Raw genomic sequence first — 57,671 nt, 5'->3', positions numbered from 1 at the left:
GTGGTAATCGTTCAAAACAAGCGGCAAACAATTTGTCTCAATTAGGTTTTGAAAACGTTTTTAATTTGAATGGCGGTTTAGCATTGCTTTAAAAAGTAGTATCAATTCAGTCATTAAAAAGCCGCTATAAAGCGGCTTTTTCGTAACTTGTATAAATTAGGCTGTTGTAGGACCTGAGCTTTCCCGTACCACCAATGAAGGGGTAAAGGTTGTGATGATGTCTTTATCTTGATTGCGTGCACCACGGGTTTTTCTAAACAGTAAACGCGCTGCATGCTGTGAAATTACATCATTGGCTTGATGAGCCGTGGTGAGTTTTGGCCAAGTTTGACGCGAGAACGGTGAGTCTTCGAAGCCGGTAATTGATAATTGCTGCGGAATTTCAATTCCCATTAAGCGTGAGGCGAATAATGCGCCTGCTGCCATCTCATCGTTTCCGCCAAGAAGGGCGGTGATGTTTTTCGGATTACTTTCACCCAGCAAGGCTTTTGCACCTTCTACACCTGATTCAAATGAATATTGGCCTTCGTAGATCAGCTCATCATTTAATGGAATGCTGTGATCTTTTAACGCGGCTTGATACCCCTCTAAACGTTCAGTTGTTGATTTATGTTCTTTATCACCACACAGGAAACCAATATTTTTATGGCCAAGTGACAGTAGGTGAGCGGTGATTTCATACGCAGCTGCGTAGTCATTTACATAAATACAGGTATCTTGATTTTCTTCAGTCGGGCGACCAGAAAGCACGCGTACATAATGAATGCCCATTTCATCAAGCATCTCGATGATACTGTTTTGTTCTGACAGTGGTGGCGTTAACACAAGGCCTGCCAAGCGCGAGCGTTTGATCATGGTTTTAAAGTCTTCTTCCATGTTGCCATCAAGGTAATTACACGGATGAATAACCAGCTCATAGCCTTCTTCTTTACAACGCGAAAGGACACCGTTCTGCATGTCGATGACATAATAAGCATTCGGGTTGTCATAAACTAAACCAACAGTAAAAGACGATGTGCCTGCTAGGTTACGAGCTGCAAGATTTGGTTGATAGTTCAACGTGTTAACAGCATCCATCACTATGTCATAGGTTTTTTTTCTGACCGATGGCTCTTTATTAATCACTCGCGAAACGGTTTTCATTGAAACACCCGCGAGCTTGGCTACATCATTTATGGTTACTTTCATACTGTTACTTTATAGTTAGTTATATTTGTATTATAATAATATCGAAAAGTGTTCGCCAGAGCGCTTTTTCTGAATAGGTACATTAATATTTAATATAAGTTAGTTAGTGTATCTAATGTTCTACCAAATTAGCAGTAAAATAATTGAGATAATTTTTATGATACCGGTGTCAAAAGAGAAAAATTGCGCTATTATCTCGACTATAAAATGTAAAAGTAGAACATTGACAGCGTTGTCATTTTAACTTAGTGTTAATTTTCATCGTGTTTTTAATTGCTGTCTTTATTCAACATTAATAAAAAGATAGTTAATAATCAGTTTGTTGCAAGTTTTGAGGGGATTATATATATGAGCAGCCGTTCGCAATTAGCTAGTTGGCAAGCACTATCTGAAAGTGCCAAGAAGATGAAACAAATTCATCTTAAAGATTTATTTGCCAAAGATAGCACGCGTTTCGAGCAATTCTCAGCTCAAATCCCAGGCGTATTATTCGATTACTCAAAACAACAAATTGATAAAACGGTTTTTGAACAGCTTATTGCTTTAGCGAAAGAGTGTGACATTAGCGCATGGCGTGAAAAAATGTTCAGTGGTGAGAAAATCAACATTACTGAAGACCGTGCTGTACTTCATACTGCTTTACGTAACCGCGCTAACACAGCTGTAATGGTTGATGGTGAAAACGTAACAGACGCTGTTAACGCTGAGCTTGCTAAAATGAAAGCCTTTGTTGGCAAAGTACGCAGTGGCGAGTGGTTAGGCTACACAGGTAAAGCTGTAAAAGATGTTGTTGCAATTGGTGTAGGTGGTTCAAACCTTGGTCCGCAAATGGCAACCGAAGCACTTGCTGCTTATGCTGACGACACATTAAATGTTCACTATGTATCAAATGTTGATGGTGTTCAGATTGCATCTGTTTTGCAAGGTTTAGATGTTGAGACAACATTATTTGTTATCTCATCTAAAACGTTTACCACCTCAGAAACCATGACTAACGCTAAATCAGCCGTTGAGTGGTTTTTACAAACAGCCCAAGCACAAGAGCATATTGCTAAGCACTTTGTCGCTGTAAGCACCAATTTAGAAAAAACAGCGGCCTTTGGTATCGCTGATGAAAACGTATTCACAATGTGGGATTGGGTAGGCGGTCGCTTTTCTTTATGGAGTGCGATAGGATTACCAATCGCCCTGTACCTAGGCTTCGATGCGTTCGAAGAAATCCTAGAAGGTGCGTTTGAAATTGATGAGCATTTTAAAAATGCTGAATTTGAAAATAACGTACCATTATTAATGGCGCTTTTAAGTGTTTGGAACACAAGCTTTTTAGGCTATACGGCGCAAGCAATTTTACCGTATGACCAAGCACTACACATGTTACCTGCATATTTGCAGCAAGGTGAGATGGAAAGTAACGGTAAACATGTTACTTTCGCAGGTGAAACGGTTCCTTACACGACGGTTCCAATCATTTGGGGCATGACAGGTATCAATGGCCAACATGCTTTTTACCAATGTCTGCACCAAGGTAATGTGATTGTACCTGCTGACTTTATTGCTTCAATTGAGCCGCAAGTCAATGTTGGTAAGCACCATGATATTTTATTATCAAACTTCTTTGCACAAACCGAAGCAATGATGGCCGGTGTTGATGCAGAGCAAGTAACTGCAGATTTAACCGCGAAAGGTAAATCTGAAGCAGAAATTGCAGAATTATTGAATCACAAGATTCACCAAGGCAATCGCCCAACAACGTCAATGTTATTAGATAAAGTTGATGCGAAAACGGTAGGACGTTTAATTGCGCTTTATGAGCACAAGATCTTCTGCCAAGGCATTATCTTAGAAATCTGTTCATTTGACCAATGGGGTGTAGAGCTAGGTAAGGGACTTGCCTCTAAAATTGAAGCTGAATTATTTGATGACGCAGTAAGTCATCCACACGACAGCTCAACCAATGGACTGATCGCTTACTATAAAACACATCGTAAGCAGTAATAGATTCGCAGCAACAGCTGCAAACCGAATACCTTTGAACGGGTAGCGCTGGAGTTCTTAGGGCCTGTATTTTTGTGAGAGGATTTACAGAGCCCCTAAGACTCATTTACTTCAGCCAACATAAGAATAATGAGTAAGCTACTTACAAAAAAATTCAACAGGCTTTGTTAAAGGGATCATCTAACACAGCCAAATCAACCAGATAACAACACGCACTGCCATACTGCATGAGTCGATTAACATGGCATTGCCAATGTAGAGAGTGATATATGTTAAATCCATTTGATATCGTAATTTTTGGGGGCGGCGGTGATCTTGCGTTACGCAAATTACTTCCTGCAATGTATCGCGCTTATCAAGAGGGCAACCTTCCTCAAGGTTCTCGTATCCTTCCTACGGTACGCGAAGAAAGCAAACGTAAAGAATACATCGAAACAGCACATAAAGCGTTACAAGACTTTTTAGGTAAAGGTGAGTACAACGCAAAAGATTGGAAAGCGTTTTCAGCTTACCTTGTACCCGTTGTATCTAATGTGACAGAAGCCGACGATGACTGGGATAAACTAAGAGATATTCTTAATGAACACGATGCTGATAAGTCTCGTGTTTTTTACCTTTCATTACCACCTGCGGTTTACGGTAGCTGCTGTGAAATCCTATCTAAGAAAGGTTTAATCACAGAAACATCACGTGTTGTTGTTGAAAAGCCAATTGGTTACTGTGGTGAATCTGCTGAAGCAATCAATGCAAAAATTGCTGAATACTTCAAAGAAGAGCAAGTATTCCGTATTGACCATTACTTAGGTAAAGAAACCGTACAAAACTTAATGGCACTGCGTTTTTCAAACTCACTGTTTGAAAACCTATGGGATGCTAAATCAATCGATAACATCCAAATTAGCTTATCAGAAACCGTAGGCTTAGAAAGCCGCGCTGGTTTCTACGATAAAGCAGGTGCATTACGAGATATGGTTCAAAACCACTTGCTACAATTACTTTGTTTAGTGGCAATGGAATCACCAAACAAATTAAACGCAAACAGCATCCGTACTGAAAAATTAAAAGTACTTGAGTCGCTACGTCCGTTAGTGGCGGAAGATGTTGATGCAAACATTGTCCGTGGTCAGTACGTGCCAGGTAACTTAGACGGTAAAATTGTCCCAGGTTACTTAGAAGAATTAAACGAAGGCGCAAGTAAAACAGAAACTTTTGTTGCAATTCGTGCGCATATCGATAACTGGCGTTGGGCAGGTGTGCCTTTCTATCTTCGTACCGGTAAACGTATGAAAAAGCGTTGTGCTGAAATCGTTGTTGAATACAAAAAAGTGTCTCACAACGTTTATACCGACAACGTAGGTAACATTGAACCAAACCGTCTTGTTATTCGTCTGCAACCAGAAGAAACAATTCAATTAACACTGATGTCTAAGCGCCTTGATAACCTTGAGATGCAATTAGAGCCAGTTACTATGAACATTGAGTTATCGCAAGCGTATAGTAATGGTTTCCATTCAGATGCTTACAAGCGCTTAATGTTAGATGCCGCAGCAAATAACCCATCGCTGTTTATTCACCGTGATGAAGTGCGTCAAGCATGGAAATGGATTGACCCAATCATTGAGCGTTGGCAAGAAAAAGGTGCACCATCGTTATACCGTGCTGGTACATGGGGCCCTGAAGATGCAGATGAGCTTTTAGAAGAAAACAACCATGTATGGTTTAACACAGGCGATAAGGCGTAATTAAGATGGCAACAATTGTTGAAAAATTCTTTGCAAACAAAGACGAATTAACAGCTGAGCTTTCTTCAAGCCTTGAGCAAAGCCTTGTTGCTGGTATTAAAGAAGATGGTCGCGCGGTATTGATGGTATCGGGTGGCTCATCGCCAGCACCTGCTTATAAGCACTTATCAAACCTTGAGCTTGATTGGGCAAACATCGATGTTGCTATGGTTGATGAGCGTTGGGTTGATGCTGATCATGAAAAAAGTAATGAAGCATTTATCAAAAGTACGCTATTACAAAACCATGGCGCAGCTGCTAATTTCGTGACAATGAAAAATGACGCATTAACGGCGCAAAACGGTGTAGCTGAATGTGAAGCTGCATACAAAGCATTAAAGCGTCCTTTTGATGTGACAATTTTAGGCATGGGTCCTGATGGTCATACGGCTTCACTTTTCCCGCATGCTGAAGGTCTTGAACACGGCCTAGCAACAGATGATTTAGTATGTGCAATTAATGCTATCGAAAGTGACGTGACAGGTAAAATCACTGAGCGTATGACACTAACTTTATCTGCAATTGCAGATTCTAAAGTTGTGAAGCTTTTAATTAGCGGTGAAGAAAAACTCGCTGTTTATAAGCAAGCGAAAGAGGGCGGTGTAGTTGCTGACATGCCTTTACGTGCAGTATTGAATCACCCACATATCAATATTGAAGTTTATTGGGCGCCTTAATCGCCCGATTAAACTGAACTTCAAAAGCGAGCTATTATGCTCGCTTTTTTGTTTTTAAATACTCACCTTTAACGAGCAGTTTTGCATAAACTCGTTTTCTTTAAATAGCCCGATAAAGTGTTAGACAAGTACAAAAGGGCTCTATATAATTAAAATGACAACGCTGTCATTGCTATTGATTTTTATTCTCAATATCCCCTTTAACTCATTCTGCCCAGAAAAAGTTAAAAATAATTTGTACATGACAGCGTGCTTTTAGAAACACGGTAGTTTTTTAAGCTAATTTATTGTTAGATAACAGGTTTTATATAACTTTTAGTTATGGTTAATAAACGCTCAGTGGAAACTAAAGCTTACAAAAACACATGTGATTTTTAGCAAATTTCAAAAACTCATCCTTTTGGTCTTTTCATCTGCAATATCACTCATGCTATATTTGCGCCGTTTATTTGTAACAATTCTTAAAAACTCAATATTAAATATTAGTTATATCAATAACTTGATTATTTCGTTGTAAATTTTTTGCACAAATTAACCAAAAAGATGTAGCACAAATGTAATTTAGAGTGTATGGTTTGTTACTAGATGACAGCGTTGTCATCATCACTGGGCAGAAGTGATATAAAAAACCAACAAAATGATTCAAGGGGAATCCTGTGTTAGCTAAAAATTTTAAGAAAAGCTTATTAGCAGTTAATATCGGCCTCGTAATGAGTGCTGGGTTCACTGGCGCTGCATACGCAGCAGATGAAACTAAAGTTCAAGAAGATGTTGAAGTAATTGAAGTTCGCGGTATTCGCCGTTCACTTGAAGCGTCTTTAAACACTAAACGTTTTGCAAATTCAGTTGTTGATGCTGTTACTGCAGAAGATATTGGTAAATTTCCAGATAAGAACGTTGCTGAATCACTAAAACGTATTCCTGGTATTACTGTACAAGGCCAATTTGGTGAAGCAGATGCGGTTTCAATCCGCGGTGCTGGTGCTGATTTCACTAAAACCAACGTTAAATGGCCAAAATGTAGCTTCTACTGGTTGGTTCGTACTTGAGCCAGCAAAACGTTCATTCAACTACACTTTATTACCATCTGAGCTAGTAGGTGGTCTTGAGGTTTATAAATCTTCTCAAGCTGACTTAATTGAAGGTGGTATTGGTGGTACGGTAATCGTTAACACTCGCACTCCTTTAGACTTAGATCAACACACGGTATATGGCTCAATCGAAGCACAATACTCTGATGATTCTGGTGAAACAGATCCACAATTTTCAGGTCTTTACAGCTGGAAAAATGAAGACGAAAACTTCGGTTTCTTAGTTTCTGCAGTTTCACAAGAACGTAACTTACAGCGTCAAGGTAACGAAGCATTCTGGCAATGGGGTGCAGGTCCAGTTGGTTTTGAACAGGATCGTAAACGTACAGCATTCTCTACTGCACTTGAATACCAACCGAATGATCAGTTAAACATTGTTGTTAACTACATCGACATGCAGATGGAAGCGGACAATACTAACTATGCATTATGGTTAACTCAAGCTGATACAACTTGGGGTGACCAAAGTGAAACGACTTGGTTAGGTGGTAACGGCACCGGTGATAACCCTGGTGTTCAAGTTGCAGGTCCTCTAAATATTGCTTTCTATCAAATGCGTCCTCGTGAAGCGACGATGAAGTCTGATTTTGTTGATATCAACTTAGAATACACTGGTGACACTTATAAGATGAAGTTTGTTGCAGGTAAAACAACATCAAGCGGTGGTACAGACTTTGAAATGGTAATGGATGATGGTTTAAATCCATCTCTAGCTGGCGGTACATACGATTTCACTGGTGGTGGCCAATCTTGGAACTTGCCAGCAGACTTTGATATGTCTGAGTACAACCCAGGTACACTTGTAATGGGTACGGGTACTAACTTCAATGCGACACCAAAAACAGATGAAGAAAGCTTTGCACAATTCGATATCGAATTTATGTTAGACAATGACTTTATTACTTCTGTTAAAACAGGTGTTCGTTGGGCTGACCATGAAGCAACAAGCCGTCGCTTCGAATTCACACAAGTTGATGGTTTTGATAATGTTTATGACGTATCAAATGCTTCTACTGGCACTTATGATGTAGGCGCAGGTAGTTACCAAATTCAGCGTTTTGATGTTGATGCGATGAAGAAGTGGGCTAAAGCAAGTATCACTGGTAAAACAGAAGATTATGGTGCATACAGCCACATCGAAGAGACCAATATCGGCGCTTACATTATGGCTAATTACAGCGGCGAAAAATACCGTGGTAACTTTGGTGTTCGTTATGTAACAACTGATGCTAAATCAATATACTATAAAGGTGCAGATGTAAATGCACGTACATCAGAAGATGCAGATTACAATGAATTTTTACCAAGTGTAAACTTTGCATACGATATCTCTGATGACATGATTTGGCGTGTGAATGCGGCGCGTACAATGACCCGTCCACAATATAACGATATGTACTTCAATCCAAGTTTAATGGGTGTAAGTGACGACCTACCAAATAACCAACGTATTATTGTGGGTAATCCAGCGCTTAAGCCATTTACAGCAAATCAGTTTGAAACAGGTATTGAGTGGTACTTCAACGAATCTTCTTTGTTAGCTGCAACTGTATTCTACAAAGATGTATCAAACTTCATCGTAATCGGTCGTCGTGATGCAACTGCTGAAGAAGCAGCAGCATTTGGTGTTCCTGAGCTTACGGGTGACGAAAAAGATTTTGGTTACCAAATCGAAGAGAACTCAAACGGTCCAGGTGGTGAAGTCCTTGGTTTAGAACTTCAGTATCAACAAGATTTTGGTAATGGTTTTGGTACGTTAATCAACTATACATACACTGATGCTAAAGCTGATTACGCAACGTATAAAAATGAAGAGGGTGTAGAAGTTGGCGTATTCGATGATTGGAATGTCGAATTAACTGATAGCTCAGATCATGCGTTCAACGTATCTGGTTATTATGAAAATGAACTATTCTACGCTCGTTTATCTTACAACTACCGTAGTGAGTACATGATGCGTGAAGCAGGTTCATATGGAAACCGTTTACATGAAGGTTTTGGTAGCTTAGACCTTAGCGCTGTATACCATGTAACAGATAACGTTGATGTGAAACTAGACGTGGTAAACATCTTAGGCGAAAGCTCAGAGCAATTTGGTAATCACCAACGTCCAATGCCTTATAGCGGCTTTACTGACGGATTCCCTCTTTACGAGTATGAGCAAGCAACTCGTTACAACTTAGGTTTATCTGTGCGCTTCTAAGCATAGCTGCACCTGTTCAATAAAAAGGGAGTTCAACTCCCTTTTTATTTGCCTTAGATTTAGTACGGTAAGTTTATTTAATCTCATCCCAAAGGTGTGATATTAAATAAGTAAACGATCTAGTAATGGTAATTTACTGGTAGGGTGAGTATTGACGTGCAAAAAAAAATCATAAAAAAAATAGTAATCGTGGGTGGTGGTACCGCAGGCTGGATAACCGCTAACCATTTAGCAAAGAAATTAGCTAAGCCAAATGGCATAGCAATTAGCCTAATTGAATCACCAAATATTCCAACTATAGGGGTTGGCGAAGGCACTGTGCCGGCTATGCGCGAAAGTTTGCGATATTTTGGTATTGATGAAGGCGAGTTTATTCGTCGTTGTGATGCCACATTTAAGCAAAGTATCAAATTTGTAAATTGGACACACGATCCTGCACAAGCAGGTCAGCACTATTATCATCACTTATTTGACTACCCATTGATAAACGAATTTAACTCGACACCTTATTGGCTTATGCAAGAACAAGCCACTAAATTCGCTGATTCGGTTGCTGTGCAAGGCGCAATTTGTGACGCTAATCTGGCACCAAAGAGAATAACTGATAAACAATATCAAGGGCATACGGCATATGCTTATCATCTAGATGCGGCCAAGTTCTCAATGATGCTGACGGAAAATGCCGTCAATAAATTTGGGGTCACGCATATCAAAGATGAAGTGATTGATATTCAACTCTCTGAACAAGGTGAAATTTCCTCTGTGCTTACAGAGCAGCATGGTGTTATAGAAGCTGATGTATTTATTGATTGCACTGGATTTAATGCTTTATTAATAGGCGAAAAATTGGGTGTGGACTTTGTCGACAAAAGCGATGTTTTATTTGCTGATCATGCACTTGCTATTCAGGTTCCTTACCTTAACGAGCAACACCCAATTGCAAGTCATACAATAGCAACAGCACAGACTGCTGGTTGGATTTGGGATATTGGATTATCAGAGCGTCGTGGTGTAGGGCATGTTTATTCGTCTAATCATATTTCTCATCAGCAAGCAGAACAACAGCTTAGAACCTATCTAGGGTCAGAGTTTGACCATTGTGAGCCACGTCTAATTAAAATGAAAATCGGTTACAGGGAAAAGTTCTGGCATAAAAACTGTGTGGCAATTGGTTTATCTCAGGGCTTTGTTGAGCCTCTTGAAGCAACAGGATTACTTGTATTTGATGCTACTGCAAGAATGCTTGCAGAGTTATTTCCGACAACAATTGAGATGATGCCTTACGTTGAAAAGCGATTTAATAGCCGGATACAACAAACCTGGGATCGTGTTATAGACTTCGTCAAATTGCATTATTGTATTTCGAAACGTCGAGATAGCGAGTTTTGGATTGATAATTGCGGTCTAGCCTCTATTCCTGAATCTTTACAAGAAAACTTAGATTATTGGCGCCATCAAATTCCTACAGATTATGACTTCCATAATAAATTGTCGATTTTTAATCTGGATAACTACTTATATGTACTTTATGGAATGGAGTTTGAAACCGATATTCTGGCTAGTCACTTTCAATATAATGACCCACAGGCTTACCAACAGTGGTTATCACAATTAAGGGGCTATCAAAGTCAGCTTTTGAAGCAGCTGCCGGATCATCGAGAACTGATCACTAAGATCAAACAGTATGGGCTGCAAACCCTGTGAGTATACACGTTACTAAAGAAGTTATAGATCAAGCTAAACTCTTATTTAGGCAGGGGAAGTTGCAAGAGCTTGAGCTACATTTACGAGAAGCCGTTGAACATGATAACACTAACATTGAGCTATATAGTTGGCTTGGGCAATTTTATTTGCAAACACGCCAATTCAAACGTTTAATAAATGAATTGGCTGTAGTAAAAAATCATCCGACGATTTTGCAGCTTTATGTTTCTGCTCTTCGAGCACAAAAACAACATCAATACGCAATCGAGCTATTACTTGCTGAAAAAAGTGATAATCACTTACTACTTGCAATGCTTTATAAAGAGCAGGGGGATTTTACCTCAGCTCATCAACAGCTCGATCTGCAACTCTTAAAATCAAACTCTGATGCACAAGCTTATTGGCAAAAAGCATTATTAAAAAATGGTTTAAATAAGGCACATGTTGATCGTTTAATCACTTTACTAGAGAAAAAAAATGCAACCCAAGCAGAACAAGCGTTGTATGCTTATTCTGTGGCTAGCTATTTTGATAAACAAAATGACTACGAAAGAGCATTTAGCTTTTATAATCAAGGTGCTTTAGCAAAAAAAGCGTCTTTTATACATTATCTGCCAGCACAGGAGCTAGATGAATTAGAGCAAATCGAGGCTGCTTTTAGCACGGCTATTAAAGCAGATCATGCTCTAGATAGTGAGTCTTGCCCTGTGTTTATTGTCGGTATGCCTCGAACTGGCACAACTCTGGTTGAACAAATTCTTGCTAGCCATAGCCAAGTAGTAGGGGCAGATGAATTAAGTGATTTAGCTATGGCTTGCCAATCTGTTTTGCATAAAGTTAGGCCGAACAAGCCTTATCCGTATTGGGCTGATGAGCTACCAAAGGATGCTTATAAAGCAATTGCAGATAGCTATTTAACTTTAACAAGTTCATTCCAAAGTAAGCGTTATTTTACAGACAAAATGCCTCTTAATTTTAAGGCGATTGGCATCATTTTACGTGCTTTCCCAAATGCAAAAATAATTCATTGTAAGCGTAACCCTTTAGATACAATTTGGGGGAATTATAGACAGCTATTTGGTGATGGAATTCGGTTTAGCTACGATTTAAAGCACTTAGCTAATTATTACTTAAGATATAATAAGTTAATGAACCATTGGTTGAGTCTTTATCCAACACATATCTTAAATGTTGAGTACGAATCACTGGTGGATGAGACAGAGCCGCAAATTAGAAGAATGCTAAATTTCTTGGAGCTCGACTTTGAAAGCAAATGTTTAGATTTTCATCGCACTGAAAGAGTTGTTCATACCATCAGTAATGAGCAAGTAAAGCAACCCATTTTTAAATCAGGAATTGGCCGTTGGCGACATTATGAGTTTGCATTAAATGAAGTGATAAATATTCTGAAAAAGGAGCACTAAGGCTCCTTTTCTAGCTATGTAATTTAGCTAATGATGCTTGATGTGTTTGAGTAAAATTAACCGCTTGTTGGCAGCGTTCTTTTACTTTACTAAATAAAGCATCCATTCTGTTTTTATCATATGAATATGAAAAGTCAGGATAATATTGCATGCCATAAAGGATGAAACGGTAGTTCTCGTCGTTAAAACATGAGGTACTTGCCGTTTGTAAATCTGCATACTCACATATTTTGTGCTTCCAAATTGCAAGCTTTTGCTTTAGTTCTGGGCAGTATTCAACAGATTGCTGTGCTTGAAGCCAAAACTCTGAGTCGTCTCGGTTAGTAATGCAATAATGTAAGACAATAAACTGCTTTAGATCTTCGTATGCATTGATCATCAATGTTGAATATGAATTTTGGATTTCTTGACTTACTTGGCGATTGACAAGGTGAGTAGATAATAACCGAGCACCTAAATTGATCAGATGTAGTCCAGTTGATTCAAGGGGCTCGATAAACCCACCAGACAGGCCAATTGAGATACAGTTACCTACCCAAAAACGTTTTCGACGGCCAATGTGCATATCAATATGTAATGTTTTAATAAACTCAGATTCTGGGCCTAAAAAAGACTTTAATTCATGCTCGGCCTGTTCTTTGCTCAGCTTTGAACCATCGTAAACATAGCCAGTACCTTGGCGATTTACTAGATCAATTTGCCATACCCATCCATTCGATAATGCTGTAGCTTCTGTGTATGGTTTAGGTTCTATTCCTTCTGGATAATGGCGTTGAACAGCAACAGCTTTATTGCATGGAAGAGCATCCTCATAGCTAATCCAGTTATCATCACTAACAGCATTTATCAGCAAGCCTTTGAATCCAGTACAATCTATAAAGTAATCAGCCTGAAACGTTCCTGCGTCGGTCGCAACGCTGATAATTCTCTCACCGTCACAATTGACCTTACTGACAGTTGCTTCCACATGATTTACACCTGCTGCCGTTGCTTTTTTTCGTAAAAAGCGTGCTAGTTGATTAGCGTCTATATGATACCCATAAGGAGCTACACCTTGGTAAGGAGGGGAATTGATCGCTTTTGGTCCATGGCCGGCTTTAATTAAAGCTGATGAAATACAGGTCCCTTCATCGTAACGCATACCAGAGTTTTGCTGTGATAAAACCCATGAGGTAGAAATATCAAAGTTATCGCCTATTTTTATTTGCTCAAATGGGTGAAAGTATTCATGCATTTTACCATTAACAGGCTTCATCCAATTTTTGAACATGATACCTGTTTTATAAGTTGCCTGTGTTTCTCTTAGTAGCTCTTGCTCATCGAGACCCATCGCGGCAAAGAAAAATCGGATGCTGTGTACGGTCGCTTCACCGACACCTAGAATACCAATATCTTTACTTTCGACTAAGGTGATTTCGACGTTTTTTTCGGTTTTGTTATAAAAGTGATTCAAATACGCTGCTGTCATCCAGCCAGACGAACCACCACCCACAATTGTAATTTTTTTTATTAGTTGTGAAGAGCTCATACTATTTGCCTAATTAACGTTCATTTTCATCAAGTATACAAGGTGTGACAGCGATGTCATTAAGCTTTTCGGCTTTTTAGAGAAGAATAGATTGAGATCAAAGCTGCTGATAAATAAATGTTAAGTAAGTATGTACAAACTGCCACAAAATTTTCACTTCCTTTTTGTTGCCAAAACCTATAGGCTTTGGGCACTAACAGCAAAAACATATTATAAAATTAATGGAGCAGTATCATGGCGGAGCAACAAGTACAGCCTTTACATAACGAAAAACATGCCAACACTAAAATTCAAAATGGCATCAACATCGAGTTCATGAAATCTCAGCACTTAGTACCTGTGGTTGCACACGAATTTGCACGCATCGCAAATGAATTCCCAATGGCATTTGTTAAAAACAACGAATCAGGTCAATTCCAAGCAGTTGCTTTATTTGGTCTAGAGCCAGGCGAAAACCTTTTCATTCAAGATGACAAATGGACAGCTGCATTTGCACCTATGTCTATGACTCGTTACCCACTTGGTCTTGTTAAGCACCCTGAAGCTGACCAATTTGGTATCGTAATCGACGAAGCAAGCCCGCTTGTAAGTGAAGAGACAGGTAATGCACTTTTCGAAAACGGTGAAGAAACTGAATACCTTAAGCGTCGTAAAGAAGCACTTGTTTCTTTCATCGAGTTCTCTCAGGTAACTGAAGCATTCACTAAGTACCTTGCAGACAAAGAACTACTAGTAGCTCAAACGCTAACGGTAGAAATCAAAGGTGAGAAAAAAGACATCAACGGTATCTACCTTGTTGACGAGAAAAAACTTAACTCACTAAGCGATGAAGAGTTCTTAGACCTTCGTAAGCGTGGCTACCTAGCACCAATCTACTCTTTCTTAACGTCTACTCATCAAGTTGCACGTTTAGCACGTTTAAAAGCAGCTAAAGCTTAATTTTAAACTGCTGAAAAAAAGCGCCATTAGGCGCTTTTTTTGTTTCTTTCATCGGTTAAAGCTTGAAAACCAGCGCCGAATTATTCACATTGGGCTTACAAACTTAAATAAATAAAAGTGCCCCTATGTTAAAAACATTTCTCACCTCAGCTATTGCGCTTAGCGCATTATCATTTAGTACTTTAAGCCACAGTAGTGATCAACCTTTCGCTATCGCTATTCATGGCGGTGCAGGGACGATTGAAAAGAGCCGCTTCACGCCAGAACAAGAAAAAGCCTATCGCGCTAAATTAAAAGAAGCCGTTGAAACAGGCTATGCGGTGCTAGAAAAGGGCGGTGAGAGCCTAGATGCCATCACTGCGGCAATTAATGTGCTTGAGAACTCGCCGTATTTCAACGCAGGTCGCGGTGCTGTATATACTTATGACGGTGCACATGAGCTTGATGCATCAATTATGGATGGTCGTACACGCCAAGCCGGTGCTGTTGCTGGGGTTAAACACATTGAAAACCCAATTAACCTGGCACGCTTAGTGATGGAAAAATCAGTGCATGTCATGCTTAGTGGTCAAGGTGCAGAAGAGTTTGCAAAAACTCAAGGTATGCCACTGGTTGAAAACAATCTATTCGATACTGAAAATCGCTACAAAGCATTATTAAAAGCAAAAGAAAAGCTCGATAAACAAAAAGTCACCAGTAAAGACTACCAAGCTGCACACAAAGCCTTACCAGTTAATTATAAAATGGGCACTGTTGGAGCGGTTGCACTTGATAAAAACGGCAATATCGCTGCTGGTACTTCAACAGGTGGTATGACAGCAAAACGCTTTGGTCGCGTGGGGGATTCACCCGTGATTGGTGCGGGTACCTTTGCTGAAAACGAATCGTGTGCAGTATCTGCGACAGGTCATGGTGAGTATTTTATTCGCTACAATGTGGCAGCTGATATTTGTGCTCGTGTAAAATACCAAGGTAAAACCATTGTCGAAGCGGGTAACGAAGTGATCCACGATGTATTAATGCCTGTCGGGGGCACAGGTGGTGTGATCATCATTGATGCTAAAGGTAACATTAGTTTACCGTTTAACACCGCAGGTATGTATCGTGCGAGTAAATCAAATACATCACCAACGTATGTGGGTATTTTTAAAGACGAATAATTACCTGTAACGAATCTTCAGACAATAAAAAACCGAGTTTCACAACTCGGTTTTTTATTGCCATAAAGTTATTGGCGATTAATTTTTACCTTGAAGGGGGTTTCATCTTGATTCGTTGAGCGATAAGGGTTGATATCTAAACCGCCACGGCGTGTATAACGCGCATACACTTCAAGCTCTTCGAGGTTTAATTGCTGCATTAAATCGCAGTAAATACGCTCTACACATTGTTCATGAAATTCGTTATGAGTTCGAAACGAAATTAAGTATTTTAATAAGGCTTCATGGCAAATTGCTTGGCCTTTATAACGAATAATCACACTCGCCCAATCAGGCTGTGAAGTGATCAAGCAATTCGATTTTAGCAAATGACTGTGTAAGGTTTCTGAGACAACCTCATCACCATTATGGCGAAGTGAGCTGGCATCAATATCATAGCTGGTGATTTCGATATCCAGATCATCAATACATACGCCCGGTAACGCTGTAAATGGCAAACAATTGAAATCATCTGCTTGGTATAAAGTAACGATCACGGGTGCATTTACCGCAGCGGATAAGTCTTTGCTCAGTGCTTGGTGAACGTCATCTCGCGTTTCAAAGCGTGTCTGATTAAAGCTATTTAGGTACAGTTTGAATGACTTTGACTCAATGATGTGACTGCTTTGGCAAGGAAATACAAATGTTGCCACAGCGACCATTGGCTTACCCTTGCTATTTAGCCACGATAATTCATAGCCAGTCCAGATATCTTGGCCTTTAAACGGTAAGTTATCTTCGCTAACACCTAATGCATCACGGTTTAATTTGCGGGCAATAGGAAACAATAAACTGGGTGTGTAGGTATCTACATACTCTGTGCTTTTACCAAGAACACTGTTTTTCAGTTCGGGTGAGTTGCTGTAATCTGTCATCTTTACACTTTTGTAGTTACAATGGCGGCATTATACCTAAAGCCAATGAGTTTCGCAGTATGTCTGTTTCTACAAAACTAGATAAGTTACATCAAGCATTTAGTGAAAAATGCCTCGAACGCACAGGAAAGCTTCCTGTTATTGAACATGATTCAGCATGGCCAAGTCCCTGTGAGCAGGGCGAAGTTGATGATCAGGGGCTTATTCAGTGGCGTGCAGTTCCGCAACAACCTGCTGGCAGTTTAGAAGACTTAGCCAAGGCACTCGAACTATCGTTTCCTGAAGATTTAAGCCCATTGTTTGGTCATGTCTATGCGGGTAATTTGTTATTGAGTGTTGATGATCATCACATTGAGCTGCTACAAGCATGGAATGAAGATGATTTTAGCCGCTTACAGCAAAATATTACCGGTCACGTATTAATGAAGCGTAAGTTAAAGCAGCCAGAAACCGTGTTTATTGGCCTCACAGAACAAGATGATCTGCTGATCACGGTATTAGTCGAAAGCGGTGAGGTTTGTTTAGAGTACGTGGGTAAAAAACCACATCATGTGCTAGCAACTAGCATCAGTGAGTTTTTGGACAAAGTAGCGGTATAAGCTTAAAAAGTAAAAAGGGGCGGTTGCCCCTTTCATGTATCTGGTTATTGCCTTTATTAAGCTATTGAAAGTCCCACGAGATATTCGAAACAATGCCACAAGGCTCGCAACGAAAATCAAATAAGCCAAACCATGGCTCAGGTAATTTCCATTCGCCATCGCAACTTGGGCAACGACGTTTAAGCTCCGACTCTTTATCAACGCCGCCAACACGATATAAATAATAATAAACAGGCTTCTTGGTTAGAAAACTAATACGCTTAGTGATATCGCGACCACGGCGATATAAGTCACTCTTGATACTAGTTAGCTCTTCAAGCGCAGGAAATTCACAACGGGTTGCACCATTGATCTGAATTTGATCGCACGCTTGCCAGTCTTCTTGCCATTTTATCAGTGTTTTGTAATCGCCATTGGCAATTGCCGGAATGCGAAATAACGGCACAGGCAAAAAGTCATCACCACAATAAAGTGGGCTGCAGGTATGCACATACGTGGTATATAAAATATAGCACGATGGATCATGGCACATGTCTGCACCATTTGAGTGAATGTCTTGGCCGATCACTTTTACTTTTGGTGCCAGTAAGCCCGCGGTGTGTAATTGCTCAATACTGTGCTTTACAAACGGGCTATGGTTGAGCGGATGCATCGCATCTTCGGTTGGGCACATCACACGGGTAATGAAAAATCCATCTTTTAAAACCGTTGGAAATTCATCACCAATGATTTGGCCGTTAAAACGAAGTGCATTAACAAGGCGGTTTATCGCCTGCTCAGCAAGCTCTAGGGTGGTATCTTGGTAGCAATCAAAAGTCAGATCGACAACAAACATTATTTTTTCTCAAGCAGTGCTAATAACCTATCTAATTTAGCCTCAATACGATCCAATTGACTTTCATTGGCTGTACTTACTTGTTCATTTGACGGGTTATTAATGAAATTTTTAATTGAATCCGGGTTGTTTTTATATTGGCTAACCGCTGCGATGATCACAGGCATCGGCATAGGTTGAGTTAGCTTACTTTTGGTTAGGGCAACTGTTGGGGTTTTACCTTCATCAAGAAGGGTTTTAATTGCATCAAATACAACGGCATTCATTTTCGTATAAACTCTTTAATAAAAGACTAAAAAGCACCGCAGTATATGGGCTGCAGTGCGCGCGTATGGTAGCAATAATAGATGTGGAGTGAAATTACTTTCCTTATTTACACACTAAAAGTTTGCTTTGAGAGCGTGTAAATAAGAAAGCGAAACATTACTGACGTAACCTTGCATCTAATTCATCAATCACTTCGCTCCAAGCTCCATCTTCAGCAAGTGATTCTGCTAAAAAGTGTTGCTGAGCTTCATCCCAAAAAGGTGCTTCCTGCAAGAGGGTCGTATCAGACAGTTGATGCGATGCTATAAAAGCATCTATTTCACTTTCTTTGCTTGGCAAACCGAGTTGTGCAAATAGGGTCGAAATGTCATGTTTTGTCGTATCCATAGTTCTGCTCCTTGTGTATGGCGATAATTATTACTGCTTGAACTTAATGATGATGAACAGCAGTTTAACTTACGCTGAATTTGTCTTTAATCGCAGTAGGGTATATACCTTATAGTCTAGTACTAAAATAATAAAACAAATAAAAGGATGAGTATTTTGACAGTTGCTGAACCCGAAACCTTAAGTGTGCAATACCTAAGTGCTGAAGACATCAGCACTGCCGCAAGCCTTATCTATCAAGCCTATCATGATGATCCTGTTCTTCAGAACGTGTTAGGTTTTCAACAAGATAATCCAAGTAAATATGAAACTAAACTACGTGCCTTAGTGCGTGAAGAACTGGCAAGTTTTTGGCAAGAAAAACAGCCATTAATAGGCCTTTACTCACAAAGTAGATTAAAAGCTATTGCGTGTGTATTTGATTCGGCAAGTGAGCTACAAGCTGAGCGATACTGGCATTGGCGATTAAAGCTGATGCTCAGTGCAGGTTACTTGCAAACCAATCAGCTTATAGAAAAGGAGCGCACTATTCGTGAAGCACTGTCGACCAAAGGTCATTACTTATTTTTAGCCTTTATTGCCGTTGATCCACATTTTCAAGGGCAAGGTTTAGGCCGATATCTGCTGCGAGGCCTTGATGATTTAGTTGAATCAAGCAATCAAGCAAGTGGATTAGCAGTTTTTGTTACTCGCTCTGAACAACGCGAATTCTTTAGCTCTGAAGGATTTGAGGTGTTCAAAGCCTTGAGCTTTAACCAAGTCGAAGGTGACTTGATGTTCAAAGCTGCACAGTGACGAAAGGACGTTTTGGAAATAGCAATGTGAGATAAATCTCACATTGCTGTGAGTTTTATCAGTTTAATGCCGTTAAATTTGTACCTAAAACTGTTTATTTCAATGATTTTAAAGGATTTATTGTTTTTGTCATTTTTGTGACTTAGAAAAAATTACTTTTTATGCCTACCAAGATTTCTCCGTTTCTCTAAACTTAATCATGTCAAGAAGACGCAGGTTCAATGAATGAACTGATGCCAAGGATTAGGATTATGGCAACAAAGCAAGATGCTTAGCAGGAAGCAAAGGGACAAGAGCTAGGGAAGCAAGGAAGAACGAGGACACTGCCAGGATGCAGTACAATCGCGGAGCGATTGAAAAGGACTGACCAAAGGATGATTTTAGCAGGAAGCTAAAGGAGCGTTTGGAAAACGAAGTGGATAGCCATTGACGGCAAGAGGACGGCACTAGGATGTGTTAAATGCTACAAGAGGTAGCATGGTGGGTGTATCGGATGTATACCCGTTCAGGGGAAAGATAAAAAGGCAGCTTCGGCATAAGTAAGGATACTTAATCATGGAAGTAGCAAGATTGGGGCGTGGCTAGTAGCTACGCCTTAGTTCTTTCTGGAGGTTGCACTTCTCAAACAGGCAATTATTTTTGTAAAACTCGCAACTCGCAACTCGCAACTCGCAACTCGCAACTCGCAACTCGCAACTCGCAACTCGCAACTCGCAACTCGCAACTTAAATCTTATGCGGCGGTATTACTACGCTTTTAAGTAATTCATTTTCCATGATCAAAACGCCTTGATACACGCTTTGCCCATCACTTGAAAACTCAAAAATAAACTCGCTTTTAATTCCTGGCTTACCACTTTTTAAAATGCCAACCCTGCGTTTATTGCAAGCGACACTCACCAATTGCACATTTAATTGCTCAATTTGTCTTTGTGCATGAAGGTTAGCTGCTTCGGCTACTTTTCTGTTTAACCAAAAAAAGTAGATGATGCTGCCAATGATGATAAGTGTCCACAAGCCTGCCATTTACGAGAATAACCTTCCAATTGCTCGAGCGAGTGTTTCGCTACGATTTTCTTTTCTTAATAAACCTAGTAGGTGAGGGCGAATACTAGGAATTGCAACTAAATCGGTGAAAATACTCACAAACAGTTGTTCAATTTCAGTGTGGTGTGCACAACAATCCATAAACACATGTAAGCGTTCTGGGTCTTCAAGCGTGCTAAAACAACGCCCTGCAATTGTTAATAGGACATCTGACTGGGTGTTCATCTCAGAGCGTAATACAGCATCTACCAGTTGTGCAGTTAAACCTTGCGCCGTTGTTTTTGATAAACTTCTAAGAGCTGCAACAAGAGCAATGCCGTCTTTTTGCTCTATCGCCTTTAAACCATAGGCTAACAATTGCTCTGCAAACACCGGTTCGATTGCAACATGTTCAAGCATCGCACTCAGCGGCTGTAATACTTCGACAGGTAAGTGTCCCCAAGCGGCTTGTAGGTTTGCTAAATTGTTGTCGTTATCTAAGCGCATCGCAAAATCAGCAATACCCTGTACTGCAACACTTTGCCAATTATCAAACCCCAGTTTGCCTGAGAAATACAGCTGAGCATATTCGTAGTACTGTGAAGCGCTTTGTTTAAGTAAACATTTAACCTGTGCATTAAATGCCGCTAGCTTGTTGGCGTTTGGCGTAAATACATAGGGGTTGTTATCAAGTTTGCCCTCGGCATTTTCACCGGTAATTTCTGTACCAAGTGCTTCAATTACCATATTTGCAAAGTGATCGCGGCTTGCGCTTACTAGGCGGCTTTGCTCATCTAATGGAAATTTTAAAAACCATACATAAGGTTCTTTAGACGCTTTTACATCCCAAAATTGAATAGCAAGCCAAGCATGACCAGCAAGCGGGTAAGGGTAAGGGATTTTTGTTTCTTCAATGGCAAGAAATTGTTTTTTGTCTAATTTCGTGATGTGTCTGCCAATATCGAAGGCACGCCAAGTGGTACCGGCTGCATCCAGAAGTTGCCCTAAAGTGGCGATCTGCTCAGTCATAAAATCTCAATTACCGTAATTAATCTATATCAGCCGCGAATTATACGCCATACCATGGCGCCTTGGAACAGGGTATACTAAGCACAAAGGTATTAAGAGTTTTACAATGCATCAACAGACTTTGGCGCTGCTGCGCGAATTAGAATCCACATTACAACGCCATTCACTGTGGCAAACAACACCAATTGACCCAAGTGCACTTAACTCAAGTGTACCGTTTTGTCATGACACCATGGCTTTTGAGCAATGGCTGCAATTTGTTTTTCTTGAAAAAATGCATGCCTTAATTACACACGCTCAGCCTTTACCTCGTAATTTTGCAATTGCGCCTATGGCTGAAATGATGTTGGCACAACACAGCGGTGGTAATGATGTGATTAGTGTTTTACAAAAACTCGATCAACTTTTGAGTGATAACTAAGATGCAAGAGATTGTTAAGCCACAATTTGACGAGTTAACGATTCTGTACCGCGATGAAAATTACGTTGCGATTGATAAACCATCTGGTTTATTGGTTCACCGTTCGTTTTTAGACAAACACGAAACCCAATTTGCAATGCAAATGCTGCGTGACCAAATAGGCCAACACGTGTTTCCTGTACATCGTTTAGATAGACCAACCTCAGGCGTATTACTGTTTGCGTTAAGCTCAGAAGCAGCCCGGGACATGAACCAGTTGTTTATTGATGGGCAAATTGAAAAACGTTACTTAGCTTTAGTAAGAGGCTTTTTAAATGAATCAATCTTCTTAGATAAACCTTTAAAAGAAGAGCTTGATAAAATTGCCGATAAGTTTGCTGATCAAGATAAAGCACCGCAAGAAGCACAAACGCAATTTCATTGCCTGCACCAAGCAAGCTTACCTATTCCAATTGGTAAGTACCCAACAGTTCGTTACTCGCTGGTGGAGTGTTTTCCTAAAACTGGCCGCAAACATCAAATTCGTCGTCATTTAAAACATTTATCATTACCAATTATTGGTGACGTAAATCATGGTGATAATCAGCATAATCAATTTTTTAGAGAGCATTTCCAGCTTCGTCGTTTAATGTTATTTGCCTCTGAATTAAAGTTTGTGCACCCTTATAGCAAACAACCAATAACAATTAGAGCGCCATTAGGCGATGCAATGTTAACGATTTGCCAGCAACTTGGCTGGCCAACAGAAGAAAAGGATTATTATGGCAACTATTAGTATTTTTGTCGGCAGTGTCTATGGCGGTGCTGAGCGTTTAAGCGAGCAAGTTATTGAAGTTATTGAAAAGTCAGAGCATCAAGCGCAATTAGTTGAAAATGGCACGGTTGATGACATGCTGGCTGCATCACATATTTTAGTGATCACATCAACGACGGGTCAGGGTGATATTCCTGATAACTTAATCGCTTTATATAGCCAATTAAACGATCAATTCCCACTGTTAACAGGCAAGCAATACGGCATTATAGCTATGGGCGACCGCAGCTATGGCGATACGTTTTGTGGTGCAGGTCGCAGTTTTGATGAGCTGTTTCGCGATTTACAGGCAAAACCTGTCGGTCATCGTTTAGAAATTGATGCCTGTGAAGATTTTGAGCCTTGGCCTGTTACTGAGCCATGGTTAAACGAATGGCTGACGAAAATTAGTTAATGTCTATTAATTAGCTAGTGTCTCTTAAAAGTGCTGATTGAATAAGCAATTGGCACTTTCCCCTTGGTTTTTCGAGTACAGAATCTGATATACTAAACCATCATTTTATGAGGCTGTTATGATTTCAAAAAACCAACTGAAACTAATTCGTGCATTAGGTCAAAAGAAATACCGTAAGCAATATAACCAGTACCTTGTTCAAGGCGAAAAAAATGTACTTGAATTACTAAACAGTGGGTTAAGTATTGCTCATATATTTGCGACTCCTGCATTTATTTCTGCGCATCAAACAGCGCTTGCAGCCCATCAAGTCATTGAAGCAGACGAAGACAGCCTAACTAAAGCCAGTACGCTTGTTAGTAACAACGCAGCCATTGCTGTTGTTGATATGCCAAGCCAGCAAGCATTACCAACATCAGGACTTATTTTAGCCCTTGACGGTGTGTCGGATCCGGGTAATTTGGGCACGATTATTCGTGTTGCTGACTGGTATGGTATTAAGCATATTGTTACCAGCACAGACAGTGCCGATGCTTATAACCCGAAAACCATCAGCGCAACCATGGGCTCATTTGCTCGTGTGAGTGTCACACAAACCGACTTAACCAGTTACTTACCTAGTTTAAACCTTCCTGTGTATGGCGCATTTTTAGAAGGTGAGAACATTCACAAAACTGCTCTTAAGCAAGATGCCGTATTACTCATGGGCAGTGAATCCCATGGTATTCGTGCTGATTGCGAAAGCTTAGTTACTGATAAAATCACTATTCCGGCTTATGGCCAAGCAGAATCGCTTAATGTAGCAATGGCAACGGGTATTATTTTAGATAATTTTAAGCGTCACGCTTAACCTTTTACCCTAAAATGGGTTAAATTGAAGAATAACAATAAAAATCGGTAAAACAATTAGATGCGCTTAAGCACCATAAAATTAGCGGGTTTCAAATCGTTTGTTGAACCCACTAAGATCCCATTTCCTGATCAGATGACATGTGTTGTCGGCCCGAACGGCTGTGGCAAATCAAATGTCATTGATGCAGTGCGTTGGGTGCTAGGTGAAAGCTCAGCTAAAAACTTACGTGGCGATGCCATGACCGATGTTATTTTTAACGGCTCAACTAATCGAAAACCTATTTCACAAGCCTCTGTTGAGTTGGTGTTTGATAACACCAGTGGCCATTTACCGAATACCTTTGCTGATCGGAACCAAGTGGCGATCAAGCGCTTAGTGACTCGAGATGGTCAGTCAATTTATTTTCTAAATGGCAGTAAATGCCGTAAGCGTGATATTACCGATATCTTTTTAGGCACAGGTCTTGGCCCGCGCAGTTATGCGATTATTGAGCAGGGCATGATCTCGCGTTTAATAGAGAGCAAACCGGCTGACTTGCGTGTGTTTTTAGAAGAAGCCGCGGGAGTTTCAAAATACAAAGAGCGTCGTCGAGAAACGCAAACCCGCATTAAAAGTACCCGCGAAAACCTTGAACGATTGCTTGATGTAAGGCAAGAGTTGCAAACACAGCTCGATAAGCTTGCAGTGCAATCAGTCGATGCAAAAAAATACCGAGAGCTAAAAGCCACAGAACGTACCTTAAAAGGGCAAATTGCGGTTTTAAAGTGGCAGAAGTTACACCAACAACAAATTGATAAAGCTGAGCAAATCAATAAACTTAAAGAGCAAATTCAGTTCTTTAGAGAAGCGCATTCTGGCCACGATGATGTTTTAGCAAGCCTTGAAAATCAGGTGCAACTTGAGCAGCAGAAACTGCAAGATGCCCAGCAAGCTCAGCATCAAACTCATACAGAGTTAACCCGCAAAGAACAGCAACAGATCAGTTTAAAGCAGCAACAGCAAACACTTAGCCAAAGCCTTATCAAACAGCAACAATTGCAGTTACAAAATAAAGAACTGCAAGAAGAGCAACATGCTTCAGCCGCTATTTTACAAGAGCTGCTACAAGACGCGATTGAGCAAAGTTTGCTGTGCGCTGAGCAAGTTGCAGAGGTTGAAGAGCAAGTCGCTCTGCAGCAGCAACAAACGCAAAGTGCCAATGAGCAATATCAAAGCACCTTACAGAAAAATCAAGCTCATAGTAGTGATATTAATGTTGCAAAGAGTCAACAGGCTCACTTTGCCCAGACTCTTGCACAACTTGAGTCTCAGCAGACACAACTTGCCGCTGAAATTACTGAGCTCGAAGCGACCCCAGTTGCAGCGCAAATTGCTGAGCAGCAACAGCATATTCAAACATTGACAAAAGAGCTTGCGCAGCAACAAAGTGCGCTAAATAAGCTCACTCAGAGTCTAGAACAAGCGGATAAAGAGCAGCTGCACTTAGAGCAAGACTTTAAACGGGTTCAACAACACAGTAATGAAAACAAAGCCAGCATAGCTGCGCTTAATTCTTTGCTATCAGAGCAAACCGACAACGGGAGTGTCTCTTTATTAGCACAGTTAAAAGTGGCTGCTGGCTTTGAGCCGTTAGTTGAGCAAGCTTTGCTTGGCCTTGAGCATCTAAAGGTCAGTCAGCATAAAGAGCCAAACAGTGTTTGGTCTGTAACTAATAATGCTAAGTTACCAAAAGAGTCATTAGCAAATTACATCGAATCGGGTGCTTACCCTGATTTATTAGCACGCTTTGCTTTTCAACCTAGTTTTGATGACGCTATTTTAGCGGATCCATATTGGCTGGCAGTGATTGATGAAGAAGGCTGTATACATGGTCGTAACTTTCATACCGATGCTAATAAAGACACCGACAATTCTTTGCTTTTAAAGCATGCTCAGCTAAGCGATGCACAGCAGTTAGATGAAGAGCTCAACGAGCAATTAGAAACCAAGCAGCATTTGCTAAATGAGCATCTAGCTCACAAGAAAACGCTCATCGCTGACAAAGAGCAATACAGAGAACGAATTCACCAAGCTGCTCAGCAGATTGCATCGGCCAGTACTCGACGCGATATGCTATTAGAGCAGCAAACGCAGTGGCAAAATCAGCGTGTTAAGCTACAACAGCGTCAGACGTTACTGGCTGAACAAAAGCAAAGTGCTGACGAACAGCAACAAACGCAGCAGAGTTTACTTGAGCAATTATTAGAGCAGCAATTAGAACTTGAAACTGAGTTAGAGCAGGCGAAACATCAACAAACTGAGGCAAATAACAACTATCGCCAAGTGGCTTCTCAGCTTGAGCAATATAAAACGCAAGCACATCAAGCTAATTTGGCTGAACAAAAAGCTCGCAGTGAGTGTCAACTTAGCGAAACTAAACTACAGCATGCTAATGCAGCCCAAAGTGCTGCCAGTGAAGCTGTATTAGAGCTCAACGAGCAACTAGAAGAGCTAGTGATCCCGCTTGAAGAAGTAGCAGAGCAGATTATGCTATTGCTTGAAAAGCATCAACAAAGTGACGTTGAGCTGAAAAACTTGCAAGCGGCCTTGAGTCAAGCTAAAAAGGAGCTTGCTGATAAGCAAACAGCGCTGAAATCGTCGCAATCTGAGTTGGTTACGCTACAAGAGCAGTTGCAAGCATTGGCACTGGATGAGCAAAGCTTAATCGTTAAAGCACAAGCCGCGTTAGAGCCACTTGAAGAACTGGAGCAAAATTTAAAAACAGTACTTGAAGAACTGCCTGACAATGCCAATTTAAATAGCATGCAAACTTGGCTGACAAAAACCACGCAAGCTTTAAATGAACTTGGCGCGGTGAACTTAGCGGCAATAGATGAGTTTGAGCAGGCTAAACAGCGCAGCGATTATTTAAATCAGCAGCTTGATGACTTAACACAAGCATTAAATACCCTTGAAGGGGCGATTCAAAAAATTGACCGAGAAACAAAAAACCGTTTTAAGGCAACCTTTGAACAAGTAAATACTGACTTTGGGGAGTTATTCCCAAAAGTGTTTGGTGGCGGTAGTGCTTACCTTGAATTGACCAGTGATGACCTACTTGAAAGTGGGGTGAGCATCATGGCTAGACCACCGGGCAAGAAAAATTCGACAATTCACCTGCTTAGTGGTGGAGAAAAAGCGCTGACCGCATTATCATTGGTGTTTTCAATATTCAGGCTCAATCCAGCTCCATTCTGTATGCTAGATGAAGTGGATGCGCCATTGGATGATGCGAACGTGGGTCGTTTTTGCCGTTTGGTAGAAGAGATGTCACAATCAGTACAATTTATTTATATCAGTCATAACAAGATTGCTATGGAAATGGCAGGCAGATTGACCGGTGTAACTATGGCGGAACCAGGTGTATCACGTATGGTCGCTGTAGACATAGAACAAGCTGTGCAAATGGCACATGCATAAAATTTAGGCATATCAAATAATAAAGGTGAGGGGATGGCCGAAGAATTAAGATGGGCTTTAATCGTAATCAGTGTATTTGTCATTGGTGGTTTATTAATTCACGGCTTATGGTCGGTGCGTAAAAAGGACAGCCAGATACGCCTTCAGTTGAGCGGGTTGAACCAAATGAAACGACCAGCGAGGTTCAAGAGCCTGCGACTGCAAAATCGCAAGAGCGTGATGAGCCAGAGTTTGGTGATTTAAGCTTCTCAGCAGAAAGTCACGACGAACCAGCTGTGTCAGAACAGGTTGTTGAAGAGCCTGAAGCAGAAACTCAGCAACAAGAAGTTGAAGAAGAACCAGCTGCAGATGCACAAGTTCCAACCGATTTTATTATTGTGCATTTACAAATGCCAGAGGGCTTAACAATGGATGGCAGCCAATTATTGCCAGCCGTTAATATGTTAGGCTTTAAGTATTCTGAAGAAGGTTTCTTTAACCGTCACTTAGACCCAGCAGGCACAGGCCCGGTGTTATTCCGTTTAGTGAATATGTACAACCCAGGCACGTTTGATATTGATAATATGGAACAGTTCAGCACGGCCGGTGTTAGTTTATTTATGACCTTACCATGTGATGGCGATGGTCTAAGTGCATTCAATATGTTGCACAGTGCAGCTAAAAAGCTAGCCGATGAATTTGGTGCAACTATTTTAGATAGCAACCGTGAAGAAATGACGGTTGAAAGCGTTCGTGAGTATGTTGAGAAAGTACGCAGCTTTTCAGCTTAGTCGCACAAACAGAGTATAAGTATTAGGCCACTTGGCGTTAAGTCGTCGAAGTGGCTTTTTTATGTAGATTTTTGAGGTTTTCATGTCCAGCCCTATCATTGAGCAAATTAGCCAACTTCGTGCCCAGTTAGAAGAGCATAACCATAATTATTATGTGCTGGATGCACCTAGCATTCCTGATGCTGAATATGACCGTTTAATGCGCGAATTAAGCGCCCTTGAGCAAGCTAATCCTGAGTTTCAAAGCCCTGACTCTCCGACTCAAAAAGTCGGTGGCGCAGCACTTGATAAGTTTGAGCAAGTCACTCACCAAGTGCCAATGCTGTCACTTGATAATGCCTTTTCAGAAGAAGAGTTTGCCGCATTTAACCGCCGTATCAAAGAGCGTTTAATGGACAACAATGAGCTGACTTTTTGTTGTGAGCCAAAGCTTGATGGTTTAGCGGTATCGATTATTTATCGTGATGGTGTTTTGGTTCAAGCGGCTACCCGTGGCGATGGTATGGTGGGTGAAAACATCACTCAAAACGTGAAAACAATTCGTAATGTGCCGCTTAAGTTACGTGGCGATGACTTCCCAGCAGAGCTTGAAGTGCGCGGTGAAGTATTTATGGACAGCGCTGGTTTTGCCAAACTAAACAGTGAAGCCGAAAAACGTGGCGACAAAGTCTTTGTTAACCCACGTAATGCTGCGGCCGGTAGCTTACGTCAGCTTGACTCTAAAGTAACAGCAAAACGTCCACTGATGTTTTATGCTTACAGCACTGGGCTTGTTGCAGATGGGCAGTTACCAGAAGATCATTATCAACAGCTTGCTAAACTTACCGATTGGGGTTTACCACTTTGCCCAGAAACAAAACTGGTTGAAGGCCAGCAAGCTGCACTTGATTACTACCAAGATATCTTGACGCGTCGTAGTAGCCTTGCCTACGAAATTGACGGTGTGGTTATTAAAGTTAACGACAAAAAACGCCAAGAGCGTTTAGGTTTTGTGGCACGCGCACCACGCTGGGCAATTGCTTTTAAATTCCCTGCGCAAGAAGAAATCACCCAATTACTTGATGTTGAGTTTCAGGTAGGCCGCACTGGCGCTATTACCCCTGTAGCACGATTAGAGCCGGTATTTGTGGGTGGCGTGACGGTATCTAACGCAACGCTTCACAATGGCGATGAAATTGCCCGTTTAGGCGTTAAAATTGGCGATACCGTGATTATCCGCCGAGCGGGTGATGTGAATGTAATGTTCACACCTGACAAAGAAATTATTTCAAATAGAACTCAACTTGATTTTCAAATGGCAGCATAGGGTAAGTAGTCATGTCTGAACTTAAATTTAATGATGATCAAATAGCCATTATAGAAAAGCTTAAACTTAATGCAAAATTAACTGATATTGAAAAGTTATTTACTGCTAATGGTTACACGCCAGAAGAGTTAGAAACTTTACTAAGAGTTGCCAATGCACTTTATAGATCAGGTCAGCCAATTATTGAAGATGTTCAATACGATGAATACTGGGATTATCTCAAGACAATAGATCCTGAAAATCAGTTTTTGTTGGATGTTGAGCCAGAGGTAATAGTTGATAGTAAAACAGTACCATTACCACAAAAAATGCTTTCCACAGATAAAGCTTACTCTTTTGACGAAATAAAGAAATGGACTGAGAGAATTACAAAAGCAGCGACAGAAATTAATGTTGATCATGACTCCATTGAATTAAAAATCACTCCTAAATTAGATGGGTATGCAGCATATGATGATGGAATAACTCTTTATACTCGTGGTGATGGAACTAGAGGTCAGGATATAACTCGTGCTTTTGATCGAGGATTACAAGTAGCTAAGAATGCTGGTCGAGCGTTAGGCCCCGGAGAGATCGTAATTAAGAAAAGCTACTTTGATGAAGTATTAAGTGACAAGTTTGAGAACTCACGAAATATTCAAGCTGCAATAATCGCAGAGAAAAAAATTGATAAAGATATCCAAAAGGCAATAGATGAAGGGGCTTGTGTATTTTATCCATTTTCAGCATTAGAAAAATGGACGGGAAGCATATCAGAATTGCTATCTGACTTTGAAAGTTTACTAGAAAAGATGTGGAAAGCTGTTGATTACGACATCGATGGCTTGATCATAGAAACTACTAATGAGCAAATAAAAGAGCACATGGGGGCAACTAGGAAGTTTCATAGATGGCAAATTGCATTTAAGGTCAATGATGAATCTGCTGAAGTTGAAGTATTAGATGTAATACCTCAAACATCAAGAACAGGGCGTATTTCACCTGTAGCTGAACTTGTTCCAACTAAATTAAGTGGTGCGACAATTAGCCGAGTCACAGTTCATCATTACCAAATGGTGAAGGACAAAGGAGTTGGTAAAGGCGCTATTCTTCAAATAGTTAGAAGTGGTTTAGTTATACCTAAAATTGAAAAAGTGATTGAAGCCGCAGAGCCTCAAATACCCTCGACTTGTCCAAGTTGTGATACTCATCTAATTTGGGAGTCAGATCATTTAATTTGCCCTAACAAAACTGATTGCCCTGCACAGACAGAGAATACGCTTATTCACTTTTTTAAGACATTGGGTAATGTTGATGGATTCGGTCCTAAAGTAATAGAAAAACTTCATGAATCTGGAATGAAGAGAATTCACGATATTTATGAAGGAATAAATCATAAATTTACAGGGTATGGTTTCGGTGAAAAAACAGCTCAAAACTTAGTTGATGAACTGGAAGCGAGTAAAACTCGACCGATAGAAGACTGGAGGTTTTTGGCTGCATTTGGCGTAAGCCGATTGGGAGCTGGTAATTGTGAAAAGCTACTACAGCATCATTCAATAACTGAGCTTTTTGATGTATCAGTTGAAGAAATGGTTAAGATAGACGGTTTTGCTCAATTAAGTGCAGAGGCTATTGTTGAAGGTCTGGCAAATGTCAGGGACGAGTTCTTCAAGGTTTATGACTTAGATTTCAATTTATCAGTGACTCCAAAATTATCGGACGTAGTTACTAGTGACTCAGCCATCGCTGGTAAACTAATTGTGTTTACTGGTTCGATGCAACAAGGGTCGAGAGGTGATATGGAGAAACAAGCCAAATCTCTTGGTGCAAAAGTTGGCAAATCGGTTTCTGGAAAGACTGATTTACTAGTTACGGGTGAAAAAGTTGGCGAGAACAAAATTAATGCAGCTAGAGAAAAAGGCGTGGAAGTAATAACCGAAGCTGAATATTTAGAGCTAATTTCTAATAGCTAACGAGATTTTTATCAACGCCAACTTTTCAGTTTCAAATTTTGGGGAAGTTGGCACAATTTTAAAAAGTTAAATCAGTTTGCGGTAACTTAAATAAATGATATTAATATGTTAGTTTAAGCTAATGGGTGAATATTATAAGAGGCAAGGATGAATCGACAAGACTACCAGAAGTCTATAATTAACTCACTTACTTGGCTATCAACTCAGGTGTCTGTAAGTAATAAATTAAACCTTACTGACATAAATGTTCATTCAGAAAATTTTTATAGAGATCTGCTTAACTTAGCATTTGGCTATAACCTTCAAAATATTAATATTATTGAACCGAACTCTGCGGCAATCGACCTAGGCGATAGCAATGCAAGAATGGCAATACAAGTCACATCAACATCTTCTCTCTCTAAAACTCGCCACACTGTTGAAAAATTCATTGAAAAAGCACTGTTTAAAAACTATGACCGCTTAATCATTTTGAATATAGTTGAAAAGACAGCTCATAAGAAATCTTCAGTAGGCGATGATTCATATTGTTTAGATACTAAAAAAGATATTTGGGACGTTGGTGATTTGGCTGTCATGATAAATGATTTGCCACTAGAAAAAATTGAAGAAGTTTCTGTTTTTTTAAACAAGCAACTTTACGTAAAACCTAGTGAGAGCCTTCCTCGCAACATAGAGACAATTCTTCGGCTTATTGAACTAATAAGTGATGAAGAACACCCTGCCGTGGGTATTGGTTTCTTAGATGAGCCTTTTCCTGATGAAAAAATTAATCAGCGTTTCTCAGAACATGCGAACTTTTTAAAACAAGAGTTCTTAATTTTATATCAAGATTACGGTGCAGTATTGGACTCTGTTGAACAGGAATCGGATATAGGGCCAGTAAAAATTCGAAGACTTGCTCAGCATTTACGGATTTATAGTGACAAAATTCTAACAGAGTGTAATGGAGATCCAAGGCGTGCGCTTGCTCAATTAATTGAAAACTTTGTAAATTTGTTAAATGAAAATGGATTTGAAGCGGACACTGGCGCAGCTCAATTTTTTGTGATTAAGCATTTAATAAAATGCAACGTTTTTCCTAATAAAGAGGTTATTGGATATGTTTAATGTTTTCACTAAGGATGAGGACCTAAAAAAGTCGGCTCCTTACGTGGGAGCGGAAATACTCAAGTATTTAGAGAGTTCGACAGACGGAAAAGTCAGTATTTTTGATTTGGCGAAGGCTTTAAGGAAGGGAAGCAATATCTCTGTACGTAATATCTACTTCGGAATGATATTTTTATATTCCTTGGATATAGTTATTTTTGAAGAACCATATTTGATAAAAAATGCTAAAACTAAATAAATTATATAGTGAGCCTGAAGTTTTTGAACCAATTCCATTTGAGGAAGGGCTAAACCTTATATTAGGGGAAACAACTGAAGGTATTGATAAAACTAATGGTGTTGGAAAATCCTTAGCTATTGAGTTTATAAGTTTTGCCTTACTAAAACGGCATAGCGATTGTAGAGTATCTCTTATACCTCGCGAAGACTTATCAGACGAGACGGTTGTCTGCTTGGATTTCGTTTTAAATGGATACGAGATTACAAGTAGACGTTCTATAAAAGATCATGATAGCCCTATCTTAATTATTAATGGTATTACAAAGAACTATTCAAATTTGTCTGATGCAATTGATCATTTAAGTAGTTTAATGTTTCGCAGCTTTGAATTTGAGAAAACTCCTACATTTAGACAGATGCTGGGGCCTTTGATTAGAGAAGAAGGCTCTGAGTTTAAGTCGATTATTAATTGTTTTGATACTAATAAAAGAATCCCTCCCGATTATACGCCACATTTGTTTTTATTGGGTATTGAGCCTCATCCATATGCTGAAGCAAAAAAATTACACGGAGAAATGGAGAATATTTCTAAAGCTAGAAATAAGATGGAAGAAAACATTGTTACGTTAACAGGGAAGAATATATCTGAATCAAAAGCTGATCTTAATGAATTAGAAAATCAAGTACGAAGGATTCAAGCTGATATTGATAAGCTGGAAAATATTGAAGGGTTTGAGTTAATTAGAGACGAAATTATTGAGTTAGAAAATAAGCTTGAACGAGAGCGCTCTAAGCAAGCCCTGTTAAAATCAGAATTGTCTAAAATAAAACTATTTAAAGGTGATAATTACATTGATGGTGAAGAAGTCGCTGATCTTTACAACCAATTTAAAGATGGTTTAGGGGATTTAATAAAGCGTCAACTGGATGAAGTATCTGAATTTAAGAGAAAAATTGATGAATTTCAAAGGAACTTGTTTGAAGAGAGAAAAGTATCAATTGAACAAGAATTGAAAGAATTCGATTTGATTATTTCTAATCTAAATAAACTTTATAGTGAAAAAGTTGCTTTATTAGATCAACAAGGTGTTCTTGTTAGTTTAAAGCAGACAATAGCTATCCATGAAAAAAAGATAGAAGAATTCTCCGCATTATCTTCATTCATTCAAAAGCACACTGACTACGATAGTGAGTACAAGGGTAAAAAGAGGGATAGGGAAAGCGAGATATATTTATTGGAAAGCTTCGTAAAAAATTCAGAAAGAGTCGTAAATTCATTTCAAAATACAATTCTTGAAATGCATGACTATGTTTTTGGAAACCGTAGAAGTTCATTTGAAATAGAAGTGTCTAAAAGAAAGGAGATCTTGAAGTTCGAATTGCGTACAGACTCAGATGGTAGTCATAGTATTAATCGAGAAAAAGTATTTTTATACGACTTTGCATTATTAACCAACGAACATACTTCAAAAAATCACCCCGGATTATTAATTCATGACAACATATTTGACGTTGATCAGGATACTTTAATCAAGAGTATTAATTTTATTGGTGAAAATATTTCAATGCTTAGTCGGAAGCAATATATCTTAACAATAAACAGCGATAAATTTAGTGAGACCGATTTAAATTCTTTGAACATTTCTTTGCATCAATATTCACGCGCTACTTATACAAAAGAGAGTCGATTTTTGAAAAAACAATATCAAGAATTATCAGCTAAGCGCTAAAAGAGAGTAAGTGGAAGACGATCTTAATAGGGAGTAGTAAATTGGTTAATAACAGTGGCGGTGCTGCAATGAATGCTGGAGCAGACTTCCAGCAAAGGGTTGCGTCATATTTTTTAATACAAATGGCGCTTGGTAACAATTGTGCTGAAGTTCTTGAGTCAATAGTTTACGACAAAAGAGTTTTAAAGGTCGCTTTTGAAACTGATGACGCAGTTGATGATATTGTACTCACTCATTCCAATTCTAAGACATATTTGCAAGCAAAGAGAAAACTGAGCTTGTCTGATGCAGATGAATCTGACTTTTTAAAGACTATTGAGCAATTTGTTCGTCAAAATAAGGAGTCGCAAAATAGCGAGGACTCCTACGTTGTAATTACGTCTAATGAGACATCTTTACCAATTAAAAAGCATCTTAAGAAAATTGTTAACTCTGCGCGTTTGAATGCGAATTCTATATCACAAGATCCCATGAGTAGCCCTGAGCTTGCCGCATATGGAAAATTAAAGCGTTGTATTGAAAAATCGTACTCAAAAAACAGCTTTGGCAGTCCATCAAAGAAAGACATTCAAAGGTTATTATCGAAAATCTATATTGTTGTCTTAGATGTTGAAAAGGACGGAATCAATGAAAAGAGCTTTTTAGAATCGCTATTGAACAAGTTTAGTGTGGAGCCAAGTGTTATTTGGAACCTTGTAATAGCTCAAGCTTTAGTTTGGGCAAAGAATAGGCAGTCGATAGATAGTGATGGAATAGTCAATCTATTGAGTAAATTCAGGGTAGATGATCCAGAGCCTGAAAATGAAGATCTAGATAACTTTTTTAAAGTTAAGTTTGATTTGGATAATTATTCTATTTGCTCAGGAAGAGAGCTAGTCATTATGGAGTCGCCTTACCCTGAACATGATTATCAACTCGTAGAATTAGAACGTTTTGATGATGAAGGAAATTACAGAGTTAGTTTTCGAGATTCCAACATTGTTATGAGTAACGGAGATGAATTCGAGCTATTAGGCCGATTTTCTACATTTATGGGAGCGAAGAGGTTTATCGAGAAGTCACCTGAACTATTTAATAATTTATTAATTATAACAATTGACTCAGATGATAGTTGTGAGTTTGATAACACACAAATAGCTAAAGCATATTCTGAAAAAATTAGAGGGCATTTATTAAAAAGTAACGATGTTACGACATGTATTCATTGTCAAAATGGACTGTCTTTTCCCGCTGTTTTAATAGAGGTTCAGGAGAAAGATTTGCCTTTTGACGCTGGAAATATTCACATAGATTGCTTGAGAGCCTCTGATAGAGTTTTAGGAAGAACCGAAAATAAAGGAATGGATGAAACCCCTGAACTTAATTATTTCGACTTTAATAAATGGATTTCTTTGTTAGATCGAAGTCAAGGTCTGTGGGCTGGAATGAAGGCAAACCCAGTTAATCAACCAATTAAAAATGTCTTATGGAACTCTAATCCAGAGGGTGACCCAAACGGTACTCATTGTATAAAAATCAAATTGAAAGATGGAAGCACGCGATATGTTCATGAAAGAGGCAAAGTTCAGCGGTACAATAAGTTAGTAGCTCAAGATGTTTGCTCAAGATTGGAACAATGGCGTTTAGACTCCAAAGCTCAGAATAGCCCTCTTTGTTATTCTTCAGATGGTTGTCTTCAGGGAATGAAGAAAGATCTTCAGACTAATCACAATAATCCAGTCGATTTAATTGAATGTAAATCCTTTTCAGTTGTTACGTATACGAGGGGAATTGGTACTAAATTCGATGTGTTAAATAACTACTATGCTCCATTAATCGTTTTTTCTGACATAGAAACAGGAGAGTATATAACAGTTGATAACTCTATATTTTTGATCTCAGATCCATCTGAATTAAAAGTTTATTTAGAAAATTGGTTGGAGGTGGAGCTTGCGCCAAAAGCTTATAGGTTAGACATAATAAAAACCGATGCGGAATTTGATAAATTCATGCTTTGGAGCAAGCAGAACGACATTAGCGTATTTGTAGATCCTTTTTTCAATGATGAAAAAAAATTAATTAGAGGTTCAATAATCGAAGATCTCGCTGAATTGAAAAAAGAAAACGAGGATGTTGAAGAAGATGAAGTTGAACGATTTAGTCTGCTATTTACAAAAAGTAATGATGACGGTACGTTTACGCAACTTTACCGCGACTTCGTAAATAACGTAACTCTTCTCCTAAATGAAAAATGCATCTGCGATGCATGCAAATGCATGGGATGCCAGATGTATGATATCCGTATTGCTCATTATGGAAAGGACAATGTTGATATTAGGCAGTCAAATGAAAACACGATTGTTCTAAATTTAAGTGATAGTGAAAGTGAGTGGACAAAAGAGTTTATAGAAAACCATAGTGTTGATTGGGACGATTGGGAACCTCTTGTTACCTAGTTAAATTCACTTAAAGTTATTGGATCACTTTTGATTCAAAGATGTTTGGTTGAGCATTGGATTACAACACTACTTGGTTATTTGATATTTTTTAAACTCTGATTGAAAGTTCTTTCATTTCTAACATCATATAGCTCAATCGAAACTATTCCTGATTCTGATAAGAATACACTTTTGATACTAAAAAAATCATTGTCAATTTCTAGTTCTTTGTTTGAAATGTAAGAGCGATAAACCGCACCTAAAGTTGCTAGATCGAAATTTTCAATAACTCTTAAATCAACTAACTTGTTTTTTAAGGTTTTGTTATTTTTTGTAATTCCTGTAAATCCATTTGAAAGGCTATTTATAACGCTCTGATATTCATGATCAAAAATCGGAGAAAAGTCATTGCTACGAAAATATTGCTTATTTTCATGGCGAAGCACAAGGTTGTTAGGAGCTAACTCTATGTAAATAGCAAGATCGCGAGATGCACTAGCGGGACCAGTTTCAAATTGATCCATTAAATCTTTTCTCGAAATACATGAATAGTATTCAAGCCTGAATTCAATAAACTCTAATCTCAGTTTTTGAAAATATCCTAATTTATTTAAGGACATAAAATCTCTGAATTAATTTTTATTAAATTAATTCTTACAGAGTTATCAAAATGATTCAATCAAATTGATAATAAGTTGAAAAATTACCACTATGAGTTATCATTATGATAATACGTTAAGTCAGAAAACGTGCCTATCGGTAAAGTGTTTCCCATCATCTGGCATCAGTAGCAAATTAATATTGGGGAACCGTATGCAATTATTATCAATACCTCACACAAAGGTACTTGCGAAATTCAGTCAACAGATATCAATTGAAGCAAAAAAAATTAAAAAACAAATTGGTATATCTCATTGTGAAGCTAGGGAGATATGGATATTTGAAAACACTCCGTTTGAAGGTTCAAATGAATTTAACCTTTGGTTTAGTGAACAAGAAAATTACCTGAAATTGCTGTCCGAAGACCAAGATAGAATTCTTTGCTTGGGACGAAATAGTGTTTTAAAAAACGAAAACTACTTGGCCTTTAAAAAAGAAGTTGGTCTTTTTCAACTTGAAAAAGATGGAACAAGCAAGATGGTTTTAGGTCCTTCTGAGGTAACATCGTCAAGTCATAGTTTTATTACGGATAACCGCATATGGCGAAACATGGTGGTAAGAAGACCAACACCAGTACCCGATCCTAAAAACTATATTAAAAATGCTAATTCAATTGGCAGAAAGGTCTATGTTATTAATACGTTAGAGTCTTTCTTTAAGTGGCAAGAACACTGGGGAGAACAAGCATTGATCTCAATGTCTGTCTTCTTGGAACCTGACTTTGATAAAGTTGAGAAAGAAGCGCTGTTAAGTGACTTCATAGCAACGAAGTGAGTTAGTGTCGAATTTATGTATTTTATAAAATTCTACATATGTAGGACTTGAAATGGGGACGATTTTAAAAGATTGGCAACTAGTTTCTATTCTTGATGATGATAGAGAACTTGCTGTTGTGTTGTTTGGTATTGTCGTTTCGGATAGCACATGTAGATTTGTCGAAAATGATTATGTTTGTAGTTCTGTCATTGTCAAAATCAATTCTGATGCACGCATTGTAGAGACTAAATCAGGCTCGATTTATCACTTGGAAGGAGTTGGAATTAAGGCAGGGGTGCAGTATCAAGACTTTGAAATGCTCAGGAATGGTTACTCACCTCAGGAAATTAGCCTCATAAGCAGCCGAAATTACTTTCAATAAGCATGAACCGAGACAATTGAAGTAGTCTATCTTTAAAATTTTTTGAGCTAGTTTTTCGTCTAAATATCAATATCGTTAAGTAATTTCGATATCCTAAATTATTGTGTTTAAATAGTACTATTGGAACTCAATAAGAATAAAGTTTATGGATAACAAATTACCAAAACCGCTCATAATTTCTATTTCTCTAATACAAGGTATTGTACTTACATTACTTTATCAAAGTATTGAGCAAAACTTTTGGCCTGCCACAAACCCTGTTTGGCTAACTTCTCTTGCAACCTTAGCTATTAGCTTACCTTTGCTGACTTTTTTGTGCATAACACAATCTAATATTAAAGAGACAGTAAAGTATATTGTCCCTTTCGCTATAGTGGTGTCGTTATTGGGGGCATATGTCGGCTACCAGCAAGAACCAAAAGAATATATTAACAATGGTACAGCAATGGCTGTATTTTGCTTTACTGCACTTATAGCCTCTTTCAAAGCCTTAATGTATATCCAGCAGTACATCAGCAATAAAAAAGTCAGTTACAGTACATTGTTCAAATTGTCTTGGCGAAACTTTATAATTTTTGGTGAGTGTTGGTTATTTGTCGGGATTTTTTGGGGAATACTTAACCTCGGAGCTGGTTTATTTGCTGTTTTAGAAATTGAGTTTTTCAAAGAACTGCTAAAAAAGGATTGGTTTGTCATTCCTGTATTAAACTTAGCGTTTGGTTTTGCCATCATTGTCTTTAGAAATATCATTCATACAGTTGATAACATTTCTACAATCCTTCAAACGCTTATCAAATTCTTGTTACCAGCGTTAACCATTGTATCTTTAGGTTTCTTGATTACTTTACCTTTCACTGGATTAGGTGCGTTGTGGAAAACTGGATCTGGAAGTTTATTGGTAATGTGGTTACAAGCGTTAACGTTGTTTTTCGTCAATACTGTTTATCAAGATGAATCTCACCAGAGGCCATACAATTTAGTTTTGCACCGACTTGTGTTTATAGGTGTGGCGCTTCTACCTATTTATAGCTTAATTTCTATCTATGGACTCTGGTTGCGCATTGAACAATATGGTTTAACAGTGGATCGTTGTTGGGCAATCTTGGTTTGGGCTTTGTTGGCCTGTTTTTCTTTCGGCTATCTAGTTGGAATATTGAGAAAAAGAGACGCATGGTTGGAAACTCTAAGTTCAGTTAACATTGCTATGGGAATAGCGGTTTTAGCTGCAATGCTGCTAGTTAATTCCCCTATATTAAACTTTCAGTATATTTCAGCTCAAAGCCAACTATCTCGATTGGAAGAGGGAAAAATTAGTTATGATGACTTTGATTATGCTTACTTTGGTAGGTCGCTAGGCCGACAAGGTTATCTTCAATTGCAAACATTAAAGGAGCACTTGAAGGAAGTTTCACCAGAAAAAATCGCGATCATAGATCGTATGTACGTTAATCACCAAGTTGAGACTAATGAAAACTCGTTCTCTGAATTTGAAACACTTTTAACTTTTTGGCCTAGGAAGGAAGCCTTTCCCGAAGACCTATTAAATGTAATTTATGAAGAGGAAACTGAAAGACGCTGGTCTACATACAGGGGCAATACATATTATTTCGTCGCCCAAGATTTGAACGATGATGGAATACCAGAATACATTGTTATAACAGAAAATAACTACCAAACATCTGCTGATATGTGGTTTAAAAATAATGGCAAGTGGGAGTCAAAATATATGACTACTCATAATCCAGATGAAAACCGTTACATTAAAGATTCTATACAGGATTCAGAAATTAAGACTGTTAAACCTAAGTGGAATAATTTAAAAGTTGGCAATATTGAGTTTAAAGCTCAAGTTAACTAGTAAAGCTTATGAATATTTAAACAGGTTTTGAAAACGACTTTTATAGTTTCAGCTATAGCGGAGTTTATATATCTATGCTTCAAGTTATAGCCACGCGAGAGGAATGAATGAGCTTAAGTAATAATTATAGTGTGGTAATAGCCAGTGAAGTAGGCGGTGAAAGAGATGGTCTAGGCATCGAAGTCTATTTGGAAGGAAAGTTAATTCTCGACATTTTCCGTGATGATACAAAGAAAACACGACAGGTTAGCTTTTTCCAAAGTGATATTTCGTTAGATGTTGTTGAAGCTAGTATTGCTGAATTTAAAAAGGAAATTCCGTGGGAGTTTCAAGATTAATATCAGCATTGGGATCACAACTCATGAAAAGCCATCATGCTAGAAAGGTAGGGTATTCAAAAGGAATAGTTCGTTTGAGCGCTAGCCTTATATCTAGGAAAGATAAGTGAAAATAGACAATTTATTTCCATTAACACCGAAGCTGGCAGCAGCATACTATGGGTTGGGTGCTTTATCGTCAGTTCATTTAGTTAAACTTGCAGATCAATGGCTTTGTCAAAGCATTTTTACCGATAGTATTAATATATTGCAGACTCATAAAGCACCAAAAATGTATGAAGTGTCAGAACTATTTGAAGATGCAATGCAAGAATTGGGTATTACTATTCCAACTCGGATTGAATCAGCATGGATAGTTGCTGAAGACATTATGAAAAGGATGGTTTCAGGGTCAATAGAACTCATGGATGGAGCTAACTTTCTATACAATGACGTCCATCATGAAATTGATGATGTACTTCCTGACGGTAGTATCTAGGTAGTAATATGGGCTTTGAAAAAATTTTTTGTTGGCTAAGAGAAATATGGGACTGCCGGGACGGATCTCGTTTGCTTTATTACACTGATTTACCTCGAAGTGAAGCCAACATTAAATTTCAGGAACACTTGATTGAAGAAGTTGCGGTATGGCTTGATGCCAGAAATGGATGTGCGTCCGAAGTATAGAGTTTATGTGAAAAGGATTAAATGTCATCTAACGGGCAGCTTTGAGAAAAGTGGAAGTTTAAGTCTTAAACGAGCCGAGTTAGTATTGATTCATAATATTTTAAAATAGGGAATTAACTGTGAAGTGTGGATGTTGTGGAGCGGATATCGGTGATATTTCATTTGATAAAAGCTTTAAAATGCCAGATGAAATATGGGCATTAACAGAGAAACAAAGAAATGAAAGAGCTAGAGTGGACTCTGATCTTTGCCAATTGGACGATAAATTCTTTATTAGGGGAGTGGCTTATATACCCGTATTAAATACTGATAAGTTTTATGGCTGGGGTATTTGGGCTGAAATTCCAGAAGAAAAGTTTTTTGAATATGTTGAAAACTATGATTTAGACAATAGCTCACAACAGCGTTTTGAAGGAGTTGTTGCTAATCAAATTGCGGACTATAGCGATTGTCTAAATCTTAAAGTTGAGATTCAACTTGGCAATGAAACACAGAGGCCAATGTTTTACTTTAAAAAATCAAATCACGTTTTAACAGAACAACAGCAAGCTGGAATCTCTATTGAACGTGTTCACAGCTTTCAAGGTTAACCTTTTCTAAAGTGGCACTATTGAAAATAAATGATTTATTTTGATGACAAAATTAAAAGAATTTTATTAGATTATATTTCTAAAGATTCTCAATTTGTAGAATCTATTGTTTTAGCGTCTAGTGGATTTAACATTGCATTTACTGATTTCAATATTCAGTGCAATGAAACTGTGATTGGGTATATAGATAAAATTCAATATGAATGGGATGATGCTCCAAATGCAGGGCCTTGGGGAGCATTGGGAAGACAACGAGCTATTGGCGTTAATATTCAAAGTCCCAATTTCCTAAGAATTACTTTTGAAAGTGGTGATTACTTAGACATTGAAACATGCGAAAGCCACTATGAATCCGTAATATTTACTTTTCCCCCTGAAAATCAATGCCATGTGATGGAAATATATTAATAACGAGTCTCTGAAAATCGCACCAATAAGCATATGATATGAATATAGAATTAAGGATTGCAGCCAAGGCTGCTCACAAAAAATCAATAAGACATCGGGATTCACTACGAAATAGCGATAAATGTGGGTGTTTTTATTGCTTGAATATTTTTGGCTACCAAAGCATCGAATTTTGGACAGACAATGATGACACTGCACTTTGTCCAAGTTGTGGTATAGATTCTGTTATAGGTGATGATTCTGGTTACCCTATAACAAAAGAGTTTTTATCTGCTATGCGACACATTTGGTTCGATGAGTAGAATAGATTAAAAGTCTCTAGCGATAAAAATGGATTAAGGAATCGAATGAAAACGGAAAAGTTGTTATTTGCGCTAGACGTTGACGAAGGATGGCCTCCTGTTGGGGCTGAAGGGGTCTGGTGTGAGCGTGTTAATGGTAATTATAGATTAGTTAACACTCCTTTCTTTATACCAAACTTAGCATTTGGTGATATCTTTTCAGCTATACCAGATGAGGTAAATGACCACGTATTTGAATTTGAAGTTTTGAAAGAATCGGGTCATTCGTTGATATGGGTAATGAACAATAAAGGTATCCAAACAGAAGTTTTCATCGAAGTTTTAAAAAGCATTGGCTGTAGTGTGGAAACGTTAAATCAGTTTTCCTTGATGAGTATTGATGTTCCACCTGAAGTTGATATTGATGCTCTAGACCCTTTATTAGACACATATGAAGAAGAAGGGCTAGAATATGCATTTCCAGTATGGCGACATCCTGATTAATAAGAATGACAGCTCGTTTTAGCTAACTCATTGAACTAAACTTAGCTGCCAGAATATCCGTGGAAATCACGCTTATTCAAATAAGGTTAAATATCGTTTATACCAAACGAATAGGATAACCGAGTAATTCATATCCATCGACAGAATAATACCCACCGTGATTGTCGTTGTATTCTATTCTCGTAACTTTCCATGTGTCATTAAGGTACACCTCTACCACATCACCACTTGTAAACTGTGTGCCTTCACATTCAAACCTGCCTAATTCATTTATAAATGTTAGTTCCATAGAATTACCTAAAGATTGTTAATTATTTCTAGCATATCGCAAAAGGCTATTTGCTCGGTTAATTTGCCAGATTCATATTGTTTTTTGATCCGTTTTAACTTTTTAAGATCAATTTTTAATAGTGAACTGAGCATCGCATGTTCGTTTTTTAGACGGTATCGATTGTTATAGTCTTGAGCTAAATGGACATAGGTATTCATGGTGTCAGGCGAGGCGTGCAATGTCAGCTTCCTGACTGCACTTAATGCTAACGGAAGTAAGTTAGTTATCGGTCCTGCTGAGCCATGCTCTTTAATTTTCTTCGCAACATTTAAAGTTATGTAGCGGTGTCTAAATGAGTGATTGTTTACATGACGAAGCCGAGCCGCATATTTACTTCTTTTGATAACCGACAAAGTGTAGTTTTTTAGATAGTTACCAGATAATGGCTTACCATTCTTCATGTTTACGAATAGTTTGTCGTGATCCATATTAGGCCATAAGGCTTCAATTTCATTAATGTAGCTCATTAGGAGCTGGATGGTTCCATTTGATACGGGAATTGTTCTAGATTTACCCTTATATTTTCCTTTCTTGACTGGGATGTTAGAGATTTGCACTTCATCATCAAGATCTGCAAGTGGGTTGTATGCTGCCTTTATTATGCTGCGAGTAATGTCTTTTAATTCACTAATCCTTGATCCTGTTGCATCTAAAAGGTAGCTGATAGCCTCCCAGCGAAGTTTAATGATTAGACTGGGAGAAGGATGTTCTTTAGTATGATTAATAGCGTCTAACCAGTCGATAAATTCATCATCCCTTATATAGTCTACTTCTTCAGTTATTTTGACTAACCCTTCAAAGGACTTGTGATCATAATATGGTTTAGATTTGCCGCCTGCTTTACTGATTCTTTTAGTAACATGAATTTGATACTGTTTGCTATTAGTTGCCGTTTCTGTAATAAGTTTTAAGTCAGTATAGTTTTTTTGAAGGTGTAAAAAGTAATCAATTGCTTTTCGGCAGTGAGTTTTGATTGTGCCGTTGTCAATAATCCTCTTTTTTAAATGTGAAACATAATCATAAAAATTTTCATCTGAAAAGCTTAACAGAGATAGGTTTTCACTTTTTTCTATGAAATTTAGTAAGATTGATATGCTCTGAGCATGAGCAATGATAGTACTCGGAACAGGTTTAACTCCGTAAACTAAGTTACCTCCACTATATTCAAGTAAATATTGATTAGCTTCCCAGTCGAACCTACCATTTGAATTTAGAATATATGGGTAGTTATAAGGTTCATTTGGCAATACTTTTAAAAAACTAAGATCAGGAAATTTTGCAATTCGTAAATCTGTCATTTTACAGCCTTTAACCTTTGATTTCCTGATAAAACTAGTGCTCTAAGAATTTCGTGATATCTCTTATTGTCATAGTTATTGGTAGTGATGAACGACCTTAGCTGATTAAATGCGCGAAATATCTCAACAACTTCTCGATCCAAAATAGCAATTTGGGCTTGTAACTCGTTAACTTCTATTAACAAGTCATTCCTAGTCTTGTAGCTTGATTTTGCTTTTTTTTCAGTGGTAGGTGGTTCTAATTTACTCTTTGCCAAAAATTGATTGAAGTCTATAACAGCATTTTTTAATTTTGTTAGGTGTTCTGAGTTTTTGTCCGTATTGGCAGTATTGTATACGTATTTGATTATCCCAAGCTCTTCTGATTCCCAAGAGTGTACATCCCCTACATTTATTCTTGTTTGTTTTTTATTTAAAGGGATATATTCAGGTAGATGGTCGAGTTCGATGGCTTCTTTTATCAGTCGCGTTTTTTCTTTGATAGAAGCAGTAATATCGTCACTTAACTTTTTAACTTCTGCTGAAGTTTCGCCTGTTTTAAATTTCCCCATTTTATTTTACCTTCGTAAAATAAAAGTATATGTCACTGCCATCAACACGCTCGAAATGAACTTCTTCGTTAGTACGTTTAATTCGATCATTGATAGCTTGATAAACAACACTTTCTAGTTGCAAATTGAGCTTAAGCGACTTCTCTTTTGAAACTTCCACCACTTTCGCTATTTCTTCATCAACGTTAAGGTTCTGATTGATATTTGCGGCTCTTTTCGAAATAGAAATTATTGCTTCGTCTATCCATTCACTAGAAGGATTTTGCTCCGCGTAGTGGAAAGTCATTTCTAAGCTTTCATGACCCAAAAACCAAGAAAGCTCTTCAATGCCTTTTTCGTCAGTTAAATTGAAATATAAAATAGCAAATAGGCGTCTAAACTGGTGTTCATTAACATACCAACGCTTACCATCTATAAGAGGGACCTCAGCCCAATCGCAGAACTGATCTATTAGCGTTTGCATGGTGTCATCGCTTAGGTGGTTTGCTATGAGTTCTTCGTCTGTACAATCAAAGTGACGAGTTATAATTTTCTTTATGGTAAAAAAATTTGTGAAAAGGTAACTTTCACTATCTTCATGATAAATATTGAATCTATTTTCTAGGTATTGTGAGAATTCACTAAACTGAAGTCCTAGTGTATAAATTCTGTCATGAATAGGGCGGTAAATGGTTCGCAATCGGTTGTTTGTATTAGATTTTACTTGCTTGAATACAATATCGCATAGTCCATCAAGTGGTGACTTTTCAAAACAATTTCTATTTAGCAGTAAAATTGATAACTCTCTGGTGGCTGATATACATGCTAGTAATATGTACATTGATGCCACATACAAGTATATCGCTTGAGTTAGGCTCAAGTAATTCTGGCTTTTTGTTTCTTTCTCAAGGCCGAGTATTTCTATTTTTAATGGTAACAGTTCTTTTGGTATTGCTACTTCATGAAATAGCTCCTCTCTTCTATCGCAATCCTTTTTTAAAGTTGATTTTGCTAGGTGTGCAGTTGAATCTTTATAATGCAAATCTAAGGCTTTTAAGTACTCTAGCAGTGCATTTGAGTATGAAGTTTGAAATTTGAGAGAGGTAGAAATCAAATGAAGAGCTACTTCCAATGGTATAACTGAGGTTTTAATTTCATTTTGAAATGATTTGAAAATACAAACTAACCCTTCTTCACCACCAATTAACTCGTAAGGCGAAAAAGATATTGGGCTGATAAGCCCATTAGAGCTAGTGAATAAATGATTTATATCAGCAACAATATTCTGAACCGTCTTTTTGTTTGGAAGATGCATTTCATTTATTTCTCGTTTTGTGTTTGCATCACCAAACTTTTTGCTTTCAGTATTCTTCGATCTATACAAATCTGAATTTTTCGAATTTGTAATACGATGTTTAATTATTGAAAAAGTTTTAGATTTTATAGAAAACTTGGCTTTTATTTTTTCCCAATCAACTTTTTTAGGAGTATTTTTAAGATCTGCTAATTCGTCAACTACAGCAAAAAATACTTCGGCATCAATATCATAAGATTTTACATATTCGAGTACATCTTCTTCTGTAATTTGGCTGAGAGAAAGAATAGGAGAAAGACCAGATTCATTTCTACTTTCGTTCACTGCAACTATTAGATAGATAAAATTTCTACATATGCCTTGCAGCCTATACGGTTTTTCAGTTGCATTGCTTTCAACAATGTTTATTAGGCATAGCTTAATATCTATCAATAAGATGCTAAACAAATCGTCCGTCAGCAGTCCATTTGGGCATATTGCTTTATTAAATATGATTTTTGTTAAATGTGCTTTGGGAGTAGATGAGTCTACTGCTATTGAAAAACTAGTCTTTGCTACTTCCCAATAGTCGTTATTAACATCGTTTGCGATCCAAGTTTTACTCTCTAGAAATGGAATATTGGCAGTCGTTAACGATAGTTGTTTGGCTAAATCACTCACTTTTTCAACACCTCCTGATCCAAAATTTCTTCGGCTTCTTGAATCATTTTCTTTTGCATAATGCTGCCAGCAGAAGCTTTTTTGACCGCATGTAAACAAACTTTATATAATTCGCTGTCTTTACATGAGGAGGTTTTTAGTAGTTTCAGAGCGAAAGCGAAATTCTTCGGGGAACAGATAAAGAATGTTTCTGTATCTGCTGTGGATTCATTCTTAGTCGGCTTTAATGTTTCAAATAGAATGCCGCCAAAATCTTCATTTTTATAAACTGCTTTCAGGTAGCTATCATATTGCTCTTGGTTTAAGCCGAGAAGAGCTAACTTTTCACTTTCATTTGCGGTAGCTAGAACTAAGTAAAGGTGTTGAAAAACGGAGAGTTTTCTACGATAAACAACTTCTTGTAGAAAAGCAGGAATATAGGTGCTTAATGTTGTTTTAACTTTATTTCCTAAATAACTAGCAGTTTTTACGACATCACCATCACTTCCTATGTATATTTCTATTGCTCGTGACATACGCACTCGCATTAGTGTTGGCTCAAGTTTAGCAAGTTCTGAGGGAAGGTACTTATTACAAAATATTCTAAATTCCCGATCAAATGCATTGTCTTTTCTAATTACCTTTTGCGTTTTTCGAATCCATAGCAAATTTGTTTTCAGTTCTTTACGTCTATTCTCTGTTAATAAAATTGCAAACTGAATACAAAATGCAGCGTTAATGTCTTCATCTTTCAACTCTGCAAAAGCAGGCACTGTAGAAGGGGTTGCGGATCTCTTTTGTAGTCTTCGTTGTCGCCATTTAATTACATTTATTCGGACATAACCATCGTCTTCAACTTTAATGAATTCTTTCTTTGTCCTAGTGTCTGCGTCAATCGTGACTTTTAAGTTGTATAGCGGGGTTGGGTTAATTCCCATTTCATTAACAATAACTATATGCATTGAGACAATTAGATCATTTTCTAATCCATTTGAACTACTGTTGTCATCACTAAGCTCATATATTCGGAAATATGACAATATAATTGATCTTGCTTTAGCTAACAGATAGTCGAGTTTAGTTTTTAGATCATCGTAAAATTGCTCGATGAGGGACTGAGCTGATGTCATAGCACCATCAGGCTTCAGTTTATCTATGTTTATTGACGAAATTGTAGGGTTAGTACTTCGCGTTAAACTGGAATTTGATGGTCTTTTAATATTTTTAGGAAACACAGTGTGCTTATCTATTAGCCCCAAGCCTTTAAGGTGTGAGAAAAGTTCAAGAACTCGGCTTATTTCATGGTACTTAGTAGTTTCGGCATAATTATCGTTGTCGTAGTTATCTATAAATCGTTCAATTCCTTGTTTTATTGCTAACGGTGACCAATTGGGGTCTATTTTTGAAATGTCTTCAAAGCAATTGACAAAAACTCGTAGGTAGTTTTTTTCAACGTTTTTTGAAGAAATAAATAGTTGTGTTGCTTTAGTTACTTCTTCATTGCACGACAGTTTTTCTAAGCAAGACTTTAAAGCTTCAGTTACATCTAACGGATTTTGCGGACACAGTTGAAATATATTAAATGTGCGTGATTCTTCATTATGAATGAAATATTCTAAAGTTACGGCACTTTGGTAAACCTTTTTAACGAGGGTATAGAAAATTGTGCTTGGGTTTTGATTATTGATTTCTTCCAAATTAACAAAGCTCGCTATTGAGTCTTGAAATGAACTCAGATTGAGGTCTTTGCAAGCCTTCTTATGGTGAGTAAATACTTTAATTGCCATAGATAAATGCTTTAGCTTATACGCTCTGACAGTTATTCCTTTGGTCAATGCTTCATAAAACGCAATAGCATTGCCTTCGGGAGCTATCACTGCACTTAACTCAGCTAGCTTTTCGTGCAGAAATATATCATCTATATAACCTTCCAATTTAAATACCTCTTAACTTGTTTTCCTAATCACTATTGCTCATTAATTTAAAAAATCAAGGTGTAACCTATTGAAAAGTAAGGTATATATTTTTATGTTTATTATTTATTTATGACTGTATGGTGTGTATAAAGGACTGAAAAATTTAATATTTAAGACGGAATTTTAGGTTTTAAAAATGCCTGAAAAAATTTCAATTAATTTGAAAAAAATTCAAATTTGTTCTGAATTAGATCTCAATTTGATAAGATCAATAAATCTTAAAGTTGCCTTATCTAGTTGAAAAAAGTTTCAATCCAAATAAAGTTATGGACTTCTATAATTATCAAGAGTTAACAAATGGTTACGGTCCAAATATGTTTGCCGAATACTATTTGAAAAAAGATCAAACATTACACTCTGACGTTATTCCGCAAATTACCCAAGTTGTCCTTGAACGTCGCCCTGACGATGCCAAAGACATTGAATTTCCAGCGACTTGCCCAATTTGTGACTCACATGTGGAGCGCATAGAAGGTGAAGCGGTTGCCCGTTGTACGGGGGGCTTAGTGTGCCAAGCGCAGCGTAAGCAAGCAATTAAACATTTTGCGTCACGTAAAGCCCTTGATGTTGATGGTTTAGGCGACAAAATTGTTGATCAACTCGTTGACCGTGAACTGATCAAAACGCCTGCTGATTTATTTATCCTTAAACAAGGCCATTTTGAATCACTAGAGCGAATGGGTCCTAAGTCTGCTAAGAACTTAGTTAATGCGCTGCAAGATGCAAAGCAAACAACCTTAGCTAAATTCCTATACTCGTTAGGTATTCGCGAAGTGGGTGAAGCAACAGCGCAAAACTTAGCAAACCACTTTTTAACGCTAGAAAAAATTACTCAAGCAAGCGTTGATGCGTTAACTGAAGTAAGTGACGTGGGTGAAATCGTTGCCAAGCATGTACGTGGCTTCTTTAGCGAAGAGCACAATATGGCGGTTGTAAATGCATTGGTTGAGCAAGGTATTCACTGGCCAGAATTAACCGCGCCGAGTGCCGATGCGCAGCCATTAGCGGGCTTAACCTACGTTCTGACTGGCACATTGAGCGAGCTTAACCGTAATGATGCAAAAGCACGTTTACAGGCGTTAGGTGCAAAAGTATCGGGTAGTGTATCGGCGAAAACGGATGCACTGATTGCAGGTGAAAAGGCAGGCTCAAAATTAACCAAAGCACAAGACTTAGGTATTGATGTGTTAACTGAGGCTGACCTTATTGCGCTTTTAAGTGAGCACAATGGATAGTCTATTGCAGGCATTGTCGTCAGTTGCTTTAACAATCGGCAGCTGGCTGCAACCACACCTTTACAATATTTCATTACTGCTGGTGGTGTGTTTTATATCCTTGTACGCAAACGACATTATTAAAGTGACCAAGCGCTTTGTCGCGCGTCGTCACTTTATTATTCGCGTGCTTTGCTTTGTGCTGGTCACTGGGTTTGGTATGGGCTTACTTGTGGTGTTTGTGACCCCATTTTTAAGTAAGCTGCTAATGCTACTCGGTGTTAAATGGCTGGCACTGACACTTACCACTGCGTTTTTGGTCCTTGGCATCATTGCCGATAAGAAGAACCAAATATGAACCGTTACGGGCCAGAATACTGGGATAAACACGGTGCTTATCGAACCCCTGTGGCGTTTCATTTAACGTTATTAGTGCTGTTACGCAGTTACTTTATTTGGCTGATGGCGGCGCTCAGCCGTCGCCCTGATTTAGATATCATGTCGCTGTTTTTTAAATCGAAAAGCGATTTCTTTACAGCCATTGCCATTGCGGCTATTGCCTTATTACCGGCGGTGATCTTTTGTTTACGCCGACCTCAAGAAAACGCCGAAAGTGCAAAACGTCTGTCGTCTATTTGGCGATTTATGCGCTGGCCATTAATAATGTGTGCCATCACGGATTTAAGTTGGTTAACCTATCAGGCTGCACACAGTCATTATCAATTTTCGTTGTTCTTAGCCTGCCAAATGGTACTGGTATTATGGGTACTGTTATATCTATTAAAAAGCAGATATTTGTCGGTCTTTTTTAATGATTGGCCTGATCCAATTGAAAAGAAATAGGACAACACTATGTTGGCAATTAATAAGCTTTTAGCAAAAATTTCACTCACTATCGCGCTGTTATTAAGTGCTTTATGGGTATTTACGCCACTTTGGCACAGTGCTGCATTCTCGTTGTTTGTGATGTTATGGGGCTTTATTACGCTATCAAGCCTCTATCGAGTCACGCCGTTATTTGTCGCGCGTAATCCCATTGCCGATTTACTAAAGCGCGATGTGAATCAGCTAGCACTGATAAGTCTGGCAGGTTTATTCGATTTTAAACGCAAAGCTGAGTTTGTTTTAATTGGCCAAATTAAGCAGATTGAAATCGGCGAAGGGATCATTCATGTAACGGATGTCAATGAACAGCAGATAACTGCCTTATTAAGTGTTAATAGCAGCCAAATTAATAGCCATTTAGCACAGTTACTTTCTGAGCGTGAACGTGCACAAATAGATATCCGGCTGCAAACACAGTAATCACTAAACGCATGCTGCTTGCCCTTGGTAGGGCTTGTGATGTACTGTGCAACAGTTGTATTCAACCCTGAGGGAGCACTATGTTAACTTGGCAAGATATTTTAGAGTTTGCCCATAACGGTAACCCAACACCTCCACGTCGAGTCGAAAAATCGCCATCTGAATGGCAAGCTGAGCTCGAACAAGATACATTCTATGTTACCCGCTTAAAAGGCACTGAACGTCCGCACAGCTCTGATTCATGTACGATATTTGAACCTGGTCAATATGTGTGTGTATGTTGTGACAACTTACTTTTTGATGGCGATGAAAAGTTCGATAGTGGCACTGGTTGGCCGTCATTTACTCAGCCTAGCAGTGTTGAAAGCATTGCCTATATCGCGGACTCTAGCCATGGCATGCAGCGTATTGAAGCCGTCTGCAATGTTTGCGATGCGCATTTAGGGCATGTATTCCCAGACGGCCCACCGCCAAGTGGTTTACGCTACTGCATGAATGCCATAGCGATGAAAAAACGCGACTAATGCGTGGCTAATCTAAATACTGAGCAATAATGAAAATAAGGTGCTCACGGTGGATTGGCTTACTAATTATATAGTCTGTCAAAATACTGGATTGCGCCTTATCATCTTTTAATACCGACGCTGTAACCGCAATGATTGGAATATGCTTGAAGCGATCATCACTGCGAATTAACTGACTAGCCTCTAACCCGCCCATCACCGGCATTTTTAAATCCATAATGATTAAATCAGGCTGGTGCTGCTCAATTTTTTTAAGGGCATCTTCACCATTGATAGCGGTGTCGATGGTAAAGCTCCAGCGTGATAAGAAGGACTCTAAATAGTCTCGGTTGTAAGGAATATCATCAACAATCAAAATGCGAGCAGGATTAAAATGGTAGCTTGAAATAGCAGGGTAGTTACGATGTTTCACTTCGTTTTTAGACTCGGCTAATTCAACGTTCGGTAACGACACGATAAATTCACTGCCTTTATCTTTATCGCTTATCACCGATAACTCACCACCCATCAACTTGATAAAACGCAATGAAATCGCAAGACCTAATCCCGTTCCACCAAACTCTGAACTACGTTGACCTTGTACTTGTTCAAAGTCATTAAAAATAAGGTCTTGTTGATCTTTGGGAATACCTTTACCTGTGTCTGTGACATGAATATTAATATCAATATTGCTGTTGTCATCGTGGGCTTTAAAATCGAAATACACCTTAACACTGCCTTGTGCAGTGAACTTAATGGCGTTACTGATTAAGTTGGTCAGTACTTGGCGCACTTTATTGCTATCAAGCAACACAGGGGTTGTTAACTCTGGGTGAGCGGTTATTTGTAAGTCGAGATCCTTTTGCGCACTGAGTTGTAAAAACATCATATTAAGCTCATGGCACATTTTAGGGATTTCTACACGCTCAATATCAAGTTGCATTTTACCAGCATCGATTTTTGATAAATCGAGAATGTCATTCAATACATTAAGGAGTGAATTACCAGAGATTGATATTGCTTCTAAGTAACGACGCTTATTTTTATCTGTTTCGCTATCTTGTAGTAATTGGCTAAAGCCTAACACTGCATTGAGTGGGGTTCTTAATTCGTGAGACATATTCGCTAAAAAGCGACTTTTAGCCTGATTTGATTGTTCAGCTTGCTCTTTAGCATCAAGGTACTCTTGAGTGCGCTTTGCAACGGTGTCTTCAAGTAAACTATGTTGTTCATGCATGCTGTTGAGCTGTTGTCTAACCGCAGCACGCATCATTTTAAAGCCACTGGCGAGGGTACCTATTTCATCTTGGCTTTTTATATTAATAGGGCAGTTTAAATCACCGGTAGTCACGGCATGAGAAAACTCCACGAGCTGATCAATGGGTTGTAAAATAATACGGCGAATAATGATATAAGCGATGATAAGTGCAGTTAATAGGTAAATGGCAAACAGCGAAACCGCATTACTAATAATTGATTTGGTTTTTAACGCTAAGTCTTTATCTGAAAAGCTTACGATAACGTAACCGATATTTTCACCCTGAAAATTGCTAATTGGCACAGCAACAGCATATTGCTGCTCCATGGCTACAATAGCATTTTGTTTCGGATTGAGCTGCTTTAACAGTACTTGGTTAGTTTCTAGGGTATCTACTTTACTGTTATCAGGATGGGCGGCTATAAAATTATTTTGGTCGATAAAGTAAATTGTTTGTAAATCATCGAAGGTATTATTTTTTAAAATGTTCTTTAAAGTGATCCCCTGAATTTTAAGCACCCAACTTCCTACGGTATTGTCTTTTGTGAGGCTGTTTATTTCTGACAGCATGGGCGAGACAATCGCATCGGCCTTTTCACTCATGTTCAAAAGCGTTTGCTCTTTAAGTTCCATCACATGCAATGAGGTGCTTGCCCCTAAAATAAGGGTAATGGTAAAGCCGATGATCATTAAAATTTTGTGGGCAATACTAATTCTCATTGCTGAATATTGCTCCGTATTTTTAGTGCTTGCATATTGGCGTTGATTTTTGCGTCGGTGCTTTTAATTGATTGTTTTATATCTGCACCATAGAAAATTTGGCTAAAAGTTTGCGAGATAATTTCGCCGATAACCGGAAACTCAACCATACCGGCCTGCAGGCGATCCGGTGTTGCATGCTCAAATACCCATAACATGGTTTGATTAAAGCCAGGTTTGTTTACGAGAGTAAATAGTTTGTCATGCCACACTTTTTGTCTTGGCGGTGAGCCACCTGTACTCAGAAGTGCAGCAGTTTGTTCACTAGTCGCCCACTGAATAAATAACCATGCCGCAAGTTTTTTATTTGATTTACTGTTGATCGCAAACGCCCATGCCCAAGGAGATGTTTCTCGGGCGATTGGGCCTGCCGGCAAGGGGGCTGCTTCCCACTTATTCCAAATATCAGACTCTTCTGCGGTATCGATTTCATTATAAAAATGCGAGGCCAAAAAGGCTGAGGCAAGTTGACCTTCTTTAAACAAGCGTCGAATTTCATAAAAGTGTAGTAAACGGCTGTTATCTGGATTGCCGAACCCTGTTACAAGGTCGCGATACACTTGCAGGCTTTGTGCTGTTTGAGGGCTATCAAAAACAGACTGCCCCTGCGCGTCGATAACTTCAGCGCCATAAGCACGCATAACAGGTAATACTGTCCAAGTGTTTAATCCTGCACCGGGCAGCGTACGTGAGGCAAATGCGTGCATCCCGTTCAAAGAAGGAGTGCGGTCAATAGCCTTTTGAAGCTTAATCTTAACTGCTTGTAGTTGCTCGTAAGTATCGGGAACATCTAAATTAAAGCGTTCGAAAAGATCTTTACGATAAAAATAAATCGGCGCAGAAAAATCAAATGGTAACGAGTATAGCGTGTTATCAATTTTACAAAGCGCTAGGCTACGTTCACTGATGTCTTCTAATTGATACCAAGCTTTATCTGTCAGTTTTGGGTTATCAATGTAGGGCTGTAAAGGCTCAATCCAGCCTTGGCTTTGAGCTTCACCTAAAAAGGTGATCCCCATCGGCAGTACATCGTAAAGACCTGTGGCTTCGCTCAAATCTTGATGACGACGAACACGCATTTGTGATTGTTCTAAGGCATGAAAGCCAACCGAAATCCCAGTTAGTTGCTCAAATAAAGGAATGTAGGGCTTTAGCGCCATAAAAGCGGGCTGTTCATCGGCCAAAATATTGATATGGCTACCGGCCTCACTCTGCCAATTGATACTGGCTTGTTGCCAATGTTGTAAAGTTGCCGAGGCAAAGCTGCATTGGCAAAAGACGACAAGCGCAACGTATAAGAAGGGCTTTTTAAATTTAAACAATTGAGATGCCATACGAAATTACTCAGCAAGCTTAATTTTTAATTTTGCCGCCAGAGCTTTAATTTTTTCAAAGCGGATTGCTTGTTCATCTTCTAATGTTTGAGTATCTAACAAAGCAAAACACTTTTTCGCGAGTGCTAAATTAAAAGATTGGCCTTGGTTATTTGTATCGAATAAACATTGCAGTAGGTTTAAAGCGATACTGGCATTTTTAGGCATGATCCTAAATGCTTGGGTAAATGCCTCAAGCGCCGTATTAAGTTGGCCCTTATTAAACTGTGTAACTGCGTGGTTATTGAGCTCTTTCGGACCGAGCTTAATATCACGTCGCTCAGTTTGTTGTTGTTGAATATAACGTAAATACACCGGATCGCTTACCGATGGGTGGCGTTCACAGTGAGTAATAATTTGGTTAAACAGCATCTGCGCTTTGTGGTGAAAACCAAGCTCATGAAACGCTTTCGCTTTATCGAGCGCACCATCTACTGAACGAATTTGAGTGTCACTTTCATCAAGTTGGTTGATAAGTGCTTTAGCTTTTTGATGTTCATCTTTTAAATAATGTAAACGCGCATTGAGAACATCAATTTGTGTTTGATTATTACTATTCGGAAACTGCTTTTTTAAATCGCTTAAGTACTGATTTGTTTGTCTTGAAATGCGATTCACTTGATCGGTTTGATCCGTCGTTAAAGCAAAATCAATCCCTGCGCGCGCCGCATTTAAATATATATCAGGGTTATCGTGAATTGAGTGTTTTGCGTAACTGGCAATGTCTTTTTGCGTTAAATAATTCTTTTCATAATCGTGATTAAGCAGTGATACATGACTTAAGGTTTTCTGGCGGTCAATGTTACGCGGGGCAATTTCAACAGCTTTACTAAAAAAATCCTGTGCCTCATCAAATTTATTGAGTTTTATTTCTAATCGACCCAGTAAATCAAGAGCAACTAGTCGAGTTTCACTGCGCTGCAACATCGTCTTAAGCATGCGGTGTGCTAGGGTATGTTCATTATTAGCAATCAGTGCTTCGACTAAACCAACTTTTGCCCAAGTAAATTTTTGAATATCAAGCACCGATTTAAAAAATGCTTTGGCATCTTCGAAGCGTTTGAGGCGAAGTAGGGCATCGCCTTTTAATCTTAATAGAATGGCACTGTAGCTATTGCCTTTGTTTTGCAACAAGGTATCTATTTGTTTAATTGCTTTGGAGTCATTCCCATCATCAATAAGTTGATAAATTTGATGAAGGTTACTTTTGCGTAATAACACTTTTTCAATACGATTTTTTAATTCGTTAATTGTAAAAGGTTTAACTAAGAAATCATCTGGTTGTAGCTCGAGTACACTGTGAACCAAAGAACCACTTGTTTCAGCCGAAATAAAAATAAAGCCAGTAGAGTTTTTGATAAGACGCTTCATTTTCAGCTCTTCATAAAGCTGATAGCCATCTTGATGTTTACTAAGATTAAATGAACAAACGATGAGATCAAATTGCTCAATTTGACATTGTTCTTTTGCTGCAATTGCATGCTCTGCAAAGCGTAACTGGCGAAACCCCAATCCCTCTAAGGACTGTTTCATATAGCTTTGAGCGAGTGGCTGCTCTTCAACTATTAAAATTTTGGCTTTCGAAAAAATCTTTGCAGGCATTGGACTTGCGACTAAGTGACGTTAACAATGACTATAATAAACAGTCTAGCTGCTGACAAGGCAAATTACAGCTTTTGCAACGATTTAAAGTTTAGCTTTGGGCTATATCAATAAAGGGGGAAGTGAGTAATAGATT

Annotated in this window: 51 protein-coding genes and 3 pseudogenes (1 of these 54 cut by a window edge); 37 read left to right on the top strand and 17 right to left on the bottom strand. The window is 38.6% G+C overall.

Annotated features, from left to right (window positions below):
* On the top strand, positions 1-92 hold the end of the coding sequence (locus tag C2M33_RS18830) for an aminotransferase class V-fold PLP-dependent enzyme (RefSeq protein WP_105175171.1). The gene continues 2,164 nt to the left of window position 1, outside the view; 92 of the gene's 2,256 nt are visible here — the last part of the coding sequence; the start codon falls outside the window, past its left edge; it ends in the stop codon at positions 90-92.
* Between the two features lie 64 nt (positions 93-156).
* Here the strand turns inward: C2M33_RS18830 and C2M33_RS18825 are convergent, their stop codons facing one another.
* Positions 157-1,188, bottom strand: coding sequence for a LacI family DNA-binding transcriptional regulator (locus C2M33_RS18825; protein WP_063706954.1), 1,032 nt, complete (start codon positions 1,186-1,188; stop codon positions 157-159).
* A 348-nt stretch (positions 1,189-1,536) separates the two neighbouring features.
* On the opposite strand from C2M33_RS18825, the gene pgi reads away from it, so the two are divergent.
* The 7 genes from pgi (at position 1,537) to C2M33_RS18795 (ending at position 12,063) form a co-directional block, all read left to right on the top strand.
* Positions 1,537-3,183, top strand: a complete 1,647-nt coding sequence (gene pgi, locus C2M33_RS18820) for a glucose-6-phosphate isomerase (RefSeq protein ID WP_105175170.1) — start codon at positions 1,537-1,539, stop codon at positions 3,181-3,183.
* A 269-nt stretch (positions 3,184-3,452) separates the two neighbouring features.
* On the top strand, positions 3,453-4,925 hold the full coding sequence (gene zwf / locus C2M33_RS18815; RefSeq protein WP_063706958.1) for a glucose-6-phosphate dehydrogenase: 1,473 nt from the start codon (positions 3,453-3,455) through the stop codon (positions 4,923-4,925).
* A 5-nt stretch (positions 4,926-4,930) separates the two neighbouring features.
* Positions 4,931-5,641: a 6-phosphogluconolactonase gene (gene pgl / locus C2M33_RS18810; protein ID WP_063706960.1), complete on the top strand. Its 711-nt coding sequence runs from the start codon at positions 4,931-4,933 to the stop codon at positions 5,639-5,641.
* Between the two features lie 656 nt (positions 5,642-6,297).
* Entirely contained in the window at positions 6,298-6,690 is a 393-nt protein-coding gene (locus C2M33_RS21385) for a TonB-dependent receptor plug domain-containing protein (RefSeq protein ID WP_233999273.1), read from the top strand.
* Positions 6,599-8,935 (top strand): TonB-dependent receptor, encoded by a 2,337-nt coding sequence (locus tag C2M33_RS18805; RefSeq protein WP_233999271.1) that lies wholly within the window; start codon positions 6,599-6,601, stop codon positions 8,933-8,935. Before C2M33_RS21385 ends, C2M33_RS18805 begins: the two co-directional genes overlap by 92 nt.
* Before the next feature lie 156 nt (positions 8,936-9,091).
* On the top strand, positions 9,092-10,639 hold the full coding sequence (locus C2M33_RS18800; protein ID WP_199776378.1) for a tryptophan halogenase family protein: 1,548 nt from the start codon (positions 9,092-9,094) through the stop codon (positions 10,637-10,639).
* Positions 10,636-12,063, top strand: a complete 1,428-nt coding sequence (locus tag C2M33_RS18795; RefSeq protein ID WP_138625670.1) for a tetratricopeptide repeat-containing sulfotransferase family protein — start codon at positions 10,636-10,638, stop codon at positions 12,061-12,063. The genes C2M33_RS18800 and C2M33_RS18795 overlap by 4 nt, the downstream gene beginning before the upstream one ends.
* 10 nt (positions 12,064-12,073) lie before the next feature.
* Here C2M33_RS18795 and C2M33_RS18790 read toward each other — a convergent pair whose 3' ends face one another.
* On the bottom strand, positions 12,074-13,591 hold the full coding sequence (locus C2M33_RS18790; RefSeq protein WP_105175169.1) for a tryptophan halogenase family protein: 1,518 nt from the start codon (positions 13,589-13,591) through the stop codon (positions 12,074-12,076).
* 234 nt (positions 13,592-13,825) lie between these two features.
* On the opposite strand from C2M33_RS18790, the gene C2M33_RS18785 reads away from it, so the two are divergent.
* Together C2M33_RS18785 and C2M33_RS18780 are read left to right on the top strand one after the other, a co-directional pair.
* Positions 13,826-14,530: a SapC family protein gene (locus tag C2M33_RS18785; protein ID WP_063706969.1), complete on the top strand. Its 705-nt coding sequence runs from the start codon at positions 13,826-13,828 to the stop codon at positions 14,528-14,530.
* Positions 14,531-14,655: 125 nt separating this feature from the next.
* The gene (locus C2M33_RS18780; RefSeq protein ID WP_105175168.1) at positions 14,656-15,690 is read left to right on the top strand and encodes an isoaspartyl peptidase/L-asparaginase family protein; all 1,035 of its coding nucleotides are present in this window, start codon (positions 14,656-14,658) and stop codon (positions 15,688-15,690) included.
* A 68-nt stretch (positions 15,691-15,758) separates the two neighbouring features.
* Here the strand turns inward: C2M33_RS18780 and queF are convergent, their stop codons facing one another.
* Complete coding sequence (gene queF / locus C2M33_RS18775) at positions 15,759-16,604, bottom strand: NADPH-dependent 7-cyano-7-deazaguanine reductase QueF (RefSeq protein ID WP_063706971.1); 846 nt, start codon at positions 16,602-16,604, stop codon at positions 15,759-15,761.
* Positions 16,605-16,663: 59 nt separating this feature from the next.
* On the opposite strand from queF, the gene syd reads away from it, so the two are divergent.
* A complete protein-coding gene (gene syd / locus C2M33_RS18770) occupies positions 16,664-17,203 on the top strand; it encodes a SecY-interacting protein (protein ID WP_063706973.1) in 540 nt (179 codons plus the stop codon).
* Positions 17,204-17,264: 61 nt separating this feature from the next.
* Here syd and C2M33_RS18765 read toward each other — a convergent pair whose 3' ends face one another.
* The 3 genes from C2M33_RS18765 to C2M33_RS18755 all read right to left on the bottom strand — a co-directional run bounded on the left by C2M33_RS18765 (position 17,265) and on the right by C2M33_RS18755 (position 18,692).
* The gene (locus tag C2M33_RS18765; RefSeq protein WP_063706975.1) at positions 17,265-18,038 is read right to left on the bottom strand and encodes a Zn-ribbon-containing protein; all 774 of its coding nucleotides are present in this window, start codon (positions 18,036-18,038) and stop codon (positions 17,265-17,267) included.
* The gene (locus C2M33_RS18760; RefSeq protein WP_063706978.1) at positions 18,038-18,304 is read right to left on the bottom strand and encodes a hypothetical protein; all 267 of its coding nucleotides are present in this window, start codon (positions 18,302-18,304) and stop codon (positions 18,038-18,040) included. The genes C2M33_RS18765 and C2M33_RS18760 overlap by 1 nt, the downstream gene beginning before the upstream one ends.
* Before the next feature lie 157 nt (positions 18,305-18,461).
* On the bottom strand, positions 18,462-18,692 hold the full coding sequence (locus C2M33_RS18755) for a DUF2789 domain-containing protein (RefSeq protein WP_036969581.1): 231 nt from the start codon (positions 18,690-18,692) through the stop codon (positions 18,462-18,464).
* A gap of 147 nt (positions 18,693-18,839) precedes the next feature.
* On the opposite strand from C2M33_RS18755, the gene C2M33_RS18750 reads away from it, so the two are divergent.
* Positions 18,840-19,487, top strand: coding sequence for a GNAT family N-acetyltransferase (locus tag C2M33_RS18750; protein ID WP_063706980.1), 648 nt, complete (start codon positions 18,840-18,842; stop codon positions 19,485-19,487).
* A gap of 725 nt (positions 19,488-20,212) precedes the next feature.
* On the opposite strand, the gene C2M33_RS18745 is transcribed toward C2M33_RS18750, so the two are convergent.
* Both C2M33_RS18745 and C2M33_RS18740 read right to left on the bottom strand, forming a co-directional pair.
* The gene (locus tag C2M33_RS18745; RefSeq protein ID WP_105175167.1) at positions 20,213-20,512 is read right to left on the bottom strand and encodes a DUF3301 domain-containing protein; all 300 of its coding nucleotides are present in this window, start codon (positions 20,510-20,512) and stop codon (positions 20,213-20,215) included.
* Entirely contained in the window at positions 20,513-21,541 is a 1,029-nt protein-coding gene (locus C2M33_RS18740; protein WP_105175166.1) for a DUF3549 family protein, read from the bottom strand. It abuts the gene before it with no gap.
* Positions 21,542-21,647: 106 nt separating this feature from the next.
* On the opposite strand from C2M33_RS18740, the gene C2M33_RS18735 reads away from it, so the two are divergent.
* The 11 genes and pseudogenes from C2M33_RS18735 to C2M33_RS18680 all read left to right on the top strand — a co-directional run bounded on the left by C2M33_RS18735 (position 21,648) and on the right by C2M33_RS18680 (position 37,007).
* Complete coding sequence (locus C2M33_RS18735; protein ID WP_105175165.1) at positions 21,648-21,962, top strand: YqcC family protein; 315 nt, start codon at positions 21,648-21,650, stop codon at positions 21,960-21,962.
* A gap of 1 nt (position 21,963) precedes the next feature.
* Positions 21,964-22,737 (top strand): tRNA pseudouridine(65) synthase TruC, encoded by a 774-nt coding sequence (gene truC, locus C2M33_RS18730; RefSeq protein ID WP_063706988.1) that lies wholly within the window; start codon positions 21,964-21,966, stop codon positions 22,735-22,737.
* On the top strand, positions 22,724-23,170 hold the full coding sequence (locus C2M33_RS18725) for a flavodoxin (RefSeq protein ID WP_105175164.1): 447 nt from the start codon (positions 22,724-22,726) through the stop codon (positions 23,168-23,170). Before truC ends, C2M33_RS18725 begins: the two co-directional genes overlap by 14 nt.
* Before the next feature lie 118 nt (positions 23,171-23,288).
* The gene (locus C2M33_RS18720; protein WP_063706992.1) at positions 23,289-24,020 is read left to right on the top strand and encodes an RNA methyltransferase; all 732 of its coding nucleotides are present in this window, start codon (positions 23,289-23,291) and stop codon (positions 24,018-24,020) included.
* A gap of 60 nt (positions 24,021-24,080) precedes the next feature.
* A complete protein-coding gene (locus C2M33_RS18715; protein ID WP_105175163.1) occupies positions 24,081-27,482 on the top strand; it encodes a chromosome segregation SMC family protein in 3,402 nt (1,133 codons plus the stop codon).
* Positions 27,483-27,515: 33 nt separating this feature from the next.
* Positions 27,516-28,252: pseudogene (gene zipA / locus C2M33_RS18710) on the top strand (cell division protein ZipA).
* 82 nt (positions 28,253-28,334) lie between these two features.
* Positions 28,335-29,486: pseudogene (gene ligA, locus C2M33_RS18705) on the top strand (NAD-dependent DNA ligase LigA); the annotation flags it as partial.
* A gap of 83 nt (positions 29,487-29,569) precedes the next feature.
* Positions 29,570-31,513, top strand: coding sequence for a helix-hairpin-helix domain-containing protein (locus C2M33_RS18700; protein WP_105175162.1), 1,944 nt, complete (start codon positions 29,570-29,572; stop codon positions 31,511-31,513).
* A 147-nt stretch (positions 31,514-31,660) separates the two neighbouring features.
* Positions 31,661-32,623, top strand: coding sequence for an SMEK domain-containing protein (locus C2M33_RS18695; protein ID WP_105175161.1), 963 nt, complete (start codon positions 31,661-31,663; stop codon positions 32,621-32,623).
* Positions 32,624-32,844: 221 nt separating this feature from the next.
* On the top strand, positions 32,845-34,572 hold the full coding sequence (locus C2M33_RS18685; protein WP_105175159.1) for a DUF2326 domain-containing protein: 1,728 nt from the start codon (positions 32,845-32,847) through the stop codon (positions 34,570-34,572).
* Positions 34,573-34,640: 68 nt separating this feature from the next.
* A complete protein-coding gene (locus C2M33_RS18680) occupies positions 34,641-37,007 on the top strand; it encodes a hypothetical protein (RefSeq protein WP_199776376.1) in 2,367 nt (788 codons plus the stop codon).
* A gap of 77 nt (positions 37,008-37,084) precedes the next feature.
* On the opposite strand, the gene C2M33_RS18675 is transcribed toward C2M33_RS18680, so the two are convergent.
* Positions 37,085-37,513 carry a hypothetical protein gene (locus tag C2M33_RS18675; protein ID WP_105175157.1) on the bottom strand — a complete coding sequence of 143 codons (429 nt, stop codon included), beginning with the start codon at positions 37,511-37,513 and terminating at the stop codon, positions 37,085-37,087.
* 289 nt (positions 37,514-37,802) lie between these two features.
* On the opposite strand from C2M33_RS18675, the gene C2M33_RS18670 reads away from it, so the two are divergent.
* From C2M33_RS18670 to C2M33_RS18625, 9 genes are all read left to right on the top strand, one after another.
* Complete coding sequence (locus tag C2M33_RS18670) at positions 37,803-38,423, top strand: hypothetical protein (protein ID WP_105175156.1); 621 nt, start codon at positions 37,803-37,805, stop codon at positions 38,421-38,423.
* A gap of 52 nt (positions 38,424-38,475) precedes the next feature.
* Positions 38,476-38,787, top strand: coding sequence for a hypothetical protein (locus C2M33_RS18665; protein ID WP_105175155.1), 312 nt, complete (start codon positions 38,476-38,478; stop codon positions 38,785-38,787).
* 145 nt (positions 38,788-38,932) lie between these two features.
* Positions 38,933-40,645 (top strand): DUF4153 domain-containing protein, encoded by a 1,713-nt coding sequence (locus tag C2M33_RS18660; RefSeq protein WP_105175154.1) that lies wholly within the window; start codon positions 38,933-38,935, stop codon positions 40,643-40,645.
* A 107-nt stretch (positions 40,646-40,752) separates the two neighbouring features.
* Entirely contained in the window at positions 40,753-40,983 is a 231-nt protein-coding gene (locus C2M33_RS18655; protein ID WP_105175153.1) for a hypothetical protein, read from the top strand.
* 106 nt (positions 40,984-41,089) lie between these two features.
* Positions 41,090-41,461, top strand: coding sequence for a hypothetical protein (locus C2M33_RS18650; protein ID WP_105175152.1), 372 nt, complete (start codon positions 41,090-41,092; stop codon positions 41,459-41,461).
* Positions 41,462-41,768: 307 nt separating this feature from the next.
* Complete coding sequence (locus tag C2M33_RS18640) at positions 41,769-42,239, top strand: DUF2199 domain-containing protein (RefSeq protein ID WP_105175150.1); 471 nt, start codon at positions 41,769-41,771, stop codon at positions 42,237-42,239.
* A 30-nt stretch (positions 42,240-42,269) separates the two neighbouring features.
* Positions 42,270-42,647, top strand: coding sequence for a hypothetical protein (locus tag C2M33_RS18635; RefSeq protein ID WP_105175149.1), 378 nt, complete (start codon positions 42,270-42,272; stop codon positions 42,645-42,647).
* Between the two features lie 38 nt (positions 42,648-42,685).
* Positions 42,686-42,949, top strand: coding sequence for a cytoplasmic protein (locus tag C2M33_RS21380; protein ID WP_105175148.1), 264 nt, complete (start codon positions 42,686-42,688; stop codon positions 42,947-42,949).
* A 45-nt stretch (positions 42,950-42,994) separates the two neighbouring features.
* Entirely contained in the window at positions 42,995-43,432 is a 438-nt protein-coding gene (locus C2M33_RS18625; RefSeq protein WP_105175147.1) for a DUF4265 domain-containing protein, read from the top strand.
* 97 nt (positions 43,433-43,529) lie between these two features.
* Here C2M33_RS18625 and C2M33_RS18620 read toward each other — a convergent pair whose 3' ends face one another.
* From C2M33_RS18620 to C2M33_RS18600, 5 genes are read right to left on the bottom strand one after another with little or no spacing between them, the layout of a single operon-like run.
* Positions 43,530-43,721, bottom strand: coding sequence for a DUF5348 domain-containing protein (locus tag C2M33_RS18620; protein ID WP_105175146.1), 192 nt, complete (start codon positions 43,719-43,721; stop codon positions 43,530-43,532).
* An 8-nt stretch (positions 43,722-43,729) separates the two neighbouring features.
* Entirely contained in the window at positions 43,730-45,061 is a 1,332-nt protein-coding gene (locus tag C2M33_RS18615; RefSeq protein ID WP_105175145.1) for a tyrosine-type recombinase/integrase, read from the bottom strand.
* A complete protein-coding gene (locus tag C2M33_RS18610) occupies positions 45,058-45,612 on the bottom strand; it encodes a hypothetical protein (protein WP_105175144.1) in 555 nt (184 codons plus the stop codon). Before C2M33_RS18610 ends, C2M33_RS18615 begins: the two co-directional genes overlap by 4 nt.
* A gap of 1 nt (position 45,613) precedes the next feature.
* Positions 45,614-47,566: a hypothetical protein gene (locus C2M33_RS18605; RefSeq protein WP_105175143.1), complete on the bottom strand. Its 1,953-nt coding sequence runs from the start codon at positions 47,564-47,566 to the stop codon at positions 45,614-45,616.
* On the bottom strand, positions 47,563-49,479 hold the full coding sequence (locus C2M33_RS18600) for a hypothetical protein (protein ID WP_105175142.1): 1,917 nt from the start codon (positions 49,477-49,479) through the stop codon (positions 47,563-47,565). Before C2M33_RS18600 ends, C2M33_RS18605 begins: the two co-directional genes overlap by 4 nt.
* A gap of 401 nt (positions 49,480-49,880) precedes the next feature.
* On the opposite strand from C2M33_RS18600, the pseudogene C2M33_RS18595 reads away from it, so the two are divergent.
* The 5 genes and pseudogenes from C2M33_RS18595 to msrB all read left to right on the top strand — a co-directional run.
* A pseudogene (locus C2M33_RS18595) lies at positions 49,881-50,756 on the top strand (helix-hairpin-helix domain-containing protein); the annotation flags it as partial.
* Positions 50,749-51,093, top strand: coding sequence for a DUF3392 family protein (locus C2M33_RS18590; RefSeq protein WP_105175140.1), 345 nt, complete (start codon positions 50,749-50,751; stop codon positions 51,091-51,093). The pseudogene C2M33_RS18595 and the gene C2M33_RS18590, both read left to right, overlap by 8 nt.
* Positions 51,090-51,578: a DUF2919 domain-containing protein gene (locus C2M33_RS18585; RefSeq protein WP_105175139.1), complete on the top strand. Its 489-nt coding sequence runs from the start codon at positions 51,090-51,092 to the stop codon at positions 51,576-51,578. Before C2M33_RS18590 ends, C2M33_RS18585 begins: the two co-directional genes overlap by 4 nt.
* Before the next feature lie 9 nt (positions 51,579-51,587).
* On the top strand, positions 51,588-52,040 hold the full coding sequence (locus C2M33_RS18580) for a hypothetical protein (RefSeq protein ID WP_105175138.1): 453 nt from the start codon (positions 51,588-51,590) through the stop codon (positions 52,038-52,040).
* A gap of 80 nt (positions 52,041-52,120) precedes the next feature.
* Positions 52,121-52,564, top strand: coding sequence for a peptide-methionine (R)-S-oxide reductase MsrB (gene msrB, locus C2M33_RS18575; protein WP_063707007.1), 444 nt, complete (start codon positions 52,121-52,123; stop codon positions 52,562-52,564).
* A 7-nt stretch (positions 52,565-52,571) separates the two neighbouring features.
* Here msrB and C2M33_RS18570 read toward each other — a convergent pair whose 3' ends face one another.
* Genes C2M33_RS18570 through C2M33_RS18560 form a run of 3 tightly spaced genes read right to left on the bottom strand, consistent with a single transcriptional unit; the run spans position 52,572 to position 57,535 of the window.
* Positions 52,572-54,521 carry an ATP-binding protein gene (locus C2M33_RS18570; protein ID WP_105175137.1) on the bottom strand — a complete coding sequence of 650 codons (1,950 nt, stop codon included), beginning with the start codon at positions 54,519-54,521 and terminating at the stop codon, positions 52,572-52,574.
* Positions 54,518-55,894 (bottom strand): extracellular solute-binding protein, encoded by a 1,377-nt coding sequence (locus C2M33_RS18565; protein WP_105175136.1) that lies wholly within the window; start codon positions 55,892-55,894, stop codon positions 54,518-54,520. Before C2M33_RS18565 ends, C2M33_RS18570 begins: the two co-directional genes overlap by 4 nt.
* Positions 55,895-55,900: 6 nt before the next feature.
* Positions 55,901-57,535, bottom strand: a complete 1,635-nt coding sequence (locus tag C2M33_RS18560) for a response regulator (RefSeq protein ID WP_063707013.1) — start codon at positions 57,533-57,535, stop codon at positions 55,901-55,903.
* Positions 57,536-57,671: the final 136 nt, after the last annotated feature.

Source organism: Pseudoalteromonas sp. T1lg122, assembly GCF_002964825.1.
Taxonomy (GTDB): domain Bacteria; phylum Pseudomonadota; class Gammaproteobacteria; order Enterobacterales; family Alteromonadaceae; genus Pseudoalteromonas; species Pseudoalteromonas gelatinilytica.
The sequence above is the reverse complement of the archived record's forward strand: the minus strand, read 5'-3'. Positions and strand labels throughout refer to the sequence as shown.

Bases quoted from the DNA above. Each gene is read 5' to 3' on its own strand.
- C2M33_RS18790 (WP_105175169.1), bottom strand. From the start codon at position 13,591: ATGAGCTCTTCACAACTAATAAAAAAAATTACAATTGTGGGTGGTGGT.
- C2M33_RS18755 (WP_036969581.1), bottom strand. From the start codon at position 18,692: ATGGATACGACAAAACATGACATTTCGACCCTATTTGCACAACTCGGT.
- C2M33_RS18580 (WP_105175138.1), top strand. From the start codon at position 51,588: ATGTTGGCAATTAATAAGCTTTTAGCAAAAATTTCACTCACTATCGCG.
- C2M33_RS18660 (WP_105175154.1), top strand. From the start codon at position 38,933: ATGGATAACAAATTACCAAAACCGCTCATAATTTCTATTTCTCTAATA.
- C2M33_RS18560 (WP_063707013.1), bottom strand. From the start codon at position 57,535: ATGCCTGCAAAGATTTTTTCGAAAGCCAAAATTTTAATAGTTGAAGAG.
- C2M33_RS18725 (WP_105175164.1), top strand. From the start codon at position 22,724: ATGGCAACTATTAGTATTTTTGTCGGCAGTGTCTATGGCGGTGCTGAG.
- C2M33_RS18665 (WP_105175155.1), top strand. From the start codon at position 38,476: ATGGGGACGATTTTAAAAGATTGGCAACTAGTTTCTATTCTTGATGAT.
- C2M33_RS18620 (WP_105175146.1), bottom strand. From the start codon at position 43,721: ATGGAACTAACATTTATAAATGAATTAGGCAGGTTTGAATGTGAAGGC.
- C2M33_RS18805 (WP_233999271.1), top strand. From the start codon at position 6,599: ATGCGGTTTCAATCCGCGGTGCTGGTGCTGATTTCACTAAAACCAACG.
- C2M33_RS18700 (WP_105175162.1), top strand. From the start codon at position 29,570: ATGTCTGAACTTAAATTTAATGATGATCAAATAGCCATTATAGAAAAG.
- C2M33_RS18765 (WP_063706975.1), bottom strand. From the start codon at position 18,038: ATGTTTGTTGTCGATCTGACTTTTGATTGCTACCAAGATACCACCCTA.
- pgi (WP_105175170.1), top strand. From the start codon at position 1,537: ATGAGCAGCCGTTCGCAATTAGCTAGTTGGCAAGCACTATCTGAAAGT.
- C2M33_RS18750 (WP_063706980.1), top strand. From the start codon at position 18,840: ATGAGTATTTTGACAGTTGCTGAACCCGAAACCTTAAGTGTGCAATAC.
- C2M33_RS18695 (WP_105175161.1), top strand. From the start codon at position 31,661: ATGAATCGACAAGACTACCAGAAGTCTATAATTAACTCACTTACTTGG.
- C2M33_RS18635 (WP_105175149.1), top strand. From the start codon at position 42,270: ATGATTTATTTTGATGACAAAATTAAAAGAATTTTATTAGATTATATT.
- C2M33_RS18670 (WP_105175156.1), top strand. From the start codon at position 37,803: ATGCAATTATTATCAATACCTCACACAAAGGTACTTGCGAAATTCAGT.
- pgl (WP_063706960.1), top strand. From the start codon at position 4,931: ATGGCAACAATTGTTGAAAAATTCTTTGCAAACAAAGACGAATTAACA.
- C2M33_RS18610 (WP_105175144.1), bottom strand. From the start codon at position 45,612: ATGGGGAAATTTAAAACAGGCGAAACTTCAGCAGAAGTTAAAAAGTTA.
- C2M33_RS18785 (WP_063706969.1), top strand. From the start codon at position 13,826: ATGGCGGAGCAACAAGTACAGCCTTTACATAACGAAAAACATGCCAAC.
- C2M33_RS18720 (WP_063706992.1), top strand. From the start codon at position 23,289: ATGATTTCAAAAAACCAACTGAAACTAATTCGTGCATTAGGTCAAAAG.
- queF (WP_063706971.1), bottom strand. From the start codon at position 16,604: ATGACAGATTACAGCAACTCACCCGAACTGAAAAACAGTGTTCTTGGT.
- C2M33_RS18740 (WP_105175166.1), bottom strand. From the start codon at position 21,541: ATGACTGAGCAGATCGCCACTTTAGGGCAACTTCTGGATGCAGCCGGT.
- C2M33_RS18685 (WP_105175159.1), top strand. From the start codon at position 32,845: ATGCTAAAACTAAATAAATTATATAGTGAGCCTGAAGTTTTTGAACCA.
- zwf (WP_063706958.1), top strand. From the start codon at position 3,453: ATGTTAAATCCATTTGATATCGTAATTTTTGGGGGCGGCGGTGATCTT.
- C2M33_RS18590 (WP_105175140.1), top strand. From the start codon at position 50,749: ATGGATAGTCTATTGCAGGCATTGTCGTCAGTTGCTTTAACAATCGGC.
- C2M33_RS18735 (WP_105175165.1), top strand. From the start codon at position 21,648: ATGCATCAACAGACTTTGGCGCTGCTGCGCGAATTAGAATCCACATTA.
- C2M33_RS18675 (WP_105175157.1), bottom strand. From the start codon at position 37,513: ATGGATCAATTTGAAACTGGTCCCGCTAGTGCATCTCGCGATCTTGCT.
- C2M33_RS18565 (WP_105175136.1), bottom strand. From the start codon at position 55,894: ATGGCATCTCAATTGTTTAAATTTAAAAAGCCCTTCTTATACGTTGCG.
- C2M33_RS18655 (WP_105175153.1), top strand. From the start codon at position 40,753: ATGAGCTTAAGTAATAATTATAGTGTGGTAATAGCCAGTGAAGTAGGC.
- C2M33_RS18715 (WP_105175163.1), top strand. From the start codon at position 24,081: ATGCGCTTAAGCACCATAAAATTAGCGGGTTTCAAATCGTTTGTTGAA.
- C2M33_RS21380 (WP_105175148.1), top strand. From the start codon at position 42,686: ATGAATATAGAATTAAGGATTGCAGCCAAGGCTGCTCACAAAAAATCA.
- truC (WP_063706988.1), top strand. From the start codon at position 21,964: ATGCAAGAGATTGTTAAGCCACAATTTGACGAGTTAACGATTCTGTAC.
- C2M33_RS18680 (WP_199776376.1), top strand. From the start codon at position 34,641: ATGAATGCTGGAGCAGACTTCCAGCAAAGGGTTGCGTCATATTTTTTA.
- C2M33_RS18585 (WP_105175139.1), top strand. From the start codon at position 51,090: ATGAACCGTTACGGGCCAGAATACTGGGATAAACACGGTGCTTATCGA.
- C2M33_RS18780 (WP_105175168.1), top strand. From the start codon at position 14,656: ATGTTAAAAACATTTCTCACCTCAGCTATTGCGCTTAGCGCATTATCA.
- C2M33_RS18825 (WP_063706954.1), bottom strand. From the start codon at position 1,188: ATGAAAGTAACCATAAATGATGTAGCCAAGCTCGCGGGTGTTTCAATG.
- C2M33_RS18745 (WP_105175167.1), bottom strand. From the start codon at position 20,512: ATGGCAGGCTTGTGGACACTTATCATCATTGGCAGCATCATCTACTTT.
- C2M33_RS18625 (WP_105175147.1), top strand. From the start codon at position 42,995: ATGAAAACGGAAAAGTTGTTATTTGCGCTAGACGTTGACGAAGGATGG.
- C2M33_RS18570 (WP_105175137.1), bottom strand. From the start codon at position 54,521: ATGAGAATTAGTATTGCCCACAAAATTTTAATGATCATCGGCTTTACC.
- C2M33_RS18615 (WP_105175145.1), bottom strand. From the start codon at position 45,061: ATGACAGATTTACGAATTGCAAAATTTCCTGATCTTAGTTTTTTAAAA.
- syd (WP_063706973.1), top strand. From the start codon at position 16,664: ATGTCTGTTTCTACAAAACTAGATAAGTTACATCAAGCATTTAGTGAA.
- C2M33_RS18760 (WP_063706978.1), bottom strand. From the start codon at position 18,304: ATGAATGCCGTTGTATTTGATGCAATTAAAACCCTTCTTGATGAAGGT.
- msrB (WP_063707007.1), top strand. From the start codon at position 52,121: ATGTTAACTTGGCAAGATATTTTAGAGTTTGCCCATAACGGTAACCCA.